Genomic DNA, 56,703 nt, shown 5'->3' with positions numbered 1-56,703 from the left:
AGCAGCAGGGTGGGCAGGGTCGTCGAGGCCATCATGCGCTCCATCTCCTCGACGACCGGGACCTTGAGCCAGGTGTACGCGGAGGTGCTGCCCAGGCCCTGGGCGATGTTGTTGACGTAGATCTGCGCGTCGGGCTCCAGGATGTTGACGACCCGCCCGGCCACCCGGTGGGTACGGAACGGCTCGACGAGCGCCAGCAGCCGGCGGGCGGCCAGCGCGTGCACGGCGTGCGAGCAGCCGGCCAGCGTGTCGGCCGTGCCCGGGTCCTCCGGGTCGATGCGCAGCAGCACCTTGCCGCCGTCCAGGCCGGCCGCGGCGATACCGGGCGCGTCGTAGCCCGTGAAGCGGTCGTCGAGCTCGAAGGACGCGCCGGGCAGCCCGCCGCGGTTCATCGACCCCAGGACGAGCTTGCCGTCGAGGGCGCCGAGCAGCATCAGGTCCTCGACGAGGTCGGCGGTGCCGAGGAAGCCGTCCACCCCCGGGCGCGCCAGCGCCTCCACGCACCGCGCCAGCAGCTCGTGCCGGTCGCCCATCGCCGTCGGGTCGCCGCCCGCCGCGACCGCGCCGCGCGCGGGGTGGTCGGCGGCCAGTACGAACAGCGGGCGGGCGAGGCGTGCCGGGTCGAAGGGCGTGCGCTGCGCGCAGGCCAGCCGGATCGCGTCCGGCGCGGACGCCCGCAGCCGGGTGATCTCGTCGACCGAGGACGCGAGCGGCGCGGGGCGCCGGTCGGGCGCGGGCGGCTGAGCCTCGGGAACGGGCGCGAAGGGCCGGGCGGGGCGGGAGTCGGCGGTCATACGCGGGACCTCTTCGTGTCGGCGTTGATGGCCGCGGGGGCCGCTCGTCGCGCCTGTCGCGCGAGCAGCGCCTCCACCTCGGAGAGGGTCGGCATGGCGTCCGCGCAGGCGTGCCGCGAGGCGACCAGCGCGCCCGCCGCGTTCGCGGTGCTGATCACGCGGGACAGCGACCGGCCGGCCAGCAGGCCGGCGCACAGGGCGCCGCCGAAGGCGTCACCGGCGCCGAGGCCGTTGACCACCTCGACCGGTACCGGCGGGAAGGAGACGCTCTCGGACGCGGTGCGGGCCAGTACCCCGTCCGGTCCCTGCTTGACGACGGCCAGGCGCACTCCCCGGCCCAGCAGCAGTTCCGCGGCCCGGTCCGGATCGCTGGTGCCGACCGCGACCTCGGCCTCCTCGCGGTTGCCGACCGCGACCGTCGCGTACCGCAGGGCCCGTGCGTACAGCTCCGGCGCCTCGGCCGGATCGGCCCAGAAGCCGGGCCGCCAGTCGAGGTCGAAGTACACCTCGCGGCCGGCCCGTTCCTCCAGCGCGGCGAAGAGGGTGGAGCGGGTCGGCTCGACGGCGAGCGCTGAGCCGGTGATCCACAGCACCCGGGCGTCGCGGACCGCCGCGCGGTCCAGCTGTGCCGGCTCCAGGCACTGGTCCGGGGCGACGGGGCGCCGGTAGAAGTAGAGCGGGAAGTCGTCGGGCGGGAAGATCTCGCAGAACACGACCGGGGTCTGCAGCCCCGGCACCGTGGTCACCAGCGCGTCGTCCACCCCGAAGCCGCGCAGCGCACCGCGCACGTACCCGCCGAACGGGTCGTCCCCGACGCCGGTGAGGACCGCCGTCCGCAGGCCGTAACGGGCCGCGGCCACCGCGACGTTGGTCGCGGTGCCGCCGAGGTACTTGGCGAACGTGCGGACGTCGGCGAGGCCGACGCCGGTCTGCTCGGGGTACAGGTCCACGCCCACCCGGCCGACGGTCACCACGTCGTAGGGGGCGCTTGTAGTGTCCGGGGTGGCCGGTCCCCGCGCGGTCTCCGGGGCGGTCACAGCGCGGCCAGCCATTCCAGGCCGGCCCGGACGTCGTCGACGGGACCGGCGCCGGGCGGCGGTTCCTCGGCGAGCACGGCGTCCTGCTCCATGACGTACCAGCCCGGGTACCCCGCGTCCTCCAGGGCGCTGATGAGGGCGGCGAGATCGATGTCTCCCTGCCCCAGCGGCCGGTACATCCCGGCGGAGACGGCCTCGGTGTACGTGGTGCGGCCCTCCCGCACCGAGGTGGCGGAAGCCTCGTCCACGTCCTTGAGGTGGACGTGGACCACCCGGCCGGCCGCCCGGCGGGCGAGTGCCACCGGGTCGGTGCCGCCGACGAGCAGATGCCCGGTGTCCAGGCAGAGCCCGGTCCAGCTGCCCTCCAGGACCCGGTCGACGTCCTCCGGGCTCTCCACCATCGTGCCGACGTGCGGATGCAGGGCGGCGGTGATTCCGGCGGCCACGGCGAGCGACGCGACCCGGTCGAGGTTGGCCAGCAGCGTCTTCCAGCCGAGCGCGTCCAGTTCGGGGCGGGCGTCGTAGCCGTCCTGCCCGGTGGCGGCGGCGAGCACCAGGATCCCGGCGCCCGCCGCGGTGAAGTCGGCCAGCGCGGCGCGCACCGCCGGCAGCGGATCGGTCGCCGGATCGTGCAGCACCACCGGTACGAAGCCGCCGACGGCCCTCATCCCGCGCGCCGCGAGCAGCGGGCCCGGCAGGAAGCCGTCGGGCCCGAACTCGGTCGCGGTCAGCCCGAGCGCCGCCATCTCGTCCAGGACCCGCTCGGGCGCCAACTGGTGTCCCCAGCCCGGCACTTCGCACACGCCCCAGGAGATCGGCGCCGCGGCCACCCGGTCGGGCCTCATGCGCTCACCTCCGCGGTGCGTGGTGCGGTCCCGGCGAGCAGGTCGGCGCGCGCGGCGATCTCGGCGACCGCGACCGGCCGCCGCTCGCGCCGTGACACCTCGCACGCCTCGGCGACGAGCAGGGCGCGCAGCGCCTCGCCGCCGGGGCAGGGGTTGGCGCTCTCGCCGCGCGCCACGTGGACGAAGGTGTCCAGCTCGGCGCGGTAGGCGGGGGCGAAGCGCTCCAGGAAGCCGGGCCACGGAGCGGGGACGCCGCTCGCGGCGCCGGGCTCCACGGAGGTGACGGGGGTGCGGGCGTCGACGCCGACGGCGATCTGGTCGTCGGTGCCGGCCAGCTCCATCCGTACGTCGTAGCCGGCGCCGTTGTAGCGGGTCGCGGTGGCGGTGGCGAGCACGCCGCCCTCCAGGGTGAGCAGGGTCGCCGCGGTGTCGGCGTCGCCCGCCGTGCGGAAGAAGTCCGCACCGCCGTTGGCGCCGATCGCGTAGACCTCCAGGATCTCGCGGCCGGTGACCCAGCGCAGGATGTCGAAGTCGTGGATCAGGCAGTCGCGGTACAGGCCCCCGGAGAGCGGGATGTACGCGGCGGGCGGCGGCGCCGGGTCGGAGGTGACGGCCCGTACCGTGTGCAGCCGGCCGAGCCGGCCGGACCGTACGGCCTCGCGCGCCGCCTGGTAGCCGGCGTCGAAGCGCCGCTGGAAGCCCATCTGCAACGTGGTGCCGGCCGCTTCGACGGCGCGCAGCGCGGTCACGGTGCCGGCCAGGTCCAGGGCGATCGGCTTCTCGCAGAAGGCCGGTAGGCCCGCCCGTGCGGCCCGTTCGATGAGCGTGGCGTGCGCCGCGGTGGCGGAGGCGATGACGACCGCGTCGACACCGGAGGTGAAGACGGCGTCCACCGAGTCCGCGGCGGTGGCTCCGGTCAGTGCGGCGACCTCGGCGGCCCGGCCGGGGTCGGCGTCCGCGATGAGCAGTTCACCGACGTCCGGGTGTGCCCGTAGCGCTTCGGCGTGGAAGGCCCCGATCCGACCGGCGCCGAGAAGTCCCATTCGCATACCTGGCCCTGCCCCTTCCAGGAAGGTGATCCTCCGGAGGCCGCCGCCGAGCGGACTCGGCGCCTCCGGCTGATACGGCTTGCGTGCCCTGCGGGACCAACCTCCCGCGTGCCGTCGCCGCCTGTCAATAGTTTGTCCGGACATACGGACTTCCCGTCATGGCGGGCTGCCGATACGCTCCCATCGTGCCCAAGCCCGACCCTGCTCCGCTCCGTCTCAGCGTCGACCGCTCGAGCCCGGTCCCGCTGTACTTCCAGCTTGCCCAGCAACTGGAGAGCGCCATCGAGAACGGCGGGCTCGCCCCCGGCAGCCTGCTGGGCAACGAGATCGAGCTGGCCGGCCGGCTCGGCCTGTCCCGGCCCACCGTGCGCCAGGCCATCCAGTCCCTCGTCGACAAGGGCCTGATGGTGCGCCGCCGCGGTGTCGGCACCCAGGTGGTGCACAGCCAGGTCAAGCGCCCGCTGGAGCTGAGCAGCCTTTACGACGACCTTCTCGCCGCGGGTCAGCGTCCCGCCACCCGAGTGCTGAGCAACGCCGTCGGGCACGCCTCCGCGCAGGCCGCGGCCGCGCTCGGGGTGCCGGAGGGCAGCGACGTCGTGGTGGTGCAGCGGCTGCGCCTGGCGCACGGCGAGCCGATGGCGCACCTGACGAACTACCTCCCGCCCGATCTGCTGCCGCTGAGCACCGTGGACCTGGAAGCCACCGGCCTCTACCGGCTGATGCGCGGCTCCGGCATCACCCTGCACAGCGCCCAGCAGACGGTCGGCGCCCGGGCGGCGACCGCCGAGGAGGGCCGGCTGCTGGCCGAGCCGGAGGGTGCTCCGCTGCTGACGATGGAGCGCACCACGTACGACGACAAGGGGCGGCCGGTGGAGTTCGGATCGCACGTCTATCGGGCCTCGCGGTACGCGTTCGAGTTCCGGCTGCTGGTCCGTACCTAGGCACGAACGTAAGAATGTCTGTACAAACTCTTGACGCTGCACCCCGGCCCCGGTTAGAAACCACCCCGTGCCGTACACCGGACCGGACCCGGGCGGCCGGAGGAAAAGGCGGACCCACGATGGCACGCAGGCGTACAGCTCTGTCCGCGGCGGCACTCGCGCTGGCGATATCGCTCGCCGCCGCCGGATGCAGCAGTTCCGGGGGCAAGAAGACCGAGGAGAAGGACGCCACGAGCTCGGTGAACGGGGCCGGAACTCCGCAACTCACCATCGCCATGGTCACCCATTCGGGTGAGGGCGACACCTTCTGGGACATCGTCCAGAAGGGCGCGAAGCAGGCCGCGGCGAAGGACAACGTGAAGTTCCTCTACTCCAACAACAAGGAGGGGAACGAGCAGGCCCAGCTCGTCCAGACCGCGATCGACCAGAAGGTCGACGGGATCATCGTGACGCTGGCCAAGCCCGAAGCGCTCAAGGCGGTGCTGCAGAAGGCCGTCCAGGCCGGCATACCCGTCATCAGCATCAACTCCGGCTCCCAGTTCTCCGCCGCCTACGGCGCGCTGAGCCACATCGGCCAGGACGAGGCGGTGGCCGGCGAGGCGGTCGGCGACGAGATGACCAAGCGCGGCCTGAAGAAGGCGCTGTGCGTCATCCACGAGCAGGGAAACGTTTCTCTCGAACAGCGCTGCGACGGCGCCGCGAAGACCTTCAAGGGCTCAATGCAGAAGCTCTACGTCACCGGCACCAACATGCCCGACGTGCTCTCCTCCGTCACCTCAAAGCTCCAGGCCGACAAGTCGATCGACGCCATCCTGACCCTGGGCGCGCCCTTCGCCGCCACCTCCGTGCAGGCCGTCAAGCAGACCGGCGCCAAGGTCGAGGTCGACACCTTCGACCTCAACGCGGCCGTGGTCAAGCAGCTCAAGAGCAAGGAGGTCGGCTTCGCCGTCGACCAGCAGCCGTACCTCCAGGGGTACCTCGCGGTGGACGAGCTGTGGCTCTACAAGACCAACGGCGACACCATCGGCGGCGGCCGCCCGGTCCTGACCGGCCCCGCCCTCGTCACGGACAAGGACGTACCGCAGCTGGAGAAGTACACCCAGCGCGGTACCCGATGACAGCGGCAGCGCCCCCCTTGACAGATACTTGGGCCGCCGGGGCTGATCATCCAGCCTCCGGCGGCACCGGGATCCGCAGGGAAGGGCAAGGCTTCGTGGCGATGGCTAAGACGGGGACGCGCGCGATCGGCGCACTGCTGGCGGCGGTGCTCGGAGCCTCCCTGGCGGGGTGCAGCAGCACGGGCGGCAAGCGCGCCGAGGAACGGGCCGCGCAGTCCGCGGGCGGCGGCTCCGGCGTCGACACGCCCAAGTGGACCGTGGCCATGGTCACCCACTCGGGCCCCGGCGACACCTTCTGGGACATCGTGCAGAACGGTGCCAAGCAGGCCGCCCGCAAGGACAACATCAAGTTCGTCTACTCCAGCAGCAACCAGGCGAACGAGCAGGCGCAGCTCGTCCAGGCCGCCATCGACCAGCACGTCGACGGTCTGGTGGTCACCCTCGCCAAGCCCGACGCGATGAAGGATGTCGTCGCCAAGGCGGTCAAGGCCGGTATCCCCGTCATCACCATCAACTCCGGCTCCGACCAGTCCAAGAGCTTCGGGGCGCTCAGCCACATCGGCCAGGACGAGAAGATCGCCGGCCAGGCCGTCGGCGACGAGCTGGACAAGCGCGGGAAGAAGCACGCCATCTGCGTCCTGCACGAGCAGGGCAACGTCGGCCACGAGGAGCGCTGCGCCGGGGCGAAGGACACCTTCGCCGGGACGATGGACAACCTCTACGTCGACGGCACCAACATGCCCGACGTGCAGTCCACGATCCAGGCCAAGCTCCAGGCCGACAAGTCCATCGACGCGGTGGTCACCCTGGGCGCGCCCTTCGCCGCCACCGCCATCAAGGCCAAGCAGCAGGCGGCGAGCCCCGCCGAGGTCGACACCTTCGACCTCAACGCGCAGGTCGCCAAGTCACTGGCCGCCGGCACCATCGGCTTCGCCGTCGACCAGCAGCCCTATCTGCAGGGCTACGAGGCCGTCGATCTGCTCTGGCTATACCGCTACAACGCCGACGTCCTCGGCGGCGGGAAGCCGGTGCTCACCGGCCCGCAGATCCTGACGCAGAAGGACGCCACCGAGCTGCAGAAGTACACCGAACGGGGGACGCGATGACACCGGCCACCACACTGGAGAAGCCCGGAGGTCAGGACAGCCCCGACCCCGGAGGCAAGGCCTCCGACGACCGTCTGGTGCACCGCTCGCTGGCGCGCCGGCTGATGGGCCGCCCCGAACTGGGCTCGGTCGTCGGCGCCGTGGCCGTCTTCATCTTCTTCTCCGTCGCCGCCGACTCGTTCCTGCAGTGGTCCAGCTTCGGGACCGTGCTGTACGCCGCCTCGACCATCGGCATCATGGCGGTGCCCGTCGCCCTGCTGATGATCGGCGGCGAGTTCGACCTGTCGGCCGGTGTGATGGTCACCAGCTCCGCGCTGGTCGCCTCGATGTTCAGCTACCAGATGACGGCGAACGTCTGGGCGGGCGTGGCGGTGTCGCTGCTGGTCATGCTGGCCATCGGCTTCTTCAACGGGTTCCTGCTGACCCGCACCAAGCTGCCCAGCTTCATCATCACGCTCGGCACCTTCCTGATGCTCACCGGACTGAACCTGGGCTTCACCAAGCTCATCAGCGGCACGGTCAGCACCAAGTCCATCGCCGACATGGAGGGCTTCGAATCGGCGCGGGTGCTCTTCGCCTCGCAGCTGACCATCGGGGACATCGACCTGAAGGTCACCATCCTGTGGTGGGCGGCGCTGGTCGCCATCGCCACCTGGGTGCTGCTGCGCACCCGCGCCGGAAACTGGATCTTCGCCGTCGGCGGCGGCGCGGACGCCGCCCGCGCGGTCGGCGTCCCGGTGGTGCGCACCAAGATCGGCCTGTACATGGCGGTCGCGTTCTGCGCCTGGATCTCCGGCCAACATCTGCTCTTCTCGTTCGACGTGGTGCAGTCGGGCGAGGGCGTCGGAAACGAGTTCCTCTACATCATCGCGGCCGTCATCGGCGGCTGTCTGATGACCGGCGGCTACGGGTCGGCGATCGGCTCCGCGGTCGGCGCGTTCATCTTCGGCATGACGAGCAAGGGCATCGTGTACGCCCAGTGGAATCCGGACTGGTTCAAGTTCTTCCTCGGGGCCATGCTGCTGCTGGCCACGCTGCTGAACGCATGGGTCCGCAAGCGGGCGGAGGCGACCGCATGAGCGCGCTGGTGAAGCTCACCGACGTGAGCAAGTTCTACGGCAACATCAGGGCCCTGGAAGGGGTCTCCCTGGAAGTGCACCCCGGCGAGATCACCTGCGTCCTGGGGGACAACGGCGCCGGCAAGTCCACCCTCATCAAGATCATCTCGGGTCTGCACCAGCACGACGCGGGCACCTACGAGGTCGACGGCGAGCCGGTCCGCCACACCTCGCCGCGCGAGGCCCTCGACCACGGCATCGCGACCGTCTACCAGGACCTCGCGGTGGTGCCGCTGATGCCCGTGTGGCGGAACTTCTTCCTCGGCTCCGAGCCCACCAAGGGGCGCGGCCCGACCCGCCGGCTCGATGTGCGCACGATGCGCGAGACCACCCGCGGCGAGCTGCTGCGGATGGGCATCGACCTGCGGGACGTGGACCAGCCCATCGGCACCCTCTCCGGCGGCGAACGGCAGTGCGTCGCGATCGCGCGCGCCGTCTACTTCGGCGCCAAGGTGCTGGTCCTCGACGAACCGACGGCGGCGCTCGGCGTCAAGCAGTCCGGCGTCGTCCTCAAGTACGTCGCCGCCGCGCGCGACGCCGGACTCGGTGTGGTCCTGATCACCCACAACCCGCACCACGCGTTCCTGGTCGGTGACCGGTTCGTCCTGCTGAAGCGGGGCGCGATGGCCGGGAGCTATGCCAAAACGGGCATTACGCTGGAAGAACTGACCCGCCAGATGGCGGGCGGCAGCGAGCTGGAGCAGCTCAGCCACGAGCTCGCCCGCGAGGGCTGACCCAGCCCGCGCTGCGCGGGGTACGTCCTCGGTGCGGCACAATCGGCACGACAGCCACCGATCCGGAGACGACCCTTGCCAGCAGCGTCACGCAGCGACCGATCAGCATTCCAGCGCAAGGGCGCGGCCCGTGCGACGGTGCTGCAGACCGTCGGCCGCCGGGAGCGCCGCTCCCATCTGACGGCGCCGAGGGTGCCGACGGTCGGCATCGACATCGGCGGCACCAAGGTGGCGGCCGGCGTCGTGGACCCGGACGGCAACATCCTGGAGCAGCTCAGGACCGAGACGCCCGACCGGAGCAAGAGCCCCAAGGTCGTCGAGGACACCATCGTCGAGCTGGTCCTCGACCTGTCGGAGCGGCACGACGTGCACGCGGTCGGCATCGGCGCCGCCGGCTGGGTCGACGCCGACCGCTCCCGGGTGCTCTTCGCCCCGCACCTGTCCTGGCGCGACGAGCCACTGCGCGACCGGCTGGAGGAGCGGCTGCTGGTGCCGGTCATGGTCGACAACGACGCCAACACCGCGGCCTGGGCGGAGTGGCGCTTCGGCGCGGGCCGCGGCCAGGACGACCTGGTGATGATCACCCTCGGTACCGGCATCGGCGGCGCCATCCTGGAGGACGGTCACGTCAAGCGCGGCCGCTACGGGGTGGCCGGCGAGTTCGGCCACATGCAGGTCGTCCCCGGCGGCCACCGCTGCCCCTGCGGCAACCGCGGCTGCTGGGAGCAGTACAGCTCGGGCAACGCGCTGGTCCGCGAGGCCCGCGAGATGGCCGCCGCCGAGTCGCCCGTCGCGTACGGGATCATCGACCGGGTCGGCGGCAACATCGGCGACATCACCGGACCGCTGATCACGCAGCTGGCCCGCGAGGGCGACGCCATGTGCGTCGAGCTGCTCCAGGACATCGGCCAGTGGCTCGGCGTCGGCATCGCCAACCTCGCCGCCGCGCTCGACCCCTCCTGCTTCGTCATCGGCGGCGGCGTCAGCGCCGCCGACGACCTGCTCATCGGCCCGGCCCGGGACGCCTTCCGCCGCAACCTCACCGGGCGCGGCTACCGCCCCGAGGCCCGCATCGTCCAGGCCGAGCTGGGCAACGAGGCCGGTCTGGTCGGCGCCGCCGACCTCGCCCGGCTGGTCGCCCGGCGCTTCCGCCGCGCCAACCGGCGCCGCGTCGAGCGCTACGAGCGCTTCGGACGGGCGGTGGGCCGATGAGCATCGACCGCCCGCACAGCAGACCGCTGCGCCAGGTACCCCGCTGGGTCCAGTGGACCGTCGTCCCGCTGCTGATACTGGTACCCGTCGGCTATGTGATCGTCTCCGCCGAGCAGAGCCGCGACAGCGGCCAGGACAAGGAGGAGTCGGCCGCCGCCAAGTACCTGACGTGGGACTGGCCCACCCTGGTGCAGCGCCGGATATACCAGGTGCCGATCCCGCTGGACTGGACGCGCAAGATCGCGTACATGGAGACGAACAACTGGGACACCAGCGTGCTCTATGTCCAGTTCACCCCCACCGCGGGCGGCCTCGACACCTTCCTCGCGCAGGTGGGCACCAGCCGCTCCGAGCTGAAGCCGGGCGACGTCACCATCACTCCCGACCAGGCGAAAGTGCCCGGGTGGTCCTTCCCCTCCGGCCACGACTGGGCCGGGGTGTCGCTGACCCAGCACGGGGACAAGCCGGACCACGACATCACCGTCGACCTCAGCGACATGGACCATCCCATCGTCTACGTGGCCTCCACGATCAACTTCTGACGATGTGCGGAACCCCCGCCGGTGCAGCTCGGGCGGGGGTTCTGTGTGTGGCGGCAGTGCGGCTTCTCGACTGTGCGGGTCACGTGTTGATGGCGCAGGATCCCGTAGCGGACGCCTTGTGTGACGTCACGCCTCAGCTGACCGGTGGGGCGTCACCGGTGGCCGCACTTTCCGACGCTATGGGCGCCAGTCCGCCTCCAGGTCATGGGAGTCGGCCTTGGTGAGTTGTTTCAGTGCGGTGCCGTCGGCCCGTACCAGGAAGAGGTGTTCGGGGTCCGCGTCGTCGGTACCGCCTCTGGTGAAGACCAGGCGGCTGCCGTCCGGGGACCACGAGGGGTTCTTGTCGTTGAGGCGGGCCGCGGTGATGCGGTGCAGTCCGGTGCCGTCGGGGCGGACGACGTAGAGGTGGGCGAAGCCCGAGGAATCCACGCGGCTGAAGGCGATCCAGCCGCTGTGCGACCAGTCGGGTGTCCAATCGTGGGTGCCGGACCCGGTGACCGCCGTCTGGGCCAGGGTGGAGAGCCGGATCCGCATCACCTTGCTGTGTCCGCTCGCGTCCGCGCGGTTGAACGCCAGGTACTTGCCGTCCGGGGACCACGTCGGGTGGAGGTCGTCCGCCGCGGTGTGGGTGAGCCGGGTGGCGGGGGCGCCGTCGATGTCGGCCACATAGATCTCGCGCTGGGTGCCGACAGGCTTGGCGTAGGCGATCCGCTTGCCGTCCGGGGACCAGGCCGGGTCGGAGGCGCCCTTGGTGCCAGGGACGGCCTTCAGGTCGCCGCCCGTGGTCTTCATCGTCCATATGCCGTCGATAGCGCCACCGGATCCGTAGCGGACGAAGGCCACCCGCTTGCCGTCCGGGGACCAGCTGGGCATCACGTCGCTGACGGTGGAGGTGTGGGTGAGCTCGACGGGCGTGCCGCCACTGGAGGAGATCGCGTAGAGGTCTTCGACGGGCGCTGCCGCGGTGTAGCGGGCGAAGACGATCGCGTGGTCCCCCGCCGCCCCCGCCGCGCCCGCGTCTCCTGCGGCGCCGAGAGTCAGCGGTACGGCCATGGCGAACGCCGTGGCCGTCACCGCCGCCCAGCGGCGCCGCGTTGTGCCGTTTCCGCCGGTCCTGTCGATTCTCCGAGCGCTTCCGACGGTTCTGCCGTTGTCGGTGCGGTGTTGTTGGCGCGTCAAGGTGTCCACCCCGATCCCTCCCCACAGCCCGCTGCGGGCTGCTCCGGCGGGTAAACATCCCACTCGGTGGGGTTGGGGGGGAAGCTGCGGCACCCGGCGGTACGAGCCCTGTGACACGTTCCGTACACCGCTGTCACAAGCGATGCGGTTCGGCCGGCGTCCCTGTCGTTGTCCAGTGATCCGGGGTCCGGCGCGGCAGCGCTCCCCGCGCGATTGTCAGACCCCGCGCCTAGCGTGAGAACCGAGACGGGTCACCTCGTACACGACAAAGGAGTCGATCGATCATGGCTGAGTTCTCCGAAGGCACACCTTGCTGGGTGGACGCGATGTTCTCCGATATGGAGGGCGCGAAGACCTTCTACGCCGACGTCCTGGGCTGGACCTTCGGCGAGTCGAGCAGCGAGTACGGCAACTACACGCAGGCCTACTCCGACGGCAAGGCCGTCGCGGCCATCGTGCCTCCGATGCCGGGACAGGAGGGCCAATCGCAGTGGTGTCTCTACCTCTCCTCGCCCGACGTGGCGGCCACCGCCGAGAAGATCAAGGCGGCGGGCGGTGAGCTGGTCATGGAGCCGATGCAGGTGGGCTCCTTCGGCTCGATGGCGATCGCGAAGGAGCCGAGCGGCGCGGTGTTCGGCGTCTGGCAGCCTGGCGACCACAAGGGCTTCGAGAAGCTCGGCGAGCCGGGCTCGTACTGCTGGGCCGAGTTCTTCTCGCGCGACGTTGCCAAGCCGGACGCGTTCCTTCCGCAGGTCTTCCCGTACGGGACCCAGCAGATGGACCTCGGTGACTCCCCGGAGGCGGCCGGGATGGACTTCAAGGTCTTCAGCCTGGGCGGCCCGGAGAACCCGGTGCTGGGCCGGATGAACATGGGAACCGACTTCCCGCCGGAGATCCCCTCGTACGTCCAGGTCTACTTCGCCGTCCCGGACTGCGACGAGGCGGTCGCGAAGACGACCGAGCACGGCGGCAAGCTCCACTTCGGCCCGATGGACAGCCCCTTCGGCCGTTTCGCGGCCGTGGCGGACCCGCAGGGCGCGGCGTTCGCCGTGATCGACATGTCGAAGACGGTCGGCGAAATGCCGAAGTTCGCCTGACGGGAGCCGGACCGGCCGAGGGGCGGGGCCCCGGGGACACTCCCGGCGCCCGCCCCGGGGGCGGGTGACCAGCCACTTCCCGTCACTCGTTAGCGTGAACCCGGTGAGCGACCAGAAGACCCTCCAGCACCGGCTCGACGGCCCCGAGGACGCCCCGGTACTCGTACTCGGCCCCGCCCTCGGCACCACCTGGCACAGGTCGTAGATCGTGTTTTATGCGGTCCAGAGGCATCCCAGGATCCTCAGACAGCGATGGCCCGGCTGTGAATGGTTACGGCGGGGCTCCGATCGGGACGGTCATGGCGGTGGCCTCGGCTTCGGTATCGGGGCTCACGGGGATGTCGGGGGTGCGGAACCAGTCGAGGAAGCCGAGGGCTGCTCCGGGGATGACCAGGTAGGCCAGCAGGACCAGAAGGGCCTGGGTGGTTCCGTGGCCGTCGAAGTAGATCGTGTCGTGGAGCAGGACGTAGCCGTTGCGGGGCGGTAGGTACGGTCCGATGGCCCGCCAGAAATCCGGAAGGTACGGCACACCGTTCGCTCCGCCGGAGGAGGGGTTGCCGAAGAGAATGATCACGACGAGGGTGACGAGTGTTCCGGCGGCTCCGAGGAGCTTTTGCAGTACAGCGGCGGTGGCGGCGACTGCGGCGATGATGAGCGCCAGAATCGGCCAGACGATCCAGAATTTACTCATGGGGAAGCCCTGGAGCCATGGGCCCGCGATGAGGGCGATGGCCAGTCCGGCGATCAGGGCGAATCCGAGGAGGATGACTCCCCGCCACCGCCCGGTGGCCGTCCCGGTCGCCGCTTTGAGCATGGCCGCACTCGCGTAGCCACCGACGAGCAGGGGAACCAACATCAGCGAGACCACGAGGTTGAAGGGGTCCTTCTTCGCCAGCTGAGTCGGCGCGTACTGCTCGACCTTGACCTGCTGTCCCATGCTCTTCGCGGCAGACTGGAAGTGCGCGGCGAGGTCCAGGGGGGCGATGTCGCTCTTGGTGGGTACGACGATCAAGGTGTTCGAAGACGGGACGAACGCTCCGTAGAGCTTGGATTGGTTGATCGCATCCTTCGCGGCGGATTCGTTCGGGTACTGAGTCACTTTGAGTGACAGTTGCTTCTCGACCGCGGTCACGATCGGGGAGGATCCGGTCACGCCGAGCGGAAGGTCGGTAGCGACGGGCGCGTGCCCGGAGCTGATGTAGTTCAACGCGAACAGGCATTGCACCAGGGCGGCGAGAGCCAGCGCGACGACGATCCGCACGGCGTTCTTCGCTGGCGCATCCGCGGCCGGTGCGTCTGTCTCCTTGCCCGAAGGAGGCGGAGCCGTCGTCTTGACCAGGCGCCATCTGCCCAGGTAGCCGACGATGAGCGCCCCTACCAGTGCGTACGCGCCGAGAATGAGGGCGGGCGTGAGGATGTGGTTTCCGTGGAAGTACAGGATGTTGCGGATGATGGTGACGGCGTTTTGGGGCGGGAAGAAGGCGCCGATGTTCTGCCAGTAGGTGGGCAGGAGGGAGAGTCCGGAGCCGCCGGCTGATGCTCCGCCCACCACGACGAACAGGACTACCACCAGCAGTGTGCCAAGGGCTCCGACAAGGCGCTGGAGGGCAGCCGCCGCCAAGGTGACAGCGGCGGATACGAGCATGAAGCAGGGCAACAGCGGCCAGAAGTGGCTGTTGGAGAAGGCGCCGATGCCCGGCCCGGCGATGAGGTCGGTCAGGAGGGCGCCGACGGTCGCGTAGCCGAGCAGAATCGCCACCCGCCATGGCGCGGCCGCTGTCCGGGTCGTTTTGAGCAGCAGCAAGGCCCCGAGGTAGCCGCCGATGAGCAGGGGCAGCAGGAGCAGCCCCGCCACACCGCCGAGCCGATCGCTCTGCGGCAGTGCATTGACGGTTTGCACCGTCACCGGCCTGCCCAGCTTCTTGGCGGCGAGCGCGAACGCTCCTTCCAGTTCGACGCGGGCAAAGAAGCTTTTGGCCGGGACCACGATCAACGTGTCGCTCGTCGTGCCGGGGATGTAGGCGCCGTAGACCTTGCTCTGGCCAATCGCGTCACGCACGGCGGATTCGTCCGCGTAGCTGATGGTGTTGAGCGACACCTTCGACGTCACCGCGTTGACGACCTTGGACGAACCGGTCACGCCGAAGGGCATGTTGCGCGGAAGCAGAAGCTGAAGCGCACTGATGAGGCAGAGCGCCAACAGGCTCTGCAGGATGAGTACGATCCCGAGCGCGACCAGGACTTTCCTCACCATGTGCACGCTGCCCGGCCCATACCGGCCGCGGGCTGCCATGAGCGGCTGGTGACGCGGCGGTGCTCATGCTTGACGCTCGGCCGCGGACACTGCTGATCGGCCCGCGCATCTACCACCCGGATCTCGCCCATACCGACATGCTGAGGTCCTCTGGACCAACGGGCATCTGGAGGGGCGCAGACGGGTTACGGGGGACCCCGAATTCCGCCGTCTCCCCGACCCTCAGGGCTTGACCCGCCTGGGTGACGTGCCCGGAGGAGATACGGCCGCGTGGCGTGCCAGTCCCTCTGCCTGCCGTGCGGGGTGCTTTCGTCGGGGTGCCAGCCACACAAGGGTTGTGTGCCCGCCCTTGCGGGCCGGCCGACTTCTGGCCTTCTCACGCGCGTCGCGCGATTTTCGGCCGGCGCGCCGTCCGAAACGCCGAGGAAGACATCGTGGTGGCAGCAAAAGTCCGGGCCCGGAGGCCGGGAGCCCCGTTTCGGGGCCGTAGAAAAGATAACGGCGGGTCGCCGGGCTGTTCGCCGCCCGCGCCCTGGGGACTTCAGCCACGGCCGGCGATCCTCGTCGTCGAGTGGGCGGCCTGCGGCCACCACCATGAGCCGCTCCGGGCGTTCTGGCACCGTCCATGCCTCGCAGAGATTGTTGCAAGTGGCCCTGTCCATCGAAGAATCGAACAAGTTCGGTCCCTAACAGTGTGATTCATCGTCCGGATCCGGTTCCATCGCTTGTGGTTCTTCGCCAAGCGCTGAGCCTGTTCCGTGGTGGTCCACTGTCCGGAGTGGTTGTAGGCCGCGTTGCGTGCCGCCCGCTCGCCTGCCTCACACGGTAGACCGCGGATCCTTACGCGCTGCCGTAGGGGAGCAGAGCCATTCGCGGGCGTTCTTGATGGCTGTGGCGAGGCCCCTGGCGTCCAGGTCGTTAGTACAGTGGCGCGCTCAACCTGGACGCCAGGGACCACGCCCGCTCCACGGTGTGTGAGCCGAAGGCAGACGGGAGGGGAGCTTGGGTGAGTGGTGGGTTGAGGCGAGGGGGCTGGGTGCGTCAGTAGCCGGTGCCGCCCTTGACCTGGGCCCGCTCGATCCCGTGCGTCGCACCCTTGTCGTCCAAAGTGCGACACGCGTCGGCAATGTCTTGGGTCAGGCGATCGATATGCTCGCGGCTCAGGGTCTCCTTGACCAGGGCACGCAAGATCTTCACCCGCTCCGCGTTGGGCGGGAGCGTGTACGCCGGCACCATCCAGCCGCGCTCGGCCGAGAGTTGCCAGGCGACGTCGGACTCGTCATAGGCGTTCTTGCCGGCGAGACGGAAAGCGACCAACGGCAGCTGCTCGAGGTCGCTCCCGATCACTTCGAAGCGGCCGCTGCTCCGCAGGTTGTCCGCCAACACGTGGGCGTTCTCCTGCATCATCTTCATGACGTAGGTGTAGCCCTGGCGACCGAGCCGGATAAAGTTGTAGTACTGCGCGAGCACCATCGACGAGCCGGTAGAGAAGTTCAGCGTGAACGTCGCGTCGGTCTTGCCCAAATAGTTCTCGTGGAACACGAGGTCCTTGGGCAGGTCAGACTCCTCGCGGAAGACCAGCCAGCCGATGCCGGGGTAGACCAGGCCGTACTTGTGTCCCGAAACGTTGATCGAACGGACCTGCTCAAGCCGGAAGTCCCATTTCGAGTCCGGGTAGAGGAAGGGCCACACGAACGCGCCGCTGGCTCCGTCAACGTGGATCGGGATGTCGAGGTCCCGCTCCTTGCGGACGTCCCGCAGGAGCTTGTCGATCCCGACGACGTCGTCCTTGTGGCCGGTGAACGTGGTGCCGAGAACGGCGACGACGCCGATCGTGTTCTCGTCGAGGTGAGGCTCCACGTCCTCCGGGCCGATCGTGTACTTGCCCTCGGCAAGTGGCACGATCCGCGGCTCGACGTCGAAGTAGCGGCAGAACTTCTCCCACACAACGTGGACATCCCCGCCGAAGATCAAGTTGGGTCGGTCGACCGACAGATTGGCCGCCTGGCGGCGCTCCCGCCACTTCCACTTCAGCGATAGCGCCCCGAGCATGATCGCCTCGGACGAGCCCTGGGTCCGACATCCGGTTGTCTTGCCCGGCGCGTTGAAGAGGTCGGCGAGCATGCGCACGCAACGCTGCTCGATTTCGGCGGAAATCGGGTACTCCGCATGGTCGATGAAATTGCGGTGGAGATTCTCGGCGATGATCCGTTGCGCCTCCGGCTCCATCCAAGTGGTGACAAACGTGGCGAGGTTGCGCTGCGGGTCACCCTCCATGGCGAGGTCCACATCCAGCAGCCTCATTGCGTCCGTCGCGGCCATGCCTTCCTCGGGGAAGGTCTCCGAGGGGGCGGGCGCGGTCAAGAATCGGTTGCCGAAGAGGGCAGCGTCATCACGCTTAGTCATGTGACGATTCAAACAGCGCCGGTGCCTGCCTCGGCGAGGGACACGCCGAGGCAGAACAGCGAGGCTCTGTGAGGCGTGCGTGCGGCGGCCGGAGCGGGGCGGAAACAGGAGTGGCGGCCCGGACGACGGGCCACGCTTGCGCGGTGCGTACCTTGACTAGATGTCTGAGCTGCGGAGACCTCTGGGACGCCATCGGCCTCCGGAGTCGCGTGAGCTGGGCGCTGGCGCACCCTCATCGGCGCTCCGCTGCCAACGGCTGCTGCAACGCCTCGGGAAGCGTGGACTGTCGCGCGACACCGTGCCCTGTGCCATCACACTGCCCCATCACCTCGTCGTTGCAGGGGAGCGCACATCCTCGTGCGGGAGCGTCTTCTTCTTTCGGACAGTCCCCGCCACGTCGGTGACGGAGAAGTGGGAGACCTGTGAGACGTGGGAGCGTGAGCGGGTGAGTGAGACGGCGGCTGAGGCCCTGCAATACCGCCTTGACCAGCTAGAACACGCACCAGTCCTGATGACGCCGCGCTGTCCTGCCCAGTCCCGAGAGCTGGCCCGCGGCTGAGCCGATTCACGGTTGAGGGAACGAAATCCGCCGCGCGGAGCGGCTCCGGATGAGCCGCGAGCTGGTCAGGGCTCCCGGCGCCGTGCTCGCGGGCGGCACGCAGGAGGTCCACTGCGTACAGGAGGTGGTCGGCTGTCTCGGTGGTGAGGTAGGCGAGCTGTTTGAGGCGCACCAGCGCGTCCTGCACCTGGTGGGTGTGGTGCAGGACGCTGACCGGGCCCCGCCCGTATCGACGCCAGCCACTACACCTACGACCCGGCCGGCAACCTCACTTCCACCTCCACCTCCACCACCAGCGGCCAGGACGCGGCCGCCAGCACCTACACCCAGTGCTTAACCACCGACGCACTGCGCCGCATCACCCAGGTGTGGACCGCCACCGACAAGTGCGCCACCACCCCCACCAGTAGCTCATCCGCCACGGTCGGCGGACCGGACACCTACTGGACGTCCCATGCCTACGACCCGGTTGGCAACCACACCACCGAAACCCAGCACAAAAACAGCGTCCGGCCCCGCCGCCGATGTCACTCGCGCCTACAAGGCCCCCGATGCCGGCAAGCACAACCTGCCCGGCGTTCAGCGTCACGGCTCCGACGTCGCCACCTATGGTTACGACGACGTCGGCAACACCAAGACGCTCAAGGCCGGCACGGCCGCCCAGCGAGACCTGGCCTGGGACCCTGAAGGCCACCTCGAAACCGCCACCGTCAACCGCGTCCGCGACCGAAGCCCTCGCCGTCATCCGCGCCTGATGGGAGTTGCGGAGTCGGGGAATGCTCGGTTCCGTAACCGGCAGGGGGTGAACACGTCGGCTGCGACTGCCACACGAGCTCCGTTTCACGAATGACCGCGTACCGCTAGGAGCTCGGTCACCGCGAGGATTTCAGGGCCTCCGCTGTCCGTGAGGTTCCCGCATGCGAGGGAGTGATCGCCCAGTTCACCGTCTGGTGGGCTGGGCGAAGCGGTCGCAGCACCACGAAAGTATGTTTGATATAAGTGGTCTTTACGTAATCTTGGCCGTCGGCGTAGCAACGGCCGTCGAGCGCAAGGACTCACGTGATAACTGGGCAGCCCCTCGGGGACCAGGCCGCCGCTACGCCCGAAACCGCGGCCAGTGGTGTCCTACCACAGCAGGCTGTCGAGTCGGCCGCTGAGGAGGAGGCTCCCCGCAAGAAGGTAGCCGGCGGGCGCTACCTCGCCGTCGACGGGCTACGAGGGATCGCGATCCTGTCGGTCCTGCTGTACCACACCAACTGGTTCACTAACGGGCTGTTCGGCGTGGACGCCTTTTTTGTTCTCTCCGGTTTCCTGGTCACGCTGCTGCTCATCCGCGAAATGGAGAAGTCGGGCCGCATAGCTCTGGGCCGCTTCTATCTCCGACGCTTCAAACGCCTGATGCCGGGCCTGGCGATCACGCTGACTGTTGTTGTGGCCCTCGGGTACGTGTTGAGCCCGCTACGGGAAGCGGTTCAGCTCAAGAACCAGGGTCTGGCCGCGCTCCTGCAGATCGCCAACTGGGCGCAGGCGGCTCGTGGAGACGCCTACTGGGATCAGTCCGGGGCGATAAGTCCGCTGTCTGCCATGTGGTCGCTGAGCATTACTGAGCAGTTCTACGTGGTCTGGCCACTGGTGATGGGGCTGGCGTTCTTCGTTTTCCGCCGCAGGGTGTTGCCCGTGGCGGTGGTGACCGGCCTGCTCTTCGCCGGCTCGGCCTTGGTTGCCCCGTGGTTGTGGAACGGCCAGAACAGCGATGCGCTGTACCTGGGCACTCACACTCGCGCAGTTGCCTTCGTGGCCGGCGCGCTAGCGGCATTTGTCGTGCATCTGGCGCAGCGCCGCACTCTTCGCCGTAGTGCCGAGCCCCTGGCTGCAACTGTCGCTGTGCTCAACCTGGCCGCGCTGGCCGCGTTCGCGGCCGTGGTGTATTACAGCGTTAAGGTCAGCACATATCACGACCCATGGCTGTATCGGGGTGGCCTGGCCCTCGTGGCGTCTCTCGTCGCCCTGCTCGCCGCGGCTTTGTGCGTCGATCGCGGCCCAGTGGTCAAGGTGCTGTCCTTTGGCCCCCTCGCCGAGATCGGGCAGATCTCCTACAGCATGTACCTGCTGCATCTTCCGGTGTACTGGCTGTTGCTGCATGCCTGGCCGGACCTGAAGCCCTATGCGCTGTTCGTGCTCGGCACAGGGCTTACGTGGCTCCTGTCGATGATCATGCACTACTCCATCGAGCAGGTTCGGAACCGCGATTGGCGCGCCTCGCGGGCTGTCCCGCTCTTCGCTGCGGCGACCCTGGCAATCGGGTCCGGCGCCTACTATTTGCCGGCGTTCATCGAGCATCAGATGCGGCCTGACGGAAAGCAGTTGGTACTCACTCTCGGCGACTCAATGGCCGAAGACTTCGCCACCACGTTGTCCGCGCACGGCAACCGATATGCCGTCGTCGACGGCGGTCAGGGCGGCTGCGGCGTCATGTCGCCGGACCAGGTGCGCGACCGGGTGAACAAGGTCCTCAAGAACTGGGACTCGTGCCGTGACTGGCCACAGTTCTGGGCGAACAAGCTGGCCGATTCCGGGCCTGACGCCGTTCTCATCCATGTGGGGTGGGACGCTGCGGAGCAGCAGGTCGGAGGCACGTGGCTCTCCGCGTGCGACAGCGCGTATCGCACACGCTATCTCCAGCAGTTGGGCACCGCGGTGGACATCGTCAGTCGGCAGGTTCCCCGGGCGAAGATCCTGCTGATGAACGAGCGCCGGTCGAACGGCGCGATCACCACGCAGTGGGGCACCTGCTTCAACAAGGTCGTCGCCCAGTACGTGCGCACCGCGCCGAAGAGCGTCACGCTCGTTGATCTGGACCACTATCTGTGCACTGCCGACGGTTGCCGGGTGACGACCGACAAGGGCCAGCGTCTGTACCCCGACGGCGATGGCGTGCACCTGACCGGTGCAGGCATGGGGCAGGTCGCGCCATGGCTGGAGAGTCAGATCAGCGCGGTACTGCCCGCCGCCAAGTAGCGACGGGCAGCTGGGAGCTCAGATCAGCACCGGAGCGGACAGGCGCACAGCCTGAGCCGACAACTGCACGTCGCAGCCGATCCGTACGCCCGCGGGCAGTTCGTTGTACGGCCCGACTTCGGCGGCGTCCCCGACGACGGCTTCCAGCAACGTGGACCCGGCACCGATGGACGCCCGGCGGCCGACCACTGAGTGGTGGACGAGGGCTCCAGCTTCGATGCGAGCACCGGGGAGGACGACGCTGCCGTCGATGACGGCACCGGGTCCGATGACTGCGCCTTCGCAGACGACTGTGCCGCCGCTGAGCAGTGCCCTGTCGTCAACGAGGGCGCCGGGCAGCACGAGTGCTTCCCCGGTGGGCCCGGGCAGTGCGGGCGAGGTGACCCGGCCACGGACGAGATCCACCGAGCCCTTCACGAAGGCGGCCGGTGTGCCGAGGTCCAGCCAGTAGCTCGAGTCGGCGACCCCGCGCAGGAAACCGTCCGCCAGGAGCAGTCCGGGGAAGGTTTCCCGTTCGACCGAGACCTCACGGCCTGCGGGAATCGTGTCGATGATGGACCGGGTGAAGACGTAGCAGCCTGCGTTGATCTGGTCGGTGACGATCTGCTCAGAGGTCTCGGGCTTCTCCAGGAACGCAAGGACCCGGCCGTCGGCATCGGTGGGCACCAGCCCGAACGCCCGCGGATCGGGAACGCGCGTCAGGTGAAGGGTGACATCGGCGCCCGATGCCTGGTGGCCGTCGCGCAGGGCGGTGATGTCGAGGCCGGAGAGTATGTCGCCGTTGAAGACGAGGACCGGATCGTCGGGGCCGCATGTGAGGTAGTCCGCGGCATTGCGGATCGCGCCTCCGGTGCCGAGCGGTTCCGCCTCGGTGACATAGACGAGATCAAGGCCCAGTTCCGCGCCGTCGCCGTACTCCTGCTCGAACAATTCGGCCAGGTAGGACGTGGCAAGCACGATCCGAGTGACACCGGCTGCCGCTGCACGGGCCAGTTGGTGGGTCAGGAGGGGAACTCCGGCCACTCGCAGCAGAGGCTTGGGGGTATGCGTGGTCAGCGGGCGCAGTCGGGTGCCCTTGCCGCCGACAAGAAGGATCGCCTCGCTCATCGAGTGTCTGCCTCTTTCTGGGATGTGGCTGTCTCGTTCTGCAGTGCGCGGCGCGCAGAGCGCAGTTGATGGGGATGCGTCACGGAGTGGCGGCGCTGCCGGGTCCGGCGTAGGCGGAGCCGAAGCACTGTCGGATGGCCTGCTCGGTTTTTGGTCTGCCCGCGAAATCCAGCCGAGAGGCTTCATCGGCCGGGGCGCTGAAAGGGTTGTCGTCGAAATAGATCGACCACCAGTACACGCCGCTCATCTTGCGAGTCTGGACGACTTGGCAGACGGCCGAGTACCAGGTGGCCTGAACGTCGGTGTTCAAGGCCCGTTTGGTGTAGAAGTCGCCCGGTGCGTGGTAGGCGCCCTTCATGGCGGCGATGCCGGCTTCGGACAACACGATCTTGGGGAGTGGCCCGGTGGACCTCTTGTCCAGCCAGGTGTCCCAGCCGTTGACCAGGGTCTTCACCGATGCCGTGTCCGGCACCTTCACCGGGAAGTACGCGTCGATGCCGAGCGTGTTGACGGGCATGTCGATCCGACCGGCCACGTAGTTGTCCCAGTTGGCGTCGTAGCCCAGTTCACCGGAGAACCGCTTCTTCGCGGTGGCGGCCAGGCCCTTCCACCGAGTGTCGCCTTCCATCGAGTTGAGTTCGGTGGCCAGGGTGAACGAAGCGACCTTGTGTTTCTGCGCCACATCCAGGTAGGGGCGCAGAAACGTCCCGTATGAAGCGAACCAGGCGTCCCGGTCGGCAGGTTTGATGGTGCCGCGCCAATTGGGGAGTTTGCCGAGGGACTTCTCGTCCATCAGCGGCCGGACCGTGGTGCGCAGGCCGGCGTCCTGGAACACCTTCAGCACGGCCTCCATGCGGGCCGGGCTCGGGGTCCTGGGACCGGCGGCGATCTTCGTGGACGTGATCGTGCCGGTATAGAAGGGGAACGAGATCGCGACCGAATTCGCCTTCAGACCTACGAGGTACTTCGCCTGAACCTGGGCCTTCTGGGTGAGGTAGGCGAGAGTCTGCTTGTGGTCGTCCTCCCAGTACACCTGCACACCCCACTGCGGCATGCCCGGCTTCCACGGCTTGGCCACCCGTACGGCGGGTGGCTGCGGGGCGGTGCGGCCCCCCGGCGCAGCATCGTCCTGCGCGCTTTGGTTCGCACTGTCCTTGACTGCGGCGACTGTGGAGGGGCTGGCCGACGGATGATCGCCGATGACCACGTGCGGCATCGCGGAGTGCGCGTCCCAGCGCAGGGGGTAGGTGCCCAGCACGAAGGGAGCGGCGATGACGCCCGCTATGACGGTGACCGGGAAGATCGAAAGAAGAGGAAGCCGGGAGCGTTTCATGGGTGAGAAGTCCTGAACAGAGGAGTTAAGCGGGCTTGGCGATCACGACGAATTTGTTCTCTTCACGCCGTATGAACTTCAAGAACCCGCGGAACCCGCCGAGCCCTTCCAGAACGGAGAACACCGGTATCAGGCCGATGACCACGATGGGTTCCCACCACTTCCGCCGGCCGCTGGCGGAAACCAGAGCATTGAGCCTCAGCCCTTCCCAGTACGTCCAGATGACGTACGCGAAGTTCAGCGACCACAGCACCACCACCGACTGGGCCACTGGGGAGGTGTTCATGCTGCCGGTGAACCAAGCGATCAGCAGGATGGCACCGATGTGCTGCAAAGGCCCGAGAATCCAGGTGGTCACGCATATCGACAGGAACCAGCGGTAGCGCAGTGGGATGGTGCGGTTGAAACAGAGGGCTACCAATCCCCAGGCCCAGCGTTCGCGCTGCTTCATGAAGTCTCGCGCGGTGGCCGGTGAAGCACCGTAGCAGCGGCCGTTGAACCAGTCGCTGCGCCCTGGGTAGCGTCGACAGAAGTTCAGAGCGAGCTGGGCGTCCTCGACAATCGCCTTGGGGCCGAAGTCCCAGCCGATGGTGGCCTCGATGGAGGCCCGCAGCAGCAGCAGTTCGCCGTGTACGCCGGCCACGGGGGTACCCATCCCGGTCAGCGCCCTGAACCGGGCAATGTCGTCCGCGGGACGGACCGCGTCCGCGAGCCAGACGAAGAGGTTGACCGCGTTCTCACGCGGATACGTGAGGATCCCCTGCGCCATGTGCTTGGTGGTCTCCGGAGTGGCGCGCCGCTGCCGGTTGATGAACTGTGCGGTGGCCGCTGCCGTATCCGGGCCCACCGCCGTGTCATCGTCCATGTGCAGGACCCACACGTCGTCCAACGCCTCACCCTCGGCGATCCGGAGCTCGTGCGAGTAGTGGTTGGCACGGGCTTTGAAGCGGGTGCCGTTGGTGGTGACGTATGCCCTCGGCACGGTGACGACCCGGATCAGCGTGCTGACCTCCTCCAGCGCGGCGATGCGTTCCGTGGCCTCGCACCCCTCCTCGGTGAGCACGTCCACGCGCATGTACGGGAAGTACTGCGGCAGGTGCTCGACGTAGGAAAGGACGGAACGTTCCAGTGCCGGGTAGGTGTCGTGGCGCCCGATGGTGGGCACCAGAACGATCAGGAAATCCTCCGCGGCCGGCGTCGGCGGCACCATCTCGTCGGCGCGCCGGACGCGGCGGCGGATGAGGAGGCCACCTTGCAGGCCCACCATCACGCCCACCACGGGCAGGGACCACACGATCGTCAGGATCCAGCCCAGCGGAGTGTTGTTGGGCAGGTACGACCACAGGCCGAAAGCGAGCAGGACCAGGAACGGAAGCAGGAACGGAAGAATGCCGGGCTTCCAGTTGGCGTGCCGCTGGGCCATTTTGGCAGCGTGCCGCGAAACTGCGGGCTCCGACGTGTTGGCGAGGGCGGTCATGGACAGTTCTCCGAGTGGATTGACATGGTGGCGGACGTCATCGGCCCGCCGGCGGGGGCGGCTGCCAACCTGCCGCAGGCGGCCGCTGCCCTGCTTGCTGTGGCGGATAGGGCGGCGTGGGCGCGGCGGGCGGCGGGGCGGCCGGCAATGGATACGGCTGCGGGTAGGCCGGGTGGGCCTGCTGCGGGAACTGCGCAGCCTGTTGGGCCTGTTGGGCCTGCTGAGCCTGCGCGGTCCAGGCATTGGCCGGCGGAGTCCAGGGCACATGCACCGGCGCTCGGCGGACCAACAGCAGCAACAACGCAACCGTGACCAGAACTCCAGCGGCGAAGGTCGCCAACTTCAACTGGCCCTGTGTGGTGTGAGTGAACCAGTCCTTCTGCCGGCTGTCGAACAGTGCGCCGGTAAGGCTGCGCAGCCGGTTGTAGCCCTCGATCAAGGCCGCACCGCACGCGAGCCCGCGAGCCCACACGCTGCCGCGCATGATGAGCACACCTGCGATCAGGTACACCACCGCCCAGTTCAGGTTCGCGGTGTCCGCCGCCGCAGACCCGTCACCGATGCCGTAGTAGAAGATGCCGCGTGCGAAGTCTGCGACACCTACCTGCCAGAAGCAGTTGTACGCCGTCCAGGAGAGCAGGACGGCGGACCAGGCGAGTGCGATGAACGCGGCAACCCGGTGGATGCGCAGTACGGGGACGGCTGGCTGGCCGGAAGCCGATGCCACAGAGCCGGCGATTACCCTCACCTCATCTAGATCATCAGGACCGCTAGGCCCCTTCAGGAGAAAGCCGTTCGAATTGTGCCAGCGCTGTGTTAACGCTGGAAGTCCCGGACCCGCAGGGCCCACTGGGCATGATCAGGTCATGGAAGGCGCAACGACAGCCCAAGCCATCCGCCGGCCACAGCCGCCGACCTACTGGTCAATACGTGTGGAGACGCGTAGGTCGCCCGCACATCCGCCGGGGCGTTCTTTCCTTGCGGATCGGAGACGTTGTTCTGAGTCAGTGCCTGTCCCCACACCGTCCAGATCACCCATGGGGTCTCTTCCAAGGTTCGCGGCTGAGCGCCGAGCACTGGCACATAGAAGGACTCAGCCATCATCCGCGGCTTGCGGTAGTCGGCCAGGCCCTCGTACCACTTCTTCGTCCACACACCGCCCGCGAAGGGCTGCTGCGGGCTGCCGCTGTAGTCGTCGACCCCAACGACGTCCACGTACTGGTCCCCTGGGTAGTAAGCCCATGGTTCGCCGTAGTGCACGTCATCCCAGGCTCCCGGGGACCACACGAAGATGAGATTGTCCAGTTTGCGGGTGTCCACGAGATACTCATGCAGGATCCGCCACAGTGACTTGTACTGCTCCGGGTGCAGGCCGCCCCACCAGAATCGGCTCTCGGCATCCGTGTTCATCTCGTGGTAGGGCCGCAAGAGCACGGGAACGTTGCGGCCCGCGAGATATCCGAGATGGTCGGCGAGGAACGACAGGTCCAGGATCAGTGCCTGGTGCTCAGTGGTACCCGCAGTAACCACCCGTTGGATCCACTCCGGATCCCGCGCGGCCGGCGAATTGCGGCGCATCGTCTCCCGGTAGCCCTTGACCGGGCTCCCAGGCCACGGCTGGTGAAAGGACATTCCTACGAGTCCGGCCGGTCTCCCGCCGTTCTCAGGCAACGCCGTCGCGGAGCCATCACTACGAGGTTCCTTCCCGCCCGGGTTGTAGCTACCGTCTGCGGCTCGCGGCAGTCCGAACCACACGCCGGCAGCGAGATCGACAGCGTCATCGACGTAAGCCCACTCACTGCGGCGGCTCGGCCAGGCGGCGGAGTACGACCGCGGACGATCGACTCCCCACCCTTCCCGCTCGTACCCGGGCCCGAGATCAACCTCGACGAAGCCGGGGAGTTTCCCGGTGATGTCCGCGACCTTGCGGTAGTAGTAACCGGGGGGCTTGATTCCGCGATAATCCCCGTAGAGGGGGTTGTTGAGCTCGTTGTGGAGCTCAACGTGCTGTCCAATGATGGTGGCGCGAGGATGACCGGCCCGTGCGTCGTTTTCCAGACCGGCGAGCTTCCGGTACACGGCACGAGCACTGGCGGATGCCTCCCGGCCGGGTCGGAGGAGCTCGCCTTCCACCAGCACAGCGCCAGGAGGCCGGGCACCATCGAAAAGACGGGCGCCGACGAGACCTACAGCTCCCGCCGCAGCAGCGCCGCCGCTGAAAATGGCCGTACGGCGCTTCACGCCCGCTCCCCCTCCAGTACCTGATCGCATCCGTGTGGTCCGTTACCTCACCACACAGACTTCCGACGGATGCGAAAGGTTGTACGGATCTTGTTCGCACTTTAGACGTGGCGATCCACCCAACAAAATGGATCACCATCACGGTGGTTGGGCAGTTGGCGATCCCCGTCCCACGCGAGACTCGAGGTAGTGACCGCATCGGCCCGTCACGCAGTGTTATCAAGGAACTACGCAATTGCTAATAACGACAACTGGATGTCAGGGTCAGCTGGCAGCAGGACGGATGGCACGGAAAGGTGAAGACGCGACTGGTCGAACTCGAGATTCCGGTCACGGTGAAGAATGACCTGCCGACGGTCCGTCGGGTGAAGCCGAAACCGATATTCAGCAACGAGTGTTCGGCGACTTCGGGCACGTCTCGAAAGGCCCGTAGGCGGTCCAGCGCGATCCGCGTGCGCTCTGCTGTCCGTTCGCTGCCGCTCTGCCCAAGGGTGAGCATGCGGCTCGTTGTCTCGGCGGCGGCCTCGGGCTCGTTGGCGTCGGCGTAGGCCACTGCCAGCCACGAGAGGTACAGCGCCAACTCCCTTGCGTGGCTGGCGTCGTAGCGTCCGAGTACATCAGTCAGAAGCGGTACGGCGCGCAGGGGCCGCCGCAGCTCGGTATAGACGCGGGCCTCCATCACCTGCAATTCCCCGGAGTCCATCCAGTACAGGTACGACGGCGATTCGGTGCCGGCCGAGTCCTCGGCCAGGGCGATCGAGCAGGAGCAGGCCGGTGGCGTGTGCGTTGTATCCGGCGCGGTGGCGCTGGCCGGGGAGGTCGGCCAGGGGCAGGCGCAGGTGCTCGATGAGCGGGTCGAGGCCGTGCTTGCTGGCTTCGGGGTAGGTCGTGCGGGCCAGCCGCAGGGTGTCGATCACTCCGGCTGGCTCCCAGCCGGGCAAGGGACGATCTCGCGGACCAGGAGCCGCTGCTGGACCAGGGTGCCCAGAGTCTGCTCCACCACCCACCGTTTCGGCTGGGGCACGAACCCCTTGTCGGCAGGGTTCCGCTCGACGATCTCGACGTCGATGCCGAGCGAGGCGCCGTGGGCGACGACCGCGTTCTTGAGGCCTGGTCGACCAGGTCTTTACTCACCGTGTCCGACTGCGCGGCGACCCGGTCCAACAGCGCGATGCGCCGTCGTCCCGCCACTTCGCGAAGTAGTAGTACACCGCACCACGAGGCGGCAGATCATGCGGGAGGTAGTCCCACTGGCAGCCGGTCCGGTTCTGGTACAGGAGTGCGTTGACGAGCTCCCGCATCCCGTACCTGCCCGTATGCCCACTGACCGACCGGTGCCCGGCCTTCCACGCTGTCATCACCGGCTCGATCAACGCCCACTGCTCGTCGGACAAGTCGCTCCGGTACGGCTCGCGTTCACTCACCCAGCCACCCCAACAAGGCCAGGCCCTCCGACCAGACCGGACGCCGCAGAGCCACACGATCAGGCGACCAAAAACCGGACATCAACTCACGTACCGCCCTCTCAGCGGCCGCGGAATCCAAAGGGCGCAGAGGTCCGTTATGTCCGATTCGATGGAAGTGCTCAAAGTTCGGGCTGATGGTGACTGAGTTCGCAGGTCACGCAGTCTGCTCCCCGCCGGCGCCATGCCTGCTCCCCGCCCGCGCGGGGATGGACCCTCCACCCAGGTGAGGGTGAGATATGGGAGCGTGAGCGGGTGAGCGAGACGATGGCTAAGACCCTGCAATACCGCGTTGACGGGCCAGAAGACGCACCGACCCTGATATTGGGCCCCGCCCTCGGCACTACATGGCACATGTGGGATCGCCAACTGCCCGAGTTGACCCGCCACTGGCGGGTCCTGCGTTACGACCTGCCCGGCCACGGCGGCGCGCCCGCCGAACCCGCGACCTCGGTCGCCGATCTGGCGGACCGGCTGCTCGCCACCCTGGACCTCGCCGGCATCGACCGGTTCGGCTACGCGGGCTGCTCCCTCGGCGCGGCCGTCGGCGTCCGGATCGCCCTGCAGCGCCCCGACCGGGTCGCGGCGCTGGCGCTCGTCTCCGCCGCCGCCCGCCACGGCACCGCCGACGCCTGGCGGCAGCGCGGTGTCGTCGTACGGGCCAACGGCCTCGGACAGTTCGCCCACACCGTCCCCGACCGGTGGTTCACCGACGGTTACCGGGCCGCCCAGGGCGCCATCGTCGAGTGGGCCGTGCAGATGGTGCGCACCACCGATCCGGAGTGCTACATCGCGGCCTGCGAGGCGCTGGCGGCGCACGACGTACGCGACGAGCTGGGCCGGATCGCCGTGCCGACCCTCGTGGTCGCCGGCGAGGACGACCCCGCCACGCCGCCCGCCGACGCCCGCGTCCTGGTCGCCGGAATCCATGACGCGAAACTCGCCGTGGTGCCCGCAGCCTCCCACCTCACCCCGGTGGAGCAGCCGGCAGCCGTGGGCGAGCTGCTGGTGCGGCACTTCGGCGCCGCCTGGACCGAACCCGCCATCGCCTCCACCACGGCGGTGCTCCACGCCCCGCCCGCCCCGCCGGCCGCCGAGCAGCCCGCCGCGGTACCGGTGGGCCGCGTGGACCCGTACGACGAGGGCCTGCGGATCCGCAGGGAAGTGCTGGGCGACGCGCATGTCGACCGGGCCGCCGCCGGGGCGGACGACTTCACCGGGGAGTTCCAGGAGTTCATCACCCGCTACGCCTGGGGCGAGGTGTGGGCGCGTCCGGGCCTGGACCGGCGCACCCGCAGCATCATCACGCTGACGGCGCTGACCGCCCGCGGGCACTTCGACGAGCTCGCCTCCCACACCCGCGCGGCGCTGCGCAACGGCCTCACGCCCGCCGAGATCAAGGAGACGCTGCTGCACACGGGCGTCTACTGCGGAGTGTCGGCGGCGAACGCCGCCTTCACGGTCGCGCAGCGCGTGATCCAGGAGGAGACGGCCGTCGGCGGCCCCGCCGGTGATCCTCCGCAATGATGGTTCCCCTACGACCCGGTGCACGTCGATATCGCTGATCACGTTCCGAGGAGCAACAGTGAAGCTGACCAAGAAGGGCCACGCCTGCGTCAGGCTGGAGAAGGACGGGCAGGTGCTCGTCATCGATCCCGGCGCCTTCACGGAGGAGGACGCCGCGGTCGGCGCCGAGGCGATCCTCATCACCCACGAGCACATCGACCACTTCAACGAGGAGCGGCTGCGCCTCGCACTGGACGCCAACCCGGCCGCCCAGGTGTGGACGCTCAAGAGCGTCGCCGACCAGGTGTCGGCGGCCTTCCCCGGCCGGGTGCACACCGTCGGCGAGGGCGACACCTTCACCGCGGCGGGCTTCGACATCGAGGTGCACGGCCGGCTGCACGCCGTCATCCACCCGGACATCCCGCGGATCGCCAACCAGGGGTACGTCGTCGACGGATCGGTCTTCCACCCCGGCGACGCCCTGACGGTCCCCGACCGTCCCGTCGACACCCTGCTGCTCCCGTTGCAGGCCCCCTGGAGCAAGTTCTCCGAGATCGTCGACTACCTCCGCGAGGTCAGGCCGCAGCGCGCCTTCGACGTCCACGACGGGCTGCTCACCGACATCGCGTTCATGATCTACGGCCGGATGCTCGGCCCGGACGGCCCCGGTATCGGCGGCGGCGAGCACCGCCGGCTGGCCCCCGGCGAATCCGTCGAACTGGCCTGACCGCCCACCAGGAACCTGGCCGCCAGGAGCCTGGCCGCCCGCCAGGACCTGGTCAGGAGCACCGCCCCGGGGCAGCCCGGGGCGGGTCCGGGGCGGGTCCGGGACGGGTCCGGGACGGTTGTCGGTGCCGGGCGGTAGATTCGGATCCATGCGCATCGCCACCTGGAACGTCAACTCGATCACCGCCCGCCTCCCGCGGCTGCTCGCCTGGCTGGAGAGCACCGGCACGGATGTGCTGTGTCTCCAGGAGACCAAGTGCTCGCTGGAGCAGTTCCCCTTCGACGAGCTGCGCGAGCTCGGCTACGAGGCGGCCGTCAACGCCACCGGCCGGTGGAACGGGGTGGCGCTGCTGTCGAAGGCCGGCCTGGAGGACGTCGTGACCGGGCTGCCCGGCGGCCCCGAGTACGAGGGCGTGCTGGAGCCCCGCGCGGTCTCCGCCACCTGCGGTCCGGTCCGCGTCTGGTCGGTGTACGTGCCCAACGGCCGCGAGGTCGCGCACGCGCACTTCGCCTACAAGCTGCAGTGGTTCGAGGCGCTGCGCGCGGCCGTCGCGGAGGACGCCGCGGGCCCGCGGCCCTTCGCGGTGCTGGGCGATTACAACGTCGCGCCGACCGACGAGGACGTGTGGGACCTGTCCCTCTTCGAGGGCGCCACCCACGTCACCCCGGACGAGCGCGCCGCGCTGGCCGCCCTGCGCGAGGCCGGCCTGACCGATGTGGTGCCGCGTCCGCTCAAGTACGACCGCCCGTACACCTACTGGGACTACCGTCAGCTCGGCTTCCCGAAGAACCGGGGCATGCGGATCGACCTGGTCTACGGCAACGAGGCCTTCGCCAAGGCGGCCACCGACTCCTACGTCGATCGTGAGGAGCGCAAGGGCAAGGGCGCCTCCGACCACGCCCCGGTCGTTGTGGACCTCGACGTCTGACCGCACCGCCCGGTCTGCCGAGCCGCCCGCCGGGCCGCCCGCCCGGCGTGCTTACGAGGCGTATGGGTGGGCGCGGGACGGTATACAACCTGTCGTTCCCGCGCCCGTACGCCGCCCCGTACGCTCGGCGCTCATGAGCACCGTTGACCTGCCCTCCGCCAGCTTCGCCGTCCACGTTCCCGACGCCGAGCTGGGGCCCGAGCCGCTCGACCCGGACCAGATCGTGTCGGGCACGCCCGAGGTCACCGGCAAGGTGCTCTGGGAGTCGGCCGACGGGACCCGGCTGCGCGGGATTTGGCAGATCACCCCGGGCGTGGTGACCGATGTCGAGGCCGACGAGATGTTCGTCGTGGTCAGCGGCCGGGCCACCGTCGAGGTGGCGGGCGGCGACACGCTCGAACTCGGCCCCGGCGTTGTGTGCGTCCTGCACGAGGGTGACAGAACGGTCTGGACGGTGCACGAGACGCTGCGCAAGGCGTACGCGATCGGCTGTTGAGCCCCGGTGCCCGAACATCCGCGGGGCAGGCGCGCCTGTAGAAGTCGGACCGCCCCGGGTGCGACGCTGAGCCGTATGGACATCCCCTTCCTGGACAGGTGGCGCAAGCGGAACGCGACGGTGAGCGGGGTCGCGGTCGGGGGCGGTGATCCGGACGCGGCGGGCGTCGCCGAATTGCTGGCGGAGTGCGATCTGCTGCGCGCCCAGGCGCAGGACGCCGGGCTCGAACTCGACGACTCGCCGGGCTCGTTGACCGCCCTCGACCAGCTGGTCCCGCAGTGGCGCGACGACCCCGAGGTGCTGCCCTGGCTCGGCAACGACGCGGGCCTGTACCTCGGCACCGTCATCGTCCGCACGGTGCCGGGCGCGGCCTGGCAGGTGTGGCCGAACGGGCTGCCGGTGGTCAAGCTGGAGTCGGGCCGCGAGATCGACGTGGTCGGGATCGGCCACGAATGGGCCGAGAGCGGCACGCCCGAACTGTCCCAGACACTCGCCGAGGCATCCGAGAGCTGACGGCCCGCCGTCACCCGAAGTGATGGACCGCGCCACCGCAATGCGACGGCGGGCAGGCGTGTCCGGCGGGCAATGACGCTTCCCTGCCCGGCCGTACGGTGCATGATGTCGGAAACGCACCACTTGATCAGCTCGGTACCGGAGGCGCGACGTGGACTCCCTGCAGCAGATGCCGAATATCGGAGCGGTCCTTGCCGACCGTTTGCGCCGCGGCGGCGTCGAGGACGCCGGCGAACTGCGCCGGCTCGGCGCCGGCCGTGCTTTCGAGAAGATCCGCGAGGACCTTCCCGAGGACGCCTGCACCCACACCCTGCTCGCACTCGAAGGCGCGATCCGCGGCACCCGCTGGACCGCCATCCCGCAAACGGAACGCGACACCCTCGTCAACCGGGTCCTCGGCTGACCCGGACCAGAACCCCTACCTGACCCGAACCGACCCGCACCGACCCCACCCGCGCCGATTCGCGGCGCGGGCCGTCGGCGACCCCGCGACCCGTAAATCAGGGTATTGGCGGCGGTCTGCGTGTCGGCACGATGTGGCCATTCGAGGGGATAGGTTGCCCATTCGTCGACCGTCGGACGTGGGTGAGAGTGAGCTGGACTGCGCATGGATCCGCTGATCGTCCTGAGTGGCGTCAACAAGCACTTCGGACCGTTGCATGTCCTGCGGGACATCAACCTGACGGTCGGCCGCGGCGAGGTCGTGGTGGTCATCGGACCGTCGGGATCGGGCAAGTCCACGCTGTGCCGGGCGATCAACCGTCTGGAGCCGGTCGAATCCGGCACGATCTCCATCGACGGCCAACCGCTGCCCTCCGAGGGCAAGGAACTGGCCAGGCTGCGCGCCGACGTCGGCATGGTCTTCCAGTCCTTCAACCTCTTCGCACACAAGACGGTGCTGCAGAACGTCGCGCTGGCGCCGGTCAAGGTACGCGGTCACAGCCGCTCCGACGCCGACAGACGCGCCCGGGAACTGCTCGACCGGGTCGGCCTGCTCTCGCACGCCGACAAGTACCCCGCCCAGATGTCCGGCGGCCAGCAGCAGCGGGTGGCGATCGCCCGCGCGCTGGCCATGGACCCCAAGGCACTGCTCTTCGACGAGCCGACCTCCGCACTCGACCCGGAGATGATCAACGAAGTGCTGGAGGTCATGCAGCAGCTCGCCCGGGACGGCATGACGATGGTCGTTGTCACCCATGAGATGGGCTTCGCCCGCTCGGCCGCCAACCGGGTCGTCTTCATGGCCGACGGTTTGATCGTCGAGGACCGGGTCCCGGAGGAGTTCTTCACCGCGCCGCGCAGCGAGCGCGCCAAGGACTTCCTGTCCAAGATCCTCCACCACTGACGACCCGGGACCGCCATGCGACGCAAGAACAGGCACAGCGCGCTGCTCGCCGTGGCCGCGGCCCTGCTGGCGGGCTGTGGCAAGCAGGGCAGCCCGCCCACGAAAGGGCCCAGCTCCGACGATCTGCCCACCTACAAGGTGGCCACGGACTTCTCCCTCCCCGACTCGAAGACCTGGAGCTCCGCCCACCGGCGCGGAAAGATCGTCGTCGGGGTCAAGGACGACCAGCCGTACCTCGGCCAACGCGACCCGGCCAACGGCACCTACGCCGGCTTCGACGTCGAGATCGCCCGGATGCTCGCCGCCTCGCTCGGCTTCGGCCTCGACCGGATCCAGTACAAGTCGGTGGCCTCCGCCAACCGCGAGACCGCGCTCAGCAACGGCCAGATCGACTACTACGTCGGCACGTACACGATCAACGACAAGCGCAAGCAGCAGGTCGGCTTCGCGGGCCCGTACTACATCGCGGGCCAGGGCCTGCTCGTCCGCAAGGACGAGAACGACATCAAGGGCCCGCAGGACCTGAAGGGCAAGAAGGTCTGCTCGGCCGCCGGCTCCACCCCGATCCAGCGCATCGAGTCGGACTACCCCGACGCCATCCCCGTCACCTACGACACCTACTCCGTCTGCGTGGACAACCTGCTGACCTTCCAGGTCGACGCGGTCACCACCGACGACTCGATCCTGCTGGGCTACGCGGCCAAGGCGCCCGACGAGATGAAGCTCGTCGGCAAGGCGTTCTCCAAGGAGCCCTACGGAGTCGGCGTGGCCAGGAGCGACAACGCCCTGCGGCTCGCGCTCGACGACGCGATCGTGGCGCACGAGAAGAACGGCGACTGGAAGAAGGCGTACGACGCGACCCTCGGCCTGTCCGGGGTCCCGGCGCCCACCCCGCCCGCCGTCGACCGGTACTGAGAGGGCCGCCGCACATGAACGTACTGCTCGACAACTTCTCCCTCTACGGCAAGGGTTTCCTGGGCACCCTCGAACTGACCGTGTACGCGGGCGTGCTGGCGCTGGTCGGCGGCGTGATCATCGCCGGCTTCCGGGTCTCGCCGGTCAGGTCGCTGCGCGCCTTCGGCACCGCCTGGGTCACCGTGCTGCGCAACACCCCGCTGACCCTGCTCTTCTTCGCGGTCCTGCTGGGACTGCCGCGGTTCGGGGTGCGGCTGCCGTTCACCACCTTCGCGGTCCTCGCGCTGGCCTGCTACACCTCGGCGTTCATCTGCGAGGCGGTCAGGTCGGGCATCAACACCGTGCCGCTGGGCCAGGGCGAGGCCGCCCGCAGCCTCGGGATGACGTTCATCCAGACCCTGAACCTGGTGGTACTCCCGCAGGCGGGACGCGCGGTCATCTCCCCGATCGGCTCGACCCTCATCGCGCTCGCCAAGAACTCGGCGATCGCCGGATCCTTCTCGGTCACCGAACTGCTCGGCACGTACAAGCCCCTCAACGAGCTGGGCTACAGCATCGTCTGGTCCTTCATCTGGATCGCGGTCGGCTACCTGATCATCACGCTGTCGATCAGCGCGCTCTTCAACGTGCTGGAGAAGAAGATGGGGGTGGTCCGATGACCGAGCGCAGCGAGGGAACGATTGAGGGGCGCGTACTCTGCGAAGCGGCCTCCGAGCGCAGCGAGGTGGCCCGATGAGTAGTGCGCTCTACGACATTCCGGGTCCGAAGGCGCTGGCGCGCCACCGGCTCTACGCGTGGATCACCACCGCCGCGCTGGCGGCGCTGGTCGGCTGGATCATCTACATGCTGATCCACACCGGCCAGTTCGAGTCGACCAAGTGGGTGCCGTTCGAGTACCAGGGCATCCAGCGGCTGCTGTTGACCGGGCTGGCCAACACCCTCAAGGCGTTCATCTGGGCGGCGGTGCTCTCGCTCGCGTTCGGCACGCTCTTCGCCGCCGGCCGGCTCTCCGAGCACCGGTTGGTCCGCTGGGTGAGCACCCTGGTGGTGGAGTTCTTCCGGGCGATGCCGCTGCTGGTGATGATCTTCTTCATCTTCATCGCGCTCAAGGTCGAGCCGATGCTGGCGCTGATCACCGGCCTGACCCTCTACAACGGCTCGGTGCTCGCGGAGGTCTTCCGTACCGGCGTGAACTCCGTCTCGCGCGGCCAGGGCGAGGCCGCCTACGCGCTCGGGATGCGCAAGACCCAGGTGATGACGTACATCCTGGTGCCGCAGGCGGCCCGCGCGATGCTGCCCGCGATCGTCAGCCAGCTGGTCGTGGCGCTGAAGGACACCTCGCTCGGCTACCTCATCACCTACGAGGAGTTCCTCTACAACGGCAAGCTGATCGCCACGAACCTCGACTACGACCTGCCGTTCATCCCGGTCGTGATGGTGATCGCCCCGATCTACATCGGGATGTGCATGCTGCTGTCGTGGTTCGCGAACTGGCTGGCGCGCCGCGAACGGCGCAACCCCAAGACGAAGGGCACACCGGTCGCGACGACGCCACCGCAGCAGATCTGACGGACAGATCTGCCGGACGTACGGGCTACTCGTCGTGGAGCGGGACCGACAGCCAGGACGGGTCGGAGGCCGGCGACGAGACGGTGACCGTGGCGAAGAGCGGGTTCTGCTCGATGTAGAGCGGGTCGACGGTGTCGACGACCAGCGCCAGCCGGTGGCCGGCCGGGACGTCGTAGGCGGTGGCGAGCAGGTCGATGTCGGTGGTGAACGCCTTGCCGGGGGCGCGGCCGACCCAGGTGTAGGGCGCGTGCGTGACCAGCTTGCCGATGCCCAGGGCGTCGACGTCGTAGAGGTACGCGATGACGGTCCCGTCGGCGGTCGACGGCGTCAGCGTGGCGTGCAGCGTCGAAGTGCCCCGGACGTGCTGGGCGGTGCCGTACGCGCCGGACTGCCAGACGGTGGCGAAGGCGCGCGGCAGCAGCGGGATCGACGCGACGGGCGGGGCCTGGGCGAACTGGTCGAGCAGGCTGGACAGGAAGATGATCCCGCCGTCGGCGCCCGAGTCGATGTTGGTGCCGATGGTGGTCCGCCATCCCGGACCTGCGTCGCCGCCGAGCTCTCCGGTGCGCAGCCCCTTGGCGCCGAGCTTGAGGGTGGTGGTCCGGGACGGGACCGCCGCCCAGCTGTCGTAGCTCTCGTAGGCGCCCGTGGAACGGGACTTGAGCTGGACCGGCTGTTCGTGGTCGATGCCGTTGTCCACGCCCTTGAGGTAGTGGTCGAGCCATCGCTTGGAGCTGGCCCAGGTGTCGTTGGGCAGGCCGAGCAGGCCGGTCGCCTCGGCGGTGGCGTGGTCGCCGGGCCGGAACTCCAGGCGCTTGGGGCCGGTCAGCTTCTCGTAGAACTTCGCGTACTGGTTGGGCGGGAAGAGGCTGTCGCCCCACGCGTTGGCCAGCATGACCGCCGTGCCGTTGGCGTTGAGCTGGTTCAGATAGGTCACGGGGGAGCGGAGCTTGCCCCACGCGATCATCTCGTCCTCGGCGGCGAGGTTCGCGGTGAGGAAGTTGCCCAGGATCTTCTGGAGTTCGGGGCTCGGGCGGCCGGTGAGGTAGCCCGCGCCGCCGAGCAGGGCGGCGGCCTGCAGATGCGGGGTGCGGCCCTGGTAGATCGAGTCGATGAGATCGGCCCAGCCGCTGAGCGCGACGACGGCCTTGATGCGCTTGTCGTGCGCGGCGCCGAGCAGACCGATGCCGGCGCCGTACGAGACGCCCGCCATGCCGAGGTGGTCCGGGTCGGCCGGGGTGTTGGCGAGCGTCCAGTCGATGACCTTGGAGACGTCGGCGACATCGGGCGGCCCCGCGGTCTCGATCTGCCCGCCGGAGAGCCAGAAGCCTCGGGAGGTGTAGCTGACGACGACGTACCCGGCGTCGGCGAGCTGCTTGGCCTGGGCGATGTACTCCAGGTCGTTGATGGCCCAGCTGCTCGGGAGCACGACGACGGGGTAGCGCTGCGAGCCGTCGTAGCCGCCGGGGGTGAAGACGTTGCCCTTCAGCGTGATGCCGCCGGAGCCCGGGATGTCGACGAACCGGAAGGTCGACGCGGCGGCCGCCTGCGCGGTGCCGGCGGTGACCACGGTGGGCACCGGCGCGGCCTGCGCCAGTGGGGCCAGACCGAACGCCGTGGAGGCGAGCAGGGCCGCGCCGACGACTCCTGCTGTGGTTGCTCTCATGGACTGCTCCTGACTGGCCGGATGCAAAGTGACTGGAGAGTAACCTCGCGGCCTTACCGGCGGTAATAGGCGTGCATGTTACGCGCGGGTAACGATCTGCGGGCGGTGGGAGGCGCGGGAAAGCGCATCGGGGCACCCGGGGGCAGGTGGCGGCATATGAAGGCATGTCAGGAGGTGTCGATCGAACACGGGTCCACCGGACGATCTTTCGTCAAGGTCATTGACACCCGGCGTGGTGCGCGCGGAATCTGATGCTCGTCACCGTCGACACTGGGGGTACCGATGGCCCGCACCACCGTCCTGGCAGCAGCCGCACTCGGCGGGGCTCTGGCCCTCACAGCGGGCATCGCCGCCCCGGCCTCGGCTCATTCGGGCCGCCCGGGCAACTCCGGTCACGGACACGGCGTCAGCTACGCGGCGCTCGGCGACTCGTACACGTCCGGGCCCGGCATCCCCGACCAGGTGGACGCCAACTGCGCGCGGTCCAGCCACAACTACCCGTCGCTGGTCGCCGAGGACCAGCGCTTCGCGGCCGTCAAGGACGTCAGCTGCGGCGGCGCCACCACCGCCGAGATGTGGAAGCCGCAGGGCACCAACGGACCGCAGCTCGACGCGCTGAACCGCGGCACCGACCTCGTCACGCTGCAGATCGGCGGCAACGACGTCGGCTTCAGCTCGATCATCGGCACCTGCGCCGTGCTGAGCGCCACCGACCCGACCGGCAACCCCTGCCAGAAGCACTACAACGCCACCGGCACCGACCAGCTCGCCCTCAACATCCAGCAGACGGCGCCGAAGGTCGCGGCCGTGCTGCGCGCCATCCACTCCCGCGCCCCGCACGCCCGGGTGGTCGTCGTCGGCTACCCGGACCTGCTGCCGGACAGCGGCGTCGGCTGCCGCCCGGCCGTCCCCTTCGCGGACAGGGACTTCGGGTACCTCAAGGACACCGAGAAGCGGCTCAACACGATGCTGCGCCAGCAGGCCGGGGCCGCGCACGCCGAGTACGTCGACACCTACCGGCCGACCGTCGGCCACGACATGTGCACGGCGCCCGCCAACCGCTGGATCGAGCCGCTCGTGCCGGCCTCCCCGGCCGCGCCAGCGCACCCCAACGCCAAGGGCGAGAAAGCCATGGCCGTCGCCGTCCTGGACCGGATCGACGACCACTGCCGGAAGCACTGACCGGCACAGACGGGCACTGACCTGCCCTGACCTGCTCTGACTCGCGCCGCCGGTCCGCTTCGCCGATCATGGGCGGAAGCGGGCGGGCCGGCGGCGGAGGCGGGTGAACGCGGATGGCGGTACTGATAGCCCTCGGCGCGTTCGTCATGACCCTGATCGGCGGGGTGGTCGCCCAGCACATCGGGGACCGCCGTCACCTGGTGCTGGGACTCGCCGCCGGGCTGATGCTCGGCGTGGTGGGCTTCGACCTGCTGCCCGAAGCGCTCGACCTGCAGTCCGGCGACGTCTTCGGCGTCCCCGTCGCGCTGCTGATGTTCGTCGCGGGGTTCCTCACGCTGCACATCGTCGAGCGATCGGTGGCGATCCACCGCGCGCACGAGGGCGAGTACGCCGCGCACACCCATGCCCACGGCCGCGCGCCCGCCGGCCCGGGCGAACCCGTCAAGGGCATCGGGCTCACGGCCGCCTCGGCGCTCGTCGGGCACAGCGTCATGGACGGCTTCGCGATCGGCGCCGCGTTCCAGGCCGGCGGCACCGTCGGCCTGGTGGTCGCCATCGCCGTGGTCGCGCACGACTTCGCCGACGGCTTCAACACCTACACGATCACCCGGATGTACGGGAACGGCCAGGGCCGCGCGCTGGTGCTGCTCGGCTGCGACGCGATCGCCCCGGTGATCGGCGCCGCGATCACCCTGGCCTTCACCATCCCGTCGGGCGCGCTCGGCGTCTACCTCGGGTTCTTCGCCGGATTCCTGCTCTACCTGGCGACCTCCGACATCCTCCCCGAGGCGCACAGCCCGCACCCGTCCCGCTCGACGCTGCTGTGCACGGTCGCCGGATGCGCCGTCATGTGGCTGGTGATCGGTCTGGCCGACTGACCGGGACGGTCTGCGCCGCCCGGGTCACATCGGCGACGAGCTCGACGACGTCGGGTCCGTAGGCCTGTGAGTTGACCACCTTGAGCAGCAGGCAGAACGTGCCGTCGATGCCGTGCTTGCGCGCCAGCCGGACATGGTGCCGGGCCAGATACCGTACGGCCGCCTGGTTGGCGACACCGCGCTGGCCGGAGGAGAGGAAGACCGGACGGTCGTTGCCGGCGTCCCGCACGGCGGCCAGCCGGGCCAGCAGCACGTACTCGACGGCGCCCTTGTCCATCCGGTAGGTCTCGCCGTCGATGGTGAAGGCCCCCTGGTCGGGGCCGGAGGAAGCATCGGTGTTGATCTCGATGCCCGGCAGCATCGACCGCAGGTGCGCCCCCAGCCGGTGGTTGGCGACGGGGCCGCCCACGCAGAACTCGGTGCGGGCCCCGAAGCCCTGCCAGGCCGTGTCGTGCGGCAGGATCTCGGCGTGCGCCCCGCACTCCTTGATCAGCGCGGCCAGTTCCAGCAGCGCGAACGCGTCGTGGCGGGCGACGCTCCACACCCGGGAACCGGGGTCGCGCGGCACCACCAGGAGGCATTCGGAGCCGTTGGGGAGCCCGAAGAAACGCTGCTTGCGGTGCAGTTTCCGGCGCCACACGTAAGTGCGGACAAACCAGCCCAGCGCCGCGCTGATGGCGCTGGCCGCCAGGCCCAGCACGAGGTTGCGGACGTCATCGCTCATGGCCGGGCATCGTAGCGGTGTTCGAGCGAACGCGCTCCTGACGGGACCACCGCGCCCAAGTTAGGCTGCGCGGACCGCTTTTGACTGGAGGAAACCGTATGCGTCTCCCCGCCGTCCGGAGTTTGTCACTGCTGGCCGTCACCGCCGCCGTCGTCACGGTGGGAGCCGCGGCCCCGCCGGCACAGTCGGCGCCGCAGGATGCGCGGTCGCGACCGGCGAAGGTGCCGGTCGCGGTCGGATACGGAGGCGCGGTCGCCAGCGTGGACGCGGACGCTTCGGCGGCCGGTATCGAGGTGCTCCGCCAGGGCGGCAACGCCGTGGACGCGGCGGTGGCCACCGCGGCCGCGCTCGGCGTCACCGAGCCGTACTCGGCGGGCGTCGGCGGCGGCGGGTACTTCGTGTACTACAACGCCCGGCTGCACAAGGTGTTCACCATCGACGGCCGGGAGACCGCGCCGCGCAGCGCCACCGAGACGCTCTTCCAGGAGAACGGCAAACCGCTCCCGTTCGCCGACGCGGTCACCAGCGGCCTGAGCGTCGGCACCCCCGGCACCCCCGCCACCTGGGCCACCGCCCTCGACACCTGGGGCAGCCGCCCGCTGGCCCAGGTACTCAGGCCCGCCGAACGGATCGCGCGCGACGGCTTCACCGTCGACGAGACCTTCCGCTCGCAGACCGCGGCGAACCTGGGCCGCTTCAAGGACTTCCCGGCCACCGCGAAGATCTTCCTGCCGGGCGGCGCGCCACCCGTGGTCGGCTCCACCCTCACCAACCCGGACCTGGCCCGCACCTACCAGGAGCTGGGCAGGAAGGGCGTCGGCGCGCTCTACCAGGGGGACATCGGCGCCGACATCGTCAGCACGGTCCGCAAGCCCCCGGTCGACCCCAACGCCACCCGCGTGGTGCGCCCCGGCGATCTGACCGCCGCGGACCTGCGCGGCTACGCCGCCAAGCGGCAGGCCCCGACCGAGGTCTCCTACCGCGGCTACGACGTCTACTCGATCGCACCGTCCTCGTCGGGCGGCACGACGGTCGGTGAGGCGCTCAACATCATGGAGCGGGCGAACCTCTCCACCGGCAAGGCCACCGACGCCCAGTACCTGCACCGCTACATCGAGGCGAGCCGGATCGCCTTCGCCGACCGCGGGCGCTGGCTCGGCGACCCGGCGTTCGAGGACGTCCCCACGAGCGGCCTGCTCTCCCAGCGCTTCGCGGACTCGCGCGGCTGCCTGATCAAGGACGACGCGGTGCTCACCAGCCCGCTCGCACCGGGCGACCCGCGCCACCCCGCCGCCTGCGGCGGCACCGGCACGGCCGCGCCGACGACGTACGAGGGCGAGAACACCACGCACCTGACCGTCGCCGACAAGTGGGGCAACGTCGTCGCGTACACCCTCACCATCGAGCAGACCGGCGGCAGCGGCATCGTCGTCCCCGGCCGCGGCTTCCTGCTCAACAACGAGCTGACGGACTTCTCGTTCGCGCCCGCCAACCCGGCCGTCCATGACCCGAACCTCCCCGGCCCCGGCAAGCGCCCGCGCTCCTCGATCTCCCCGACGATCGTGCTGAAGGACGGCCGTCCCGCGTTCGCCCTCGGCTCGCCCGGCGGCTCCACCATCATCACCACCGTGCTGCAGGTCCTCACCGAGCACGTCGACCGCGGGCTGCCGCTCGTCGACGCGATCGCCGCGCCGCGCGCCAGCCAGCGCAACGCGGCGGCCACCGAACTCGAACCGGCCCTGTTCACCAGCGCGACCAGGACGCAGCTCGAAGCGCTCGGCCATGTCTTCACGCTCAACCCGGAGATCGGCGCGGCCACCGGCATCCAGCGGCTGCCCGACGGCCGCTGGCTCGCCGCGGCCGAGACGACCCGGCGCGGCGGCGGTTCGGCGATGGTGGTCAGCCCGAGCCGCGCCGGCTGAGCCCGCTCCCCGGCCCCTCCCGGGAGACTCGGAGCCCGACCGACCCCGGGGCTCAGGGCCTGACCGGTCCTAGGAGGGGATCCGGGTGACCTCGGTGACGTTCAGCGCGACGGGCAGCGCGCCGGAGCTGATCTGGGCGGCCAGGTCCTCTGCGGAGGTCCGGGTGAAGGTGCCGCTGATCTGGACCTTTCCGCCGGTGATCGACTGGGCGACGGAAGGCGCGGAGATCACCTGGCGGTCGAGCATGATCCCGATCTGGTTGGCGGGCGTGCTCTGCTGGGACAGCCTGCCGGTGAGCTCCGCGAACTTCGCACTGCCCGCCGAGGTGAGGACCAGGTTCACCATCCAGCCATTGCCGTTCTGCGCGTCCATCGACGCCTTGGCGCTGGTCACGTCCTGGCCGGTGAGAGCGGCGGGGCCGAGTGCGTACTTCACCTCGCCCTTCTTGTCGCAGGCGACCGTCGGCCGCGCGGGGGTGGCCACCGGCGCGCTGTTCGGTGTCTTGCAGTCGAGGGCGGCGAACTGCCGCTGCAGGTCGGGCGGCACGGAAGCGGCGGAGTCCAGGACCGGCCGGAATCCCAGCTCGGCCGTGACGGCCAGCTGCCGCAGCCGGTCGCCGCTGTCGCCGGGGGCCTCGGCGGTGATCGTGCCGCCGCGTACCTCGATCCGCGCGTCCTTCAGCCCGAGCGCGTCGGCACGGGCGCGCAGCAGAGCCACGGTGTGCCGCAACGCCTCGTCGCCCGGCGCTGACTGCGGAGTGTAGGTGGCGGATGTGCGGCCCGAGGCGGGAGTGGTCGACGCCGAGGGCGCGTCCGTGCGGGCCGAGGTGGGAAGGAGCGGAGATCTCACCTTGTCGTCCGCAGAATCCGAGGAGCCGGAACACGCGGTCAGAGACGTGGTCATGGCGATGACGGCAACCACGGCAGTCAGGGCGGGCACGACGGGAATGGTGCGGAGAAGACGCATAACGGTAAGTCTCGCCGACCGGTGGCGGGTCGCGCAGACGAATGCCGCCGCGCACATTCCGTCCCGGCGAGGCGGCCGCGACCGGTGCGCCGGGTACGGCAGTTGAGAGAGCTGCGGCGCGCGGACGAAAACTCCCCGTAGCCGCCCCGTAACACGAATGGTGTCGAATGCCGGAACAGGACTGCATGCCTCCGGGGCGGGGGCGGAGAGGCAGCAGCGATGACACAGCGCGGCGCTGGACCTGAACTGGCCGATTCCACCCGGGAGTTCACCGAGTACTTCGGTGAACTGGTGGCCGGACTGGGGGACGCCCCCGGCTGGTACGGCGCCCTGGCGCGACGCGATCCGGTCGGCGTGAACGCGTACGAGGCGGGCGTGGAGCTCGCGCCCTGGGACGTGGTGCACGCCGTCCTCCACGACCTGGCCGCCCTGCGGGGCGTACCGGTCGACCCGGCCGACGTCGGCCGCGCCCGGCGGCTGTACCGGGCCGCCGCGGCGGCCCGGGACGCGGCCCCCGGCAGCGGGACGGCGCTGCGCTCCCGCCTGGACGCGATGCTCCGCGAACGCCACGACGCCGTACTGCGCGAACGCGAGGCGGCGCACACGGTGAACGAGTACGCCGCGACGGGGGGCGACCCGCACTCCGTGACGGCGGGGCGGCTCGCCAACGCCCTCGCCTGGGCCCGCGACGACCGTGAACGCGCGGGCGCGCGCTGCACGGAGCTGCAGTCCCGGCTCGACGCGGTCGAGGCGCGCCTCGCGGAGGAGCTCTTCACGGACCGGTCCACCGCGGACCGTTCCCCTGCCCCGGACGACTGGTTCCGGCCGAAGGCGCAGGACCCGGCGGACCCGGCGGATCGGTGGCCCGGCGCGCCCACGACCGCACCGGCCGAACACGTACAGGTACAGGTACACGAACACGAAGGCGAACGCGTCGAGGCTGCCGGGTCCGCAGCGCCCGCCGGGCGCGGCAAGCGCCGCCCCAAGGCGTCCGGGCGCGGGACCGGTTCGCGCCCGCGCGGCGCGCGGTTCGCGACGACGTTCGACGAGGCGGACGACGGGACGGCCGAGGAGCCCCGGCAGGAGGGCCCCGCCGCGACCGGCGCCCCCGGACCCGCGGCCGGGCCCGCACCGCGCGGCGCGCGCTTCGCCGGCGTCGCCGAGCAGCCGCCGCAGCAGACCGCCGCCGCCGTACCGCCCGACGCCGGGCCGCGGCAGGAGGAGGCCCGCAGCGAGGCGGCCCGGCTGGGTGGCCTGCGCCGCGCCGGGCGCGGCGGGGAGGCGTACGTGGTGCTGTGCGAGGCGGCGGCCGGGCCGGCCGCCGCACTGCCCGTGCTGGCGCGCGAACTGGAACGCGCCGGCCTCGCGGCGGACGTCGCGACGCTGCTGTGGGAGGTCGCGGCTCTCCCACCGGACCGGCTGGCCGCCGCGGCGGCCGCCCTGGCGGTGGCCGGTCGTACGGACGACTGCCGGACCCTGCTGCATCAGGCCGCGGCACGGCCCGCCGTCGAGGTCGCCGTCCTGGCGGCCGCGCTGTACGAGGAGAACCGCGGCGCGGAGGCCGAAACGCTCCTGTCGGCCGTGGTCAGGACCCGGCTGCCCGAGGAGGCCGCGGCGGTCGTCCGCGAACACCCGGGCCTGGCCGCGCCGCTCCTCGAAGTCGCCGCGCAGATCTCCAAGCCCCGCCGCCGCGACATCGCGGCGGCCCTGCGCCGCGCGGGCCTGCCGGACCGCTGAAATGCGCCAGGGCCCGCCGAACCGGTCGGCACGTCAGGACCCGCCGGACCGCTGAGCGCGCGGACATCACCCGCGGGAGAGCACGCCGGGGTGCCGGAGCGGCGGCCCGTTACCCCGGCCGGGGCAGGAAACCTGATCGTCCCGGTCAAGTAACGGTAGCGGTCTTGCCAGAGCGGGTAAGGCGCTTCTACGTTCTTCCACACGGCCGGTATCTACGTGCGTAGACCGGACGTGATGCCACGTCAGAGGAGCTGTTCATGAGCAACGTTGTGCGTGCCGCGCTGGTCCAGGCGACCTGGACAGGTGACACCGAGTCGATGATCGCCAAGCACGAGGAGTACGCCCGTGCCGCCGCCGCCCAGGGTGCCAAGGTCATCGGCTTCCAGGAGGTGTTCAACGCCCCCTACTTCTGCCAGGTCCAGGAAGCGGAGCACTACCGCTGGGCGGAACCGGTCCCCGACGGTCCGACCGTCCAGCGGATGCAGGCGCTCGCCCGCGAGACCGGCATGGTGATCGTCGTCCCCGTTTACGAGGTCGAGCAGTCCGGCTTCTACTACAACACCGCCGCCGTCATCGACGCCGACGGAACCTTCCTCGGCAAGTACCGCAAGCACCACATCCCGCAGGTCAAGGGGTTCTGGGAGAAGTTCTACTTCAAGCCAGGAAACCTCGGCTGGCCGGTCTTCGACACCGCGGTCGGCAGGGTCGGCGTCTACATCTGCTACGACCGGCACTTCCCCGAGGGCTGGCGCGCCCTGGGGCTGGCCGGCGCCCAGCTCGTCTACAACCCGTCCGCGACCTCGCGCGGCCTGTCCGGCTACCTCTGGCAGCTGGAACAGCCCGCCGCCGCCGTCGCCAACGAGTACTTCATCGCCGCGATCAACCGGGTGGGCCAGGAGGAGTACGGCGACAACGACTTCTACGGCACCAGCTACTTCGTCGACCCGCGCGGCAAGTTCGTCGGGGAGGTCGCGTCCGACACCAAGGAGGAGCTGATCGTCCGGGACCTGGACTTCGACCAGATCGACGAGGTGCGCCAGCAGTGGGCGTTCTACCGGGACCGCAGGCCGGACGCCTACGGCGACCTCACGGAGGCCTGATCGTTATGGCCACCGTGACCGAGAACCAGAACCTGCACTCCGCCCTGCACGCCCGCCACCGCGCCGTCATGCCCGACTGGGTGGCGACCTACTACAGCGAGCCCATCGAGATCACCCACGGCCAGGGCCGCCACGTCTGGGACGCCGAGGGCAACCGCTACCTCGACTTCTTCGGCGGCATCCTGACCACGATGACCGCGCACGCCCTCCCCGAGGTCACCGCCGCCATCACCGAGCAGGCCGGGAAGATCCTGCACTCCTCGACGCTCTATCTGAGCCGTCAGGCCGTCGACCTGGCCGAGCGCATCGCCCGGCTCTCCGGCATCCCGGACGCCCGGGTCTTCTTCACCACCTCCGGCACCGAGGCGAACGACACGGCCCTGCTGCTCGCCACCGCCTACCGGGGCTCCAACCAGGTCCTGGCGCTGCGCAACAGCTACCACGGCCGCTCCTTCGCCTCGGTCGGCATCACCGGTAACTCCGCCTGGTCGCCGACCAGCCTCTCGCCGCTGCAGACGCTGTACGTGCACGGCGGCGTCCGCTCCCGGGGCCCTTACGCGCACCTGGACGACGCCGCGTTCACCGCCGCGTGCGTCGCGGATCTGGAGGACATCCTCGGCCAGGCCAACGGCAGCGTCGCGGCGCTGATCGCGGAACCGATCCAGGGCGTCGGCGGCTTCACCTCAGGACCTGACGGTCTGCTGGCCGCGTTCAAGCGGGTCCTGGACCGGCACGGCATCCTCTGGATCACGGACGAGGTGCAGACCGGCTGGGGCCGGACGGGTGATCACTTCTGGGGCTGGCAGGCCCACGACCAGGCCGGTCCGCCGGACATCCTGACCTTCGCCAAGGGCGTCGGCAACGGCATGTCCATGGGTGGCGTCGTGGCCCGCGCCGACGTCATGAACTGCCTGACCGCGAACTCCATCTCGACCTTCGGCGGCAGCCCGATCACCACCGCGGGCGCACTGGCCAACCTCACGTACCTCGTCGACCACGACCTGCAGGGCAACGCGCGGCGGGTCGGCGGGCTGCTCAAGTCCCGGCTGGAGGCGATCAGCGCCGCACTGCCCATCGTCCGCGAGGTGCGCGGCCGGGGTCTGATGCTCGGCGTGGAACTGGTCGAACCCGGCACCGACACGCCGTCGGCACAAGCCGCGAGCCTGGTCCTGGAGGCGGCCCGCGAGTTCGGCCTGCTGATCGGCAAGGGCGGCCGGGCCGGCAACTCGCTGCGTATCGCACCCCCACTGACGCTCAGCGTCGCCGAGGCGGAGGAGGGCGCGAGCGCCCTCGAGGACGCCCTGCGGCAGACCCAGGACAAGCTCGCCGGAGGCAGGTCATGACCACTGCTCGCACCGTCGTCCGCGGCGGGCTCGTCATCACCGCCGCCGAGGAGATCCACGCCGATGTGCTGATCGAGGGCAGCCGGGTGGTGGCCCTCGCCGCCCATGAATCGGCCGTCGCGGAGAGCTGGACCACCGGCGACGCCCGGATCGTCGAGGCCGCCGGCAAGTACGTCATCCCGGGCGGCGTCGACGCGCACACCCACATGGAGCTGCCGTTCGGCGGCACCGCGGCGTCCGACACCTTCGAGACCGGTACCCGGGCCGCGGCCTGGGGCGGCACCACGACGATCGTGGACTTCGCCGTCCAGAGCGTCGGCCACTCGCTCCGCTCCGGCCTGGACGCCTGGCACGCGAAAGCCGACGCCCAGTGCGCCATCGACTACGCCTTCCACATGATCCTCTCCGACGTCAACGAGGACACGCTGAAGGAGATGGACGTCCTGGTGGAGGAGGGCGTGACCAGCTTCAAGCTGTTCATGGCCTATCCCGGCGTCTTCTACAGCGACGACGGCCAGATCCTGCGCGCCATGCAGCGTTCGGCCGGCAACGGCGGCCTGATCATGATGCACGCCGAGAACGGCATCGCCATCGACGTCCTCGTCCAGCAGGCCCTGGCGGCGGGACACACCGACCCCCGCTACCACGGCGAGGTCCGCAAGGCCCTGTTGGAGGCCGAGGCGACGCACCGCGCCATTCAGCTGGCGCGGGTGGCGGGCTCCCCGCTGTACGTCGTGCACGTCTCCGCCGAGGAGGCGCTCGCCGAGCTCGCGCAGGCCCGCGACAAGGGACTCAACGTCTTCGGCGAGACCTGTCCGCAGTACCTCTTCCTGTCCACGGACAACCTCGCCGAGCCGGACTTCGAGGGCGCCAAGTACGTCTGCTCCACACCGTTGCGCCCCAAGGAGCACCAGGAGGCGCTCTGGCGGGGGCTGCGCACCAACGACCTGCAGGTCGTCTCCACCGACCACTGCCCGTTCTGCTTCACCGGGCAGAAGGACCTGGGCCGCGGCGACTTCTCCAAGATCCCCAACGGTCTGCCGGGCGTGGAGAACCGGATGGACCTGCTGCACCAGGCGGTCCTGGACGGCCGCATCAGCCGGCGCCGCTGGATCGAGATCGCCTGCGCCACCCCGGCCAGGATGTTCGGCCTCTACCCGCGCAAGGGCACCATCGCGCCCGGCGCCGACGCCGACATCGTCATCTACGACCCGCACGCCGAGCAGGTCGTCTCCGCCGAGACCCACCACATGAACGTCGACTACTCGGCGTACGAGGGGAAGCGGCTCACCGGACGCGTCGAGAGCGTCCTGTCACGAGGCGAGCCCGTGATCACCGACCGGACGTACGTGGGGCGGGCCGGCCACGGCCAGTACACCCCGCGCAGCACTTGCCAGTACCTCATCTAGGAGCAGCGCCATGGACTTCGGCCTCGTCCTGCAGACGGATCCGCCCGCTTCCGGTGTCGTCGGCCTCATGCGCCGCGCGGAGCGCAACGGGTTCACCCACGGCTGGACCTTCGACTCCGCCGTGCTCTGGCAGGAGCCCTTCGTCATCTACAGCCGCATCCTCGAACACACCCGCAAACTGATCGTCGGCCCGATGGTCACCAACCCCGGCACCCGCACCTGGGAAGTGACCGCGTCCACCTTCGCCACCCTCAACTCCATGTACGGCAACCGCACGGTGTGCGGCATCGGACGCGGCGACTCGGCGATGCGGGTCGCCGGGCGCAAGCCCAACACCCTCGCGCGCGTCGGCGAGGCGATGGGCGTCATCCGCGATCTCGCCGAGGGCCGCGAGGCATCGGTCGACGGCAACGTCCTGCGGCTGCCGTGGGTGCAGGACGGGAAGCTGCCCGTCTGGATGGCCGCCTACGGTCCCAAGGCGCTCGCCCTGGCCGGCGAGAAGGCCGACGGGTTCATCCTGCAGCTCGCCGATCCGTTCCTCACCGAGTGGATGGTCCGCGCGGTGCGGGACGCGGCGTCGGCCGCCGGCCGCGACCCGTCCGCCATCACCATCTGCGTCGCCGCCCCCGCCTACATCACCGACGGCAGCGACGAGCAGCTCGCGCACGCCCGCGAGCAGTGCCGCTGGTTCGGCGGCATGGTCGGCAACCATGTCGCGGACCTCGTCAGCCGCTACGGCGAGCACTCCGGCCTGGTGCCCGACGAGCTGACCGCGTACATCAAGCAGCGCCAGGGGTACGACTACGCCCACCACGGCCGCTCGGGCAATCCCGACACCGCCTTCGTGCCCGACGAGATCGTCGACCGCTTCTGCCTGCTCGGCCCGGTCGAGGCGCACATCGCCAAGCTCGAACACCTCCGCGAGCTGGGCGTCGACCAGTTCGCCCTGTACGACATGCACGACGCCAAGGAGTCGACCATCGACGCCTACGGCGAGCACATCATCCCTGCTCTGAGATGACTCCGGGAGAGGTGTCGATGACCATATCCGCAAGCCTGGGAGACCGCGTCGAACTGCCGATCGACGCGGCCCTGCCCGATACCCGGTTCTCCAACGAGGACCTGCTGCCCGTCCCGGTCGCCCGCCGCACCTGGACGACGTACAACTTCTCCGCGCTGTGGATCGGGATGGCGCACAACATCCCGTCGTGGACGCTCGCCTCAGGACTTGTCGCACTCGGCATGGACTGGAAGCAGGCGGTCTTCACGATCGCCCTGGCGAACGTGATCGTGCTCTTCCCGATGCTGCTCACCGGGCACGCGGGGCCCCGGTACGGGATTCCCTTCCCGGTCCTGGCCAGGGCCTCGTTCGGGCTGCGCGGGGCGAACCTGCCGGCGCTGGTGCGGGCCGCGGTGGCCTGCGCCTGGTTCGGCATCCAGACCTGGATCGGCGGGCAGGGCATATTCGTCCTGCTCGGCGCGATCTTCGGCGGCGGCTGGGCGGAGGTCGGGAAGATCGGCGGCTACCCGTGGACCCTGTGGCTGTGCTTCGTGGTCTTCTGGGTCCTCGAACTGGCCATCATCTACCGGGGCATGGACACCCTGCGGCGCTTCGAGAACTGGGCCGCGCCGTTCGTCCTCGTCGGCGCCGTCGTGCTGCTGGTCTGGATCGCGGTGAAGGCCGGCGGCCTGGGGCCGCTGCTCGACCAGCCGTCGAAGCTCGGCTGGGGCAGCGACTTCTGGCCGGTCTTCTTCCCGTCGCTCATGGGCATGATCGGCTTCTGGTCCACCCTGTCGCTGAACATCCCCGACTTCACCCGCTTCGGCGCCGGACAGCGGGCCCAGATCTGGGGCCAGTCGCTGGGCCTGCCCACGACGATGACGTTCTTCGCGCTGCTGTCCGTGCTGGTCACCTCCGGCTCGCAGGCCGTCTACGGCGCGCCGATCTGGAGTCCGGTCGATCTGGCCGCCAAGACCGACAACGTCTTCGGCCTGGTCTTCGCGCTGGTCACCGTTCTCGTCGCGACCATCAGCGTGAACATCGCGGCCAATGTGGTGTCACCGGCCTACGACCTGTCCAACCTCGCGCCGAAGTACATCAACTTCCGCACCGGGGCGCTGATCACCGGCGTGGTGGGGGTCGTGATCTTCCCCTGGAAGCTCATCGAGACCCCCGAGTTCTACATCTTCACCTGGCTCGGGGTGGTCGGCGGCCTGCTCGGAACGGTCGCGGGCATCCTCATCGCCGACTACTGGATCATCCGCCGCACCGTCCTGGACCTGGTCGACCTCTACACTCCCGGCGGCCGCTACTGGTACACCGCCGGCTGGAACTGGCGAGCGGTCGCGGCGTTCGTGGCCGGCGGGTTGCTGGCGATCGGCGGCTCCCACTCCGAGCCCGGCAAGGGACCCTTCCCCGCCGACGGCATGATCCCGTTCCTCAAACCGCTCGCGGACTACGGCTGGGCCGTCGGCCTCGGCTCCGCGCTTGTCCTCTACACGGTGCTGATGCACCCCCTGCTCCGGCGAACCGCACAACAGGACGCGGCCCCCGTCTGATTTGATGGAGGCATGGTCAACGAGGTCAACGAGGAGCTGCTCGCCGCCGTCGAGCGCGTGGTGCGGACCGTGGTCGCGGAGGAGGTCACGCCGCGCTGGCGGCGGCTCGCGGCCGAGGACGTGATCGAGAAGAACGGCCCCTACGACCTGGTGACCACCGCCGACCGCCGGGCGGAGGAACGGCTCACCGAGGAGCTGACCGCGCTGCTGCCCGGCTCCGTGGTCGTCGGCGAGGAAGCGGTGAGCGCCGACCCAGGCGTCCTCAAGCGCCTGGACGGCAACGATCCGGTGTGGGTCGTCGATCCGGTGGACGGCACCGCGAACTTCGTACGCGGCGAGGACGGTTACGCGACGCTCGTCACCCTCGTGCAGGGTGGCGAGCCGCTCGCGTCCTGGACCTACGTCCCCGAGCGGGGGCTGATGGCGACCGCGCGGCGCGGCGCCGGCGCGTACCTCAACGGGCAGCGGATCCGCACGGCCGCCGCGCCGGACGGCATCCTGCGGGTCTCGACGTCGAACCCGGTGTTCCGCACCGAGCAGGAGCGGGTGCTGATCGGCAGGCTGGAGGTGGCCGGCGCGGCGACCCGCTCGTGCACCTGCGCCGGCATCGAGTACCTGGAGCTGGCCAGGGGCGAGGTGGACGGCGTCGCCTTCTTCTGGGAGCTGCCCTGGGACCACGCCGCCGGGCTGCTCCTGGTGGCCGAGGCCGGCGGTGCGAGCCTGACGGTGTCCGGTGAGCCGTTCCGTATCCCCGGAGGCAACGCGTTGCCGTTCTCCATCGCCCGCGACGCGGAGACCGCGCGGCGGATCATCGAGCTGATGGGCGTCTGATGAGCCGGACAGCGGTAGTGGACGTGGTGGTCGTCGGGGCCGGGCCGAACGGGCTGACGGCCGCGGCCGAACTGGCCCGTGCGGGCCTGTCCGTGCAGATCTACGAGGCCGCCGACACGGTGGGCGGCGGCGCCAGGACCCAGGAGCTGACGCTGCCGGGCTTCCGGCACGACCCGTGCTCGGCGGTGCACCCCATGGGCGCCGGCTCGCCCGCCTTCAAGGCGCTGCCGCTGCGCGCGCACGGCCTGGAGTGGCTGCATCCCGAGCTGCCGATGGCGCACCCCTTCCCGGACGGCACGGCCGCGCTGCTGTCGCGCTCGGTGGGGGAGACCGCCGCGTCCTTCGGCGCCCATGACGCGGTCCGCTACCGGCGGCTGGTGGAGCCGTACATCGGCCACTGGAACACCATGGCCGCCGACCTGCTGCGGCCCCAGTGGCGCGGGGTGCCCATCGACCCCTACCGGTTCGTCCGCTTCGGCCTGACCGGGCTGCCGCCGGTCGCCGTACTGGTCCGCCGCTTCCGCGACGCCAAGGCCCGCGCCCTGCTGGCCGGCCTGGCCGCGCACGCGATCACCCCGCTCAGCTCGCCGCTGACCGGCGCCACCGCCCTGATCTTCGCGCTGGCCGCGCACGCGGGCGGCTGGCCGATCCCGCGCGGCGGCTCGCAGGCGATCTCGGACGCCCTCGCCTCGTACCTCGCGGAGCAGGGCGGAGTCGTCCACACGGGTGTGACGGTCCGCAAGCTCGACGAGCTGCCGCCGGCCCGGGCCTACGTCTTCGACACCTCACCGACCGCCCTGGCCCGCATTGCCGGACTCGGCGACGCCTACCGGAACTTCAGTTACGGCCCGTCCGTCTTCAAGATCGACTACGCACTGGACGGTCCCGTGCCCTGGAGTGCGCCCGACGCCCGCCGCGCCGGCACGGTCCACCTCGGCCCGAGCTACACCGAGATCGGTGACGCGCTCAACCGGGCGGTCAGCGGCCGGCCGCCGCAGACCCCTTTCCTGATCACCGCGCAGCCGACGATCGTCGACCCCTCCCGCGCGCCCCAGGGCAAGCACGTCTTCTGGGCCTACGGCCACGTCCCGCACGGCTGGCACGGCAACGCCACCGACGCCGTCGAGCGGCAGATCGAGCGCTTCGCGCCCGGCTTCCGCGACCTGGTCCTGGCCCGCGCCGTCGCGGGACCGGCCGAACTCGCCGCCCACAACGTCAACTACGTCGGCGGCGACATCGCCTGCGGTGCCTTCGCCGGCCTCCAGACCGTGCTGCGCCCGAAGATCGCCTGGAACCCCTACGCGACCGCCCGCCCCAACGTCTTCCTGTGCTCCTCCGCAACCCCCCCGGGCCCCGGAGTCCACGGAATGAGCGGCCACCACGCCGCCCGCTCCGTCCTCAAGTCCCTGGCGAAGCGAGCGCGCTGAGCAGCGCGGGCAGGGCTGTGCCGATCGGTTCCCGTACCACTTCGGCGGCCAACTCGTCGTAGGGCGTGGGCTCCGCGTTCACGATCACCAGGCGTGCGCCGTGCTCGGCCGCGATGCCGGTCAGTGACGCGGCGGGCTGCACGCGCAGCGTCGTCCCGACGGCGAAGAAGACGTCGCAGGCCTTCGCGATGGACATCGCCTGCGCCAGTACCTCCGGGTCGAGCCGCTGCCCGAACATCACCGTCGCCGACTTCAGGATCCCGCCGCACACCAGGCACGGCGGGTCCTGCTCACCGGCCGCCACGCGCTCCAGCGCCTCGTCCATGCCGCTGCGCGCATGGCACTTCGTGCAGACGACGGCGCGGGCCGTGCCGTGCAGTTCCAGGACCTTGCGGGCGGGCAGCCCCGCCAACTGGTGCAATCCGTCGACGTTCTGGGTGATGACGCGGACCGGGACGCCGGACTTCTCCAGCTCCGCCACCGCGAGGTGCGCGGCGTTGGGGCGCGCGTGCCAGGTCTCGCTGTCGCGCCGCATGAGCCATGCGCGGCGCCGGATGTCCGGGTCGGCCATGTACGTGTCGTAGGTGACGAGCTTCTCCGCGCCGGGGTCGCGCCGCCACAGGCCGTTGGGGCCGCGGTAGTCCGGAATCCCCGAGTCCGTGGAGATGCCGGCCCCGCTCAGGATCGCCACGAGGGGCTTGCGGTTGCTCATCTCCGCAGCGTAGGCCGCAACGCGGGTGCGGACGACCGGGTTTCCGCCGGGGCGGGCCGACCGCGTTGTCACACCCGGCGGCTACGGTTTCGGGTATGACGGATCTTCGGGTATTGCATCGGCAGGCGTTGCGGACGGCGGAAGAGATCACCGGAAGGATCGGCGCGACCCGGCTGGACGTGGCCACGCCGTGCGGGGAGTGGACGTTGCGGCGGCTGCTGGAGCACATGGTGGGGCAGAACTACGGCTTCGCCGCGGCGGCGCGGGGGGAGACGAGGGACCGGACGGTGTTCGCCGACCGGTCGGTGGAGGACGACCCGGCCGGGGCGTTCGCGGCGTCGGCCGCCGATGTGGCGGCGGCCTTCAGCGAATCGGGGGTGCTGGACCGGAGTTGGTGGCTGCCGGAGATCCGCGACGGGCGGCCCTTCCCCGCGCCGGTGGCGATCGGGTTCCACTTCGTGGACACCGTCGTGCACGGCTGGGATGTGGCGCGGGCGCTCGGTGTCGACGCGAAGTTCGACCCGGAGGTGCTGGAGGCGGCGCTGCCGGTGGCCGCGGCGGTGCCCGCGGGGGAGAGCCGGTTGGTCGAGGGCGCGGCGTTCGGGCCCGCGGTGACCGACGGAGGCACCGGAGATCCGCTCGACCGGATCGTCGCGATACTGGGCCGCTCCCCGCAGTGGCCGCAGGGCGCCTGATTCCGCTCCGGCCCCGGGACTTGCTCCGTTCTAGGAGTTGAGCAGGTCGCGGGTGCCGGCGACGAGCGCGGCCGCCGCTTCGACGGCGGCCGCCGGTTCGTCGAGCCGGGTGAGGACGTCCTCGGCGCGGGTGCGGAAGTCCGGGGGCGTTCCGGGGAGCGCGGCGGCGGCGGCCAGGGCGCCCTTCTCGTTGAGGCACCAGGCCCGGTGATGCGCGTGGAGCGACTGGGTGAGGACGCCGACCGCCCGGGACAGGCAGAGCGCGACGTGCAGGGTGTCGCCCGCGCGGGCGGACTTGCGGGCGGCGCTTACCGAGAACTCCGCCTCCCACGCGGCGCCGACGAGCGCCTCGCGCAGCGGCTCGGGGTAGTGGCGGGTCTGCTCCCCCAGGGCTGTCAACTCCCCGTCCCGGTCGGCGAGTACGCGGCCCAGCGCCACCTCGCCGGGGTAGGCGGGGGACCAGAAGCCGAGCGGGTGGCCGGGCTGCGTGCCGACCTCGTAGCGGCCGGCGCGGCAGTCGTCCCAGACGCGCTCGACGCGGTCGAGGTCGCGCAGGATCCAGTCGACCGGCACCCCGTCGACCGTCAGCCAGGCACCGCCGTTCACCCAGGGACCCCAGCCGCCGGGTCCTGCGACCTCGACGGGTCCGCCGGTGAACTCCGCCGCGAGGGCGGCCAGTGCCGTGGTGTCCGGCTCGCCCCGGTAGTACAGGCCGAGGTCCCAGTCGGAGTCCGGGCGGTGGGTGCCGCGGGCCCGGCTGCCGCCGAGCATCACCCCGGCGATGCCCGGGACGCCGGCCAGCCGCTCGGCCATCGCGTGCACGGCGGAGCGGTCCCGGCCGGGGGAAGTGGCGGGGGAAGTGGTGGGGGAGGCGGCGGAATCGTTGGACACATTGCCAGCCTAGTCGTGCCGGCTCTACGCTT

The 56,703-nt window shown here is 69.9% G+C and carries 50 protein-coding genes and 2 pseudogenes (1 of these 52 only partly in view); 33 read left to right on the top strand and 19 right to left on the bottom strand.

Annotation, left to right across the window (positions count from 1 at the left end):
• The 4 genes in view from AC07DC_RS06855 to AC07DC_RS06840 are tightly spaced (each overlapping or abutting the next) and all read right to left on the bottom strand, a layout consistent with a single transcriptional unit that may run on beyond the window.
• Positions 1-794, bottom strand: partial view of a Cgl0159 family (beta/alpha)8-fold protein gene (locus AC07DC_RS06855; RefSeq protein WP_478912479.1) — the 5' portion only. The gene continues 193 nt to the left of window position 1, outside the view; only the first 794 of its 987 coding nucleotides appear in the window; it begins with the start codon at positions 792-794; its stop codon lies off the left edge, out of view.
• Entirely contained in the window at positions 791-1,831 is a 1,041-nt protein-coding gene (gene iolC / locus AC07DC_RS06850) for a 5-dehydro-2-deoxygluconokinase (protein WP_478912477.1), read from the bottom strand. Before iolC ends, AC07DC_RS06855 begins: the two co-directional genes overlap by 4 nt.
• A complete protein-coding gene (locus AC07DC_RS06845) occupies positions 1,828-2,676 on the bottom strand; it encodes a TIM barrel protein (RefSeq protein WP_478912475.1) in 849 nt (282 codons plus the stop codon). Before AC07DC_RS06845 ends, iolC begins: the two co-directional genes overlap by 4 nt.
• The gene (locus AC07DC_RS06840; RefSeq protein WP_478912473.1) at positions 2,673-3,725 is read right to left on the bottom strand and encodes a Gfo/Idh/MocA family protein; all 1,053 of its coding nucleotides are present in this window, start codon (positions 3,723-3,725) and stop codon (positions 2,673-2,675) included. The genes AC07DC_RS06845 and AC07DC_RS06840 overlap by 4 nt, the downstream gene beginning before the upstream one ends.
• A gap of 158 nt (positions 3,726-3,883) precedes the next feature.
• Here AC07DC_RS06840 and AC07DC_RS06835 point away from each other — a divergent pair, with 158 nt between their 5' ends.
• From AC07DC_RS06835 to AC07DC_RS06805, 7 genes are all read left to right on the top strand, one after another.
• Positions 3,884-4,666, top strand: a complete 783-nt coding sequence (locus AC07DC_RS06835; RefSeq protein WP_478912471.1) for a GntR family transcriptional regulator — start codon at positions 3,884-3,886, stop codon at positions 4,664-4,666.
• Positions 4,667-4,785: 119 nt separating this feature from the next.
• Positions 4,786-5,784, top strand: a complete 999-nt coding sequence (locus tag AC07DC_RS06830; protein WP_478912469.1) for a sugar ABC transporter substrate-binding protein — start codon at positions 4,786-4,788, stop codon at positions 5,782-5,784.
• A gap of 95 nt (positions 5,785-5,879) precedes the next feature.
• Positions 5,880-6,890, top strand: a complete 1,011-nt coding sequence (locus tag AC07DC_RS06825; RefSeq protein WP_478912467.1) for a sugar ABC transporter substrate-binding protein — start codon at positions 5,880-5,882, stop codon at positions 6,888-6,890.
• 104 nt (positions 6,891-6,994) lie between these two features.
• On the top strand, positions 6,995-7,969 hold the full coding sequence (locus AC07DC_RS06820) for an ABC transporter permease (RefSeq protein ID WP_478912651.1): 975 nt from the start codon (positions 6,995-6,997) through the stop codon (positions 7,967-7,969).
• Positions 7,966-8,742 carry an ATP-binding cassette domain-containing protein gene (locus AC07DC_RS06815; RefSeq protein WP_478912465.1) on the top strand — a complete coding sequence of 259 codons (777 nt, stop codon included), beginning with the start codon at positions 7,966-7,968 and terminating at the stop codon, positions 8,740-8,742. The genes AC07DC_RS06820 and AC07DC_RS06815 overlap by 4 nt, the downstream gene beginning before the upstream one ends.
• A gap of 75 nt (positions 8,743-8,817) precedes the next feature.
• Positions 8,818-9,954, top strand: coding sequence for an ROK family glucokinase (locus AC07DC_RS06810; RefSeq protein ID WP_478912463.1), 1,137 nt, complete (start codon positions 8,818-8,820; stop codon positions 9,952-9,954).
• Positions 9,951-10,496, top strand: a complete 546-nt coding sequence (locus AC07DC_RS06805; protein ID WP_478912461.1) for a hypothetical protein — start codon at positions 9,951-9,953, stop codon at positions 10,494-10,496. Before AC07DC_RS06810 ends, AC07DC_RS06805 begins: the two co-directional genes overlap by 4 nt.
• Positions 10,497-10,673: 177 nt before the next feature.
• Here the strand turns inward: AC07DC_RS06805 and AC07DC_RS06800 are convergent, their stop codons facing one another.
• Positions 10,674-11,684 carry a hypothetical protein gene (locus AC07DC_RS06800; protein ID WP_478912459.1) on the bottom strand — a complete coding sequence of 337 codons (1,011 nt, stop codon included), beginning with the start codon at positions 11,682-11,684 and terminating at the stop codon, positions 10,674-10,676.
• Positions 11,685-11,959: 275 nt separating this feature from the next.
• On the opposite strand from AC07DC_RS06800, the gene AC07DC_RS06795 reads away from it, so the two are divergent.
• Complete coding sequence (locus AC07DC_RS06795; RefSeq protein ID WP_478912457.1) at positions 11,960-12,772, top strand: VOC family protein; 813 nt, start codon at positions 11,960-11,962, stop codon at positions 12,770-12,772.
• A 103-nt stretch (positions 12,773-12,875) separates the two neighbouring features.
• Positions 12,876-12,968: pseudogene (locus tag AC07DC_RS06790) on the top strand (3-oxoadipate enol-lactone hydrolase); the annotation flags it as partial.
• Positions 12,969-13,043: 75 nt separating this feature from the next.
• On the opposite strand, the gene AC07DC_RS06785 reads toward AC07DC_RS06790, so the two are convergent.
• Positions 13,044-15,026 carry a hypothetical protein gene (locus AC07DC_RS06785; protein WP_478912455.1) on the bottom strand — a complete coding sequence of 661 codons (1,983 nt, stop codon included), beginning with the start codon at positions 15,024-15,026 and terminating at the stop codon, positions 13,044-13,046.
• Between the two features lie 1,041 nt (positions 15,027-16,067).
• On the bottom strand, positions 16,068-17,432 hold the full coding sequence (gad, locus tag AC07DC_RS06780) for a glutamate decarboxylase (protein ID WP_478912453.1): 1,365 nt from the start codon (positions 17,430-17,432) through the stop codon (positions 16,068-16,070).
• A 1,013-nt stretch (positions 17,433-18,445) separates the two neighbouring features.
• Here gad and AC07DC_RS06775 point away from each other — a divergent pair.
• Both AC07DC_RS06775 and AC07DC_RS06770 read left to right on the top strand, forming a co-directional pair.
• The gene (locus AC07DC_RS06775) at positions 18,446-18,841 is read left to right on the top strand and encodes a hypothetical protein (protein ID WP_478912451.1); all 396 of its coding nucleotides are present in this window, start codon (positions 18,446-18,448) and stop codon (positions 18,839-18,841) included.
• Positions 18,842-19,050: 209 nt separating this feature from the next.
• Positions 19,051-21,009, top strand: a complete 1,959-nt coding sequence (locus AC07DC_RS06770) for an acyltransferase family protein (RefSeq protein WP_478912449.1) — start codon at positions 19,051-19,053, stop codon at positions 21,007-21,009.
• Between the two features lie 18 nt (positions 21,010-21,027).
• Here AC07DC_RS06770 and manB read toward each other — a convergent pair whose 3' ends face one another.
• From manB to AC07DC_RS06735, 7 genes and pseudogenes are all read right to left on the bottom strand, one after another.
• A complete protein-coding gene (manB, locus tag AC07DC_RS06765) occupies positions 21,028-22,116 on the bottom strand; it encodes a mannose-1-phosphate guanylyltransferase (protein ID WP_478912447.1) in 1,089 nt (362 codons plus the stop codon).
• Positions 22,117-22,195: 79 nt separating this feature from the next.
• On the bottom strand, positions 22,196-23,449 hold the full coding sequence (locus tag AC07DC_RS06760) for a glycoside hydrolase family 113 (RefSeq protein ID WP_478912445.1): 1,254 nt from the start codon (positions 23,447-23,449) through the stop codon (positions 22,196-22,198).
• A 25-nt stretch (positions 23,450-23,474) separates the two neighbouring features.
• The gene (locus AC07DC_RS06755) at positions 23,475-24,872 is read right to left on the bottom strand and encodes a glycosyltransferase family 2 protein (protein WP_478912443.1); all 1,398 of its coding nucleotides are present in this window, start codon (positions 24,870-24,872) and stop codon (positions 23,475-23,477) included.
• A 91-nt stretch (positions 24,873-24,963) separates the two neighbouring features.
• A complete protein-coding gene (locus tag AC07DC_RS06750; protein WP_478912441.1) occupies positions 24,964-25,653 on the bottom strand; it encodes a hypothetical protein in 690 nt (229 codons plus the stop codon).
• A 137-nt stretch (positions 25,654-25,790) separates the two neighbouring features.
• Positions 25,791-27,167 (bottom strand): glycoside hydrolase family 26 protein, encoded by a 1,377-nt coding sequence (locus tag AC07DC_RS06745; RefSeq protein WP_478912439.1) that lies wholly within the window; start codon positions 27,165-27,167, stop codon positions 25,791-25,793.
• 238 nt (positions 27,168-27,405) lie between these two features.
• Positions 27,406-27,870, bottom strand: a complete 465-nt coding sequence (locus AC07DC_RS06740; RefSeq protein ID WP_478912437.1) for a tetratricopeptide repeat protein — start codon at positions 27,868-27,870, stop codon at positions 27,406-27,408.
• A 222-nt stretch (positions 27,871-28,092) separates the two neighbouring features.
• A pseudogene (locus AC07DC_RS06735) lies at positions 28,093-28,591 on the bottom strand (transposase); the annotation flags it as partial.
• A 294-nt stretch (positions 28,592-28,885) separates the two neighbouring features.
• Between AC07DC_RS06735 and pcaDC the strand changes: the two are divergent.
• The 10 genes from pcaDC (at position 28,886) to AC07DC_RS06685 (ending at position 36,629) form a co-directional block, all read left to right on the top strand.
• A complete protein-coding gene (gene pcaDC / locus AC07DC_RS06730; protein WP_478912435.1) occupies positions 28,886-30,157 on the top strand; it encodes a bifunctional 3-oxoadipate enol-lactonase/4-carboxymuconolactone decarboxylase PcaDC in 1,272 nt (423 codons plus the stop codon).
• Between the two features lie 58 nt (positions 30,158-30,215).
• Entirely contained in the window at positions 30,216-30,863 is a 648-nt protein-coding gene (locus AC07DC_RS06725) for an MBL fold metallo-hydrolase (protein WP_478912433.1), read from the top strand.
• Positions 30,864-31,011: 148 nt separating this feature from the next.
• A complete protein-coding gene (locus AC07DC_RS06720) occupies positions 31,012-31,791 on the top strand; it encodes an exodeoxyribonuclease III (protein WP_478912431.1) in 780 nt (259 codons plus the stop codon).
• 133 nt (positions 31,792-31,924) lie between these two features.
• Complete coding sequence (locus tag AC07DC_RS06715) at positions 31,925-32,287, top strand: cupin domain-containing protein (RefSeq protein WP_478912429.1); 363 nt, start codon at positions 31,925-31,927, stop codon at positions 32,285-32,287.
• A gap of 75 nt (positions 32,288-32,362) precedes the next feature.
• Positions 32,363-32,800 (top strand): DUF6278 family protein, encoded by a 438-nt coding sequence (locus AC07DC_RS06710; RefSeq protein WP_478912427.1) that lies wholly within the window; start codon positions 32,363-32,365, stop codon positions 32,798-32,800.
• 151 nt (positions 32,801-32,951) lie between these two features.
• Entirely contained in the window at positions 32,952-33,203 is a 252-nt protein-coding gene (locus AC07DC_RS06705) for a TfoX/Sxy family DNA transformation protein (protein WP_138355572.1), read from the top strand.
• Between the two features lie 198 nt (positions 33,204-33,401).
• On the top strand, positions 33,402-34,145 hold the full coding sequence (locus AC07DC_RS06700; protein WP_478912649.1) for an amino acid ABC transporter ATP-binding protein: 744 nt from the start codon (positions 33,402-33,404) through the stop codon (positions 34,143-34,145).
• Positions 34,146-34,160: 15 nt separating this feature from the next.
• Positions 34,161-35,060 (top strand): glutamate ABC transporter substrate-binding protein, encoded by a 900-nt coding sequence (locus tag AC07DC_RS06695; RefSeq protein ID WP_478912425.1) that lies wholly within the window; start codon positions 34,161-34,163, stop codon positions 35,058-35,060.
• Between the two features lie 14 nt (positions 35,061-35,074).
• A complete protein-coding gene (locus tag AC07DC_RS06690; RefSeq protein ID WP_478912423.1) occupies positions 35,075-35,719 on the top strand; it encodes an amino acid ABC transporter permease in 645 nt (214 codons plus the stop codon).
• Positions 35,720-35,792: 73 nt separating this feature from the next.
• Positions 35,793-36,629: an amino acid ABC transporter permease gene (locus tag AC07DC_RS06685; protein WP_478912421.1), complete on the top strand. Its 837-nt coding sequence runs from the start codon at positions 35,793-35,795 to the stop codon at positions 36,627-36,629.
• Positions 36,630-36,654: 25 nt separating this feature from the next.
• On the opposite strand, the gene AC07DC_RS06680 is transcribed toward AC07DC_RS06685, so the two are convergent.
• On the bottom strand, positions 36,655-38,295 hold the full coding sequence (locus AC07DC_RS06680; protein WP_478912419.1) for a CocE/NonD family hydrolase: 1,641 nt from the start codon (positions 38,293-38,295) through the stop codon (positions 36,655-36,657).
• Between the two features lie 282 nt (positions 38,296-38,577).
• Here AC07DC_RS06680 and AC07DC_RS06675 point away from each other — a divergent pair, with 282 nt between their 5' ends.
• Together AC07DC_RS06675 and AC07DC_RS06670 are read left to right on the top strand one after the other, a co-directional pair.
• Entirely contained in the window at positions 38,578-39,477 is a 900-nt protein-coding gene (locus AC07DC_RS06675; protein ID WP_478912417.1) for an SGNH/GDSL hydrolase family protein, read from the top strand.
• 113 nt (positions 39,478-39,590) lie between these two features.
• Positions 39,591-40,355 carry a ZIP family metal transporter gene (locus tag AC07DC_RS06670; RefSeq protein ID WP_478912416.1) on the top strand — a complete coding sequence of 255 codons (765 nt, stop codon included), beginning with the start codon at positions 39,591-39,593 and terminating at the stop codon, positions 40,353-40,355.
• Here AC07DC_RS06670 and AC07DC_RS06665 read toward each other — a convergent pair.
• Positions 40,324-41,079 carry a hypothetical protein gene (locus AC07DC_RS06665; protein WP_478912415.1) on the bottom strand — a complete coding sequence of 252 codons (756 nt, stop codon included), beginning with the start codon at positions 41,077-41,079 and terminating at the stop codon, positions 40,324-40,326. The genes AC07DC_RS06670 and AC07DC_RS06665 overlap by 32 nt on opposite strands.
• Positions 41,080-41,177: 98 nt before the next feature.
• Between AC07DC_RS06665 and ggt the strand changes: the two genes are divergently transcribed.
• Entirely contained in the window at positions 41,178-43,001 is a 1,824-nt protein-coding gene (gene ggt, locus AC07DC_RS06660) for a gamma-glutamyltransferase (RefSeq protein WP_478912414.1), read from the top strand.
• Positions 43,002-43,070: 69 nt separating this feature from the next.
• Here ggt and AC07DC_RS06655 read toward each other — a convergent pair whose 3' ends face one another.
• Positions 43,071-43,940: a preprotein translocase subunit SecD gene (locus AC07DC_RS06655; protein ID WP_478912413.1), complete on the bottom strand. Its 870-nt coding sequence runs from the start codon at positions 43,938-43,940 to the stop codon at positions 43,071-43,073.
• Positions 43,941-44,186: 246 nt separating this feature from the next.
• Between AC07DC_RS06655 and AC07DC_RS06650 the strand changes: the two genes are divergently transcribed.
• The 8 genes from AC07DC_RS06650 to AC07DC_RS06615 all read left to right on the top strand — a co-directional run bounded on the left by AC07DC_RS06650 (position 44,187) and on the right by AC07DC_RS06615 (position 54,373).
• Positions 44,187-45,704: a hypothetical protein gene (locus AC07DC_RS06650; RefSeq protein ID WP_478912411.1), complete on the top strand. Its 1,518-nt coding sequence runs from the start codon at positions 44,187-44,189 to the stop codon at positions 45,702-45,704.
• 257 nt (positions 45,705-45,961) lie between these two features.
• Positions 45,962-46,804, top strand: a complete 843-nt coding sequence (locus AC07DC_RS06645; protein ID WP_478912409.1) for a nitrilase-related carbon-nitrogen hydrolase — start codon at positions 45,962-45,964, stop codon at positions 46,802-46,804.
• 5 nt (positions 46,805-46,809) lie between these two features.
• Complete coding sequence (locus AC07DC_RS06640; RefSeq protein ID WP_478912407.1) at positions 46,810-48,147, top strand: aspartate aminotransferase family protein; 1,338 nt, start codon at positions 46,810-46,812, stop codon at positions 48,145-48,147.
• Positions 48,144-49,556, top strand: a complete 1,413-nt coding sequence (gene hydA, locus AC07DC_RS06635; RefSeq protein ID WP_478912405.1) for a dihydropyrimidinase — start codon at positions 48,144-48,146, stop codon at positions 49,554-49,556. The genes AC07DC_RS06640 and hydA overlap by 4 nt, the downstream gene beginning before the upstream one ends.
• A gap of 10 nt (positions 49,557-49,566) precedes the next feature.
• Positions 49,567-50,577 carry a TIGR03842 family LLM class F420-dependent oxidoreductase gene (locus AC07DC_RS06630; protein WP_478912403.1) on the top strand — a complete coding sequence of 337 codons (1,011 nt, stop codon included), beginning with the start codon at positions 49,567-49,569 and terminating at the stop codon, positions 50,575-50,577.
• 17 nt (positions 50,578-50,594) lie between these two features.
• A complete protein-coding gene (locus tag AC07DC_RS06625; RefSeq protein WP_478912401.1) occupies positions 50,595-52,115 on the top strand; it encodes an NCS1 family nucleobase:cation symporter-1 in 1,521 nt (506 codons plus the stop codon).
• Between the two features lie 12 nt (positions 52,116-52,127).
• Positions 52,128-52,946: an inositol monophosphatase family protein gene (locus AC07DC_RS06620; RefSeq protein WP_478912399.1), complete on the top strand. Its 819-nt coding sequence runs from the start codon at positions 52,128-52,130 to the stop codon at positions 52,944-52,946.
• On the top strand, positions 52,946-54,373 hold the full coding sequence (locus tag AC07DC_RS06615; RefSeq protein ID WP_478912397.1) for a phytoene desaturase family protein: 1,428 nt from the start codon (positions 52,946-52,948) through the stop codon (positions 54,371-54,373). The genes AC07DC_RS06620 and AC07DC_RS06615 overlap by 1 nt, the downstream gene beginning before the upstream one ends.
• Here the strand turns inward: AC07DC_RS06615 and AC07DC_RS06610 are convergent.
• Positions 54,345-55,085 carry a Sir2 family NAD-dependent protein deacetylase gene (locus AC07DC_RS06610; protein ID WP_478912395.1) on the bottom strand — a complete coding sequence of 247 codons (741 nt, stop codon included), beginning with the start codon at positions 55,083-55,085 and terminating at the stop codon, positions 54,345-54,347. The two genes, AC07DC_RS06615 and AC07DC_RS06610, sit on opposite strands and share 29 nt — an antisense overlap.
• A gap of 95 nt (positions 55,086-55,180) precedes the next feature.
• Here AC07DC_RS06610 and AC07DC_RS06605 point away from each other — a divergent pair, with 95 nt between their 5' ends.
• Positions 55,181-55,780 carry a TIGR03086 family metal-binding protein gene (locus tag AC07DC_RS06605; RefSeq protein WP_478912393.1) on the top strand — a complete coding sequence of 200 codons (600 nt, stop codon included), beginning with the start codon at positions 55,181-55,183 and terminating at the stop codon, positions 55,778-55,780.
• 30 nt (positions 55,781-55,810) lie between these two features.
• On the opposite strand, the gene AC07DC_RS06600 is transcribed toward AC07DC_RS06605, so the two are convergent.
• A complete protein-coding gene (locus AC07DC_RS06600; RefSeq protein WP_478912648.1) occupies positions 55,811-56,593 on the bottom strand; it encodes a DUF4037 domain-containing protein in 783 nt (260 codons plus the stop codon).
• Between the last annotated feature and the right edge of the window lie 110 nt (positions 56,594-56,703).

Source organism: Streptomyces sp. NPDC045021 (genome assembly GCF_056432645.1).
The sequence above is the reverse complement of the archived record's forward strand: the minus strand, read 5'-3'. Positions and strand labels throughout refer to the sequence as shown.

Coding starts and splice junctions, on each gene's coding strand:
- AC07DC_RS06845 (WP_478912475.1), bottom strand. CDS start 2,676: ATGAGGCCCGACCGGGTGGCCGCGGCGCCGATCTCCTGGGGCGTGTGC.
- AC07DC_RS06840 (WP_478912473.1), bottom strand. CDS start 3,725: ATGCGAATGGGACTTCTCGGCGCCGGTCGGATCGGGGCCTTCCACGCC.
- AC07DC_RS06835 (WP_478912471.1), top strand. CDS start 3,884: ATGGCGGGCTGCCGATACGCTCCCATCGTGCCCAAGCCCGACCCTGCT.
- AC07DC_RS06830 (WP_478912469.1), top strand. CDS start 4,786: ATGGCACGCAGGCGTACAGCTCTGTCCGCGGCGGCACTCGCGCTGGCG.
- AC07DC_RS06820 (WP_478912651.1), top strand. CDS start 6,995: ATGGGCCGCCCCGAACTGGGCTCGGTCGTCGGCGCCGTGGCCGTCTTC.
- AC07DC_RS06815 (WP_478912465.1), top strand. CDS start 7,966: ATGAGCGCGCTGGTGAAGCTCACCGACGTGAGCAAGTTCTACGGCAAC.
- AC07DC_RS06805 (WP_478912461.1), top strand. CDS start 9,951: ATGAGCATCGACCGCCCGCACAGCAGACCGCTGCGCCAGGTACCCCGC.
- AC07DC_RS06795 (WP_478912457.1), top strand. CDS start 11,960: ATGGCTGAGTTCTCCGAAGGCACACCTTGCTGGGTGGACGCGATGTTC.
- AC07DC_RS06785 (WP_478912455.1), bottom strand. CDS start 15,026: ATGGTGAGGAAAGTCCTGGTCGCGCTCGGGATCGTACTCATCCTGCAG.
- gad (WP_478912453.1), bottom strand. CDS start 17,432: ATGACTAAGCGTGATGACGCTGCCCTCTTCGGCAACCGATTCTTGACC.
- AC07DC_RS06775 (WP_478912451.1), top strand. CDS start 18,446: ATGCCTACGACCCGGTTGGCAACCACACCACCGAAACCCAGCACAAAA.
- manB (WP_478912447.1), bottom strand. CDS start 22,116: ATGAGCGAGGCGATCCTTCTTGTCGGCGGCAAGGGCACCCGACTGCGC.
- AC07DC_RS06760 (WP_478912445.1), bottom strand. CDS start 23,449: ATGAAACGCTCCCGGCTTCCTCTTCTTTCGATCTTCCCGGTCACCGTC.
- AC07DC_RS06755 (WP_478912443.1), bottom strand. CDS start 24,872: ATGGCCCAGCGGCACGCCAACTGGAAGCCCGGCATTCTTCCGTTCCTG.
- AC07DC_RS06740 (WP_478912437.1), bottom strand. CDS start 27,870: ATGGACTCCGGGGAATTGCAGGTGATGGAGGCCCGCGTCTATACCGAG.
- AC07DC_RS06720 (WP_478912431.1), top strand. CDS start 31,012: ATGCGCATCGCCACCTGGAACGTCAACTCGATCACCGCCCGCCTCCCG.
- AC07DC_RS06715 (WP_478912429.1), top strand. CDS start 31,925: ATGAGCACCGTTGACCTGCCCTCCGCCAGCTTCGCCGTCCACGTTCCC.
- AC07DC_RS06710 (WP_478912427.1), top strand. CDS start 32,363: ATGGACATCCCCTTCCTGGACAGGTGGCGCAAGCGGAACGCGACGGTG.
- AC07DC_RS06695 (WP_478912425.1), top strand. CDS start 34,161: ATGCGACGCAAGAACAGGCACAGCGCGCTGCTCGCCGTGGCCGCGGCC.
- AC07DC_RS06690 (WP_478912423.1), top strand. CDS start 35,075: ATGAACGTACTGCTCGACAACTTCTCCCTCTACGGCAAGGGTTTCCTG.
- AC07DC_RS06685 (WP_478912421.1), top strand. CDS start 35,793: ATGAGTAGTGCGCTCTACGACATTCCGGGTCCGAAGGCGCTGGCGCGC.
- AC07DC_RS06680 (WP_478912419.1), bottom strand. CDS start 38,295: ATGAGAGCAACCACAGCAGGAGTCGTCGGCGCGGCCCTGCTCGCCTCC.
- AC07DC_RS06675 (WP_478912417.1), top strand. CDS start 38,578: ATGGCCCGCACCACCGTCCTGGCAGCAGCCGCACTCGGCGGGGCTCTG.
- AC07DC_RS06670 (WP_478912416.1), top strand. CDS start 39,591: ATGGCGGTACTGATAGCCCTCGGCGCGTTCGTCATGACCCTGATCGGC.
- AC07DC_RS06665 (WP_478912415.1), bottom strand. CDS start 41,079: ATGAGCGATGACGTCCGCAACCTCGTGCTGGGCCTGGCGGCCAGCGCC.
- ggt (WP_478912414.1), top strand. CDS start 41,178: ATGCGTCTCCCCGCCGTCCGGAGTTTGTCACTGCTGGCCGTCACCGCC.
- AC07DC_RS06650 (WP_478912411.1), top strand. CDS start 44,187: ATGACACAGCGCGGCGCTGGACCTGAACTGGCCGATTCCACCCGGGAG.
- AC07DC_RS06645 (WP_478912409.1), top strand. CDS start 45,962: ATGAGCAACGTTGTGCGTGCCGCGCTGGTCCAGGCGACCTGGACAGGT.
- AC07DC_RS06640 (WP_478912407.1), top strand. CDS start 46,810: ATGGCCACCGTGACCGAGAACCAGAACCTGCACTCCGCCCTGCACGCC.
- hydA (WP_478912405.1), top strand. CDS start 48,144: ATGACCACTGCTCGCACCGTCGTCCGCGGCGGGCTCGTCATCACCGCC.
- AC07DC_RS06630 (WP_478912403.1), top strand. CDS start 49,567: ATGGACTTCGGCCTCGTCCTGCAGACGGATCCGCCCGCTTCCGGTGTC.
- AC07DC_RS06625 (WP_478912401.1), top strand. CDS start 50,595: ATGACCATATCCGCAAGCCTGGGAGACCGCGTCGAACTGCCGATCGAC.
- AC07DC_RS06620 (WP_478912399.1), top strand. CDS start 52,128: ATGGTCAACGAGGTCAACGAGGAGCTGCTCGCCGCCGTCGAGCGCGTG.
- AC07DC_RS06615 (WP_478912397.1), top strand. CDS start 52,946: ATGAGCCGGACAGCGGTAGTGGACGTGGTGGTCGTCGGGGCCGGGCCG.
- AC07DC_RS06610 (WP_478912395.1), bottom strand. CDS start 55,085: ATGAGCAACCGCAAGCCCCTCGTGGCGATCCTGAGCGGGGCCGGCATC.
- AC07DC_RS06605 (WP_478912393.1), top strand. CDS start 55,181: ATGACGGATCTTCGGGTATTGCATCGGCAGGCGTTGCGGACGGCGGAA.
- AC07DC_RS06600 (WP_478912648.1), bottom strand. CDS start 56,593: ATGGCCGAGCGGCTGGCCGGCGTCCCGGGCATCGCCGGGGTGATGCTC.